This is a genomic window from Bradyrhizobium sp. CER78, assembly GCF_029846235.1.
Taxonomy (GTDB): domain Bacteria; phylum Pseudomonadota; class Alphaproteobacteria; order Rhizobiales; family Xanthobacteraceae; genus Bradyrhizobium.
Genome location: NZ_JARVWP010000006.1, coordinates 1 through 57,044 on the forward strand (window position 1 = coordinate 1; position 57,044 = coordinate 57,044).

Genomic DNA, 57,044 nt, shown 5'->3' on the forward strand with positions numbered 1-57,044 from the left:
GATAGGTCCCCTCAAGGTGCTGCGGAACGCTCGCCTCGCATCGATAACCCCTCCGCCTTCACGGCGACGTTAATTTTGCCGTCCGTGCAAATACGGACGAGGAGTCACGCGATCAGACGATGCAGCACGACGTCACGGCCAGTCTCGGGCATCTACCACCCGGACGGGAAAGAGGCCGTTCCATCGGTCATCGCAATTTGAATCAAATGGAATCGCGGTGCCGTTAAGCCAAGCGAAACATTCGCGGCATGGCGTCGGCCTGCATCAAAGCCCCATCACCCTTTGGTTGAAGCCGGCCAGAAGGTGATCGCGCGCAAAGCAAAGGCGGCGGGGTTTCCCCCGCCGCCTCGATAGTCGATGTCTGTTGCGGCTACGCTTAGCGGAGCAGCTGCAGAACGCTCTGCTGCGACTGGTTGGCCAGCGCCAGCGCGGACACCGCGATCGACTGGCGGGTCGACAGCGCCTGGCTGTTGGCCGCTTCCTCGTTGGTGTCGGCCAGCGTCAGGTTGGACGAGCCGGTCTGCAGCACGTTGATCAGGTTCTTCGAGAAGTCCTGGCGGATCTGCACGATCGACAGGTTCGAACCGAGGGTCGAAGCCTGGGTGCGCAGCAGGCCGCTCGCGCTGTTGAGCGTCTTCAGCGTGGCGTTGGCCGAGGCGTTGTCGATGAAGTCCGTGCCGGCGGTCAACTTGGTGAGGTTGAGGCCGGTGGCGTTGAAGGTGACGCCCTGGATCTTCAGCGTCGAGGTGCCCGTCTCGTTGAAGGTCAGCTTGAGCTGATCGCCGTTGAGCAGGTTGATGCCGTTGTACGAGGCGTCCTGGGCGGTCGTGGTGATCTGGTCCAGGATGTTGTTGTACTGACTGACCAGGTTGGCGCGATTCGCCAGCCCGTTCGGATCCTGCACCGGGGCGCTGCCCGTCAGACCGTTGAACAGCTTGCCTGCACCGGCTGCCGTGCCACCGATCGTGCCGATCGTCGACGAAGCAGCATCGTTGGTGGTGCTGATGGTGAGCGCACCGCCTGCGCCGAGCGAGGCCTGCAGGTTGTTGGCCGCCAGCGCGGTGTTCAGGTCGTTCAGAGACTTCACCTGGCCTGCGCCGGCACCAAACGTGATGTTGGTGGCGGTGCCGTTGCCGGTCGCGCCGATCGTCAGGGTCAAACCATCGAGCGGCGACGGCGTTGCCACGGTGCGGGCCTTGGTTCCGGCCGTCAGGCCGAACGCTGCCAGCCCCGAGCCGGAGATGTTGAGATCCTGGTTGATGCCGGTGCTGATCTGGAGCGCGCCGGCCGACACGGTGGAGGCGGTGGTGGTGCCAGTGATGCCGTCGATCGCGGTGAGCAGGTCGCCGACCGTCAGGTTGCTGCCCGCGCCGGTGCCGAGGGTCACGTTGCCGGACGCATCGGTCGTCGAGGTGGTCTGCGAGGTCGAGAACGTGATCGACTTGCCGTTGACGCTGATCGTGCCGGTCGGAGTCGCCGCCAGGGTATCGGAGTTGGCCGCGCTGACGAGCTTGGTGGCGGCCGTGATCGGCGCCGGCGTCGTGAGGTTATTGTTGACGACCGTGCCAGCGAGGGTGGCGCTGGTGTAGGTGGGGGTGCCGCGGATATCGGCGGCGGTGGCGCCGGTGATCACGGCGGTCGTCACCTGCGACTTCTGGGAATAGCCGACCGCGGCCTGCAGCGCCTGATTGGCGACCGACTTGGCACTGTCGACGAGCTTCTGCAGCGAGGTGATGCCGGTGTTGGCGGCCTGCAGCACCTGCACGCCGTTGCCGATGCCGTCCAGCAGGTTGTTGATGTCGCTGGCGCGGTTGTCGAGCGACTGCGCCGTGAAGAAGTTGGTCGGGTTGTCGAGAGCGGTGTTGACCTTCTTGCCGGTGGACAAGCGGTTCTGCGTGGTGGCGAGCAGGTCGGCCGTCGACTGCAGCGAAAGCAGATTTTGACGGACCGATGCCGAGAGGACGATGCCGGACATACTGATACCCTTCTGGATGAACACGATTGACGCGACGCCGTAAATTTCGCACGGCGACCGGTGCCACACTGGTCCGTCCGCGCTACCCGTTCGTTAAAGGGCTACTCCGTACAAATACCCAGAACGGCTTTTGCCGGTAATTCTACCGCCGCCGGCGCCGGCGCACGATTGTGCGGCGCCTAGTCGCCGCCGGATCAATCTCGTGGCGGCGAATTTGTCCTCGCCTTTGCGGGACTTGCCGCAGGCCGGCGGCGCCGGCCGGGCACGTCGAAAAGCCCCGACGGCGATCATGACGACGCACGCTTCGGCGCGCATCAGAGTTAATGCAAATCAATAAATGCGAGACAATGCCGCAACCTCTTTGTCCGGGATGCGCGTCGTTCGAATCGCCGCGCAGACGGATGCAACGCCGATCGTCTGCCCCTTAGAGGGTATAAGGTTCGCACTACAACCCTTGTGCAATTGGACAGGCAAGCTATGGTCGCACTCCACACGCCAAGAGTAGGTGATGCGAGACCGTAGTGCTCCCGCCCTCGGCAGGAGCTCCAATGTCCGCGGTAACGCGCCCGCCCAATCGTCTGTTGCAAGCACTTCCCCCAGCGGAATACGCGCAACTTCATCCTCTTCTGGAAACCGTCGACCTGACCAAGGAAGCGGCGCTCGCCGATGCCGGCGCGCCGGTGCAGCGAGTTTACTTCCCGCACGCCGGCGTGGTCTCGATGATGATCAATCTGGCCGACGGGCAATCCGTCGAGATTGCAACCATCGGTCGTGACGGCGCCGTCGGCGCGTCCGCCGCGCTGCATGAGCGGCCGCTGCTCGCCGACGCGATCGTCGTGGTGCCGGGCACGGCGTCGGCGGTGCGGGCGGAGGATTTCCGCGAGGCAGCCAATCGCAGTGCCGAGTTTCGGACGCTGGTTGCACTCTATGAGCAGGCGCTGATGGCGCAGACGCAACAATCCGTCGCCTGCAACGTCTCGCATCCGGTGGAGGCGCGGCTGTCGCGCTGGCTGCTGCGCGCACGCGACCTGTGCGGCAGCGAAGCGTTGCCGCTGACCCAGGAGATGCTGGCGCAGATGATCGGCGTGCGGCGCAATGCGGTTTCGATCGTCGCGCACGGGTTTCAGCAGGCCGGCATCCTGCGTTATAGCCGCGGCCATATCGAAATCACCGATATCAACGGCCTGCGGAAGGCGGCGTGCGAATGTTATGCGACCGTCAAGGCGCACGCCGAACAATTGATCGGACCGGAAGATTGATCGCAGCGACCTCATGCCGCCGCGGATAATGTGAGGCCGCGGCGATCAGCGTATTCCTAATGGAACCGGGATGTGTTTCCATTGGAACCTGGACGCGCCAGAATAAGTTGCAAGGACGTCCGGCTGCACGCGTCAGCCCTGGTGACCAGAGACAAGCTTTGCCGGGAGGCAGGAGGTTGCTTTGGATACGGTTCCGCGATCACCCAACGGGTTTTTGTCGTCGCTTTCTGCGAGCGATTTCGAGCTGATCCGGCCGCATTTGCGGACGGTCGACCTCGCCGCCGATTCGGTCCTGATCGAGACCGACGAGATGCTCAAGCGGACCTACATGCCGCACAAGGGCGTGATCTCGCTGGTGGTCAAGCTGGCGAGGGGCGAGCGCGTCCAGGTCGCCATGGTCGGCCGCGACAGCATCTTTGGCGCATTCGCCCCGCTGGTCGAGGGGCGGGTCCTGAACAACGCCACGGTGCTGGTGCCCGGCCTCGCCTCGACAATCGAGCTCGAGCCGCTGCGCGCGGCCGCCGGCCAGAGCCCGACGCTTCGCACCATGCTGCTCCGGCACGGGCTCGCCGTCTATGCCCAGATCCAGCAGACGGCGGGCTGCAACGCCGCGCATACCGTGGAGTCGCGGCTGGCGCGATGCCTGCTGCATACGCGCGACCTCTCCGGCAGCAACAAGATCGTCCTGACGCAGGAAGCGATGGCGCAGATGATCGGCGCCCGCCGCAACAGCGTGTCGCTGGTCGCGCATACCCTGCAACAGGCGAATTTCATTCACTATAGCCGCGGCCACATCGAGATCACCAACGCGGACGGACTGATCAGGACCGCCTGCGAATGCTACGCCGCGGTCAAGGCGCAGTATGCGGGGCTGCTGAATTGCAAGGAAACCAGCGGCTAGCGTTTCGATTCAAGCGGTCGGCGTCTCGCGCAAAATCCCCTCGCCGTCGCGCAAGCCGTACTCCTACGGCGTACGATTTTCACCGTCGGATAACGCTGCTTCCGCAAAGTCGCGTGGACGCACGGGGGAGCCGATGTTCACGTACGAGACGACCGACCGGAAGGAAGCCCGGCGCTTCCGCATGGCCCAGTTCAACGGCCGGCCAGCCACCGTCAAATCCGCCGGCGCGACGGTCACGGGGCGGGTGCGCGCGATCGTCGAAAGCAAGTCCGGCGCAATGGCGGCATGGGTGGTCACGATCGTTCCGGACGAACCGAAGACGGCCGCTCCCGCCGCGCGGCTCGCGCCGCGGCTGTGCTTCGCCGCAGAAGACGATTTCTGAGAACCGGTCTCCGCTCAGGCGGAATGCAACAAGGCCTTGCGGACCAGATCCGCGGTGTTGCGCGCGCCGAGCTTGCGCATCGCCTCGGCACGATGGCTCTCGAACGTGCGCGGGCTGATGTTCATCCGCAGCGCGCCTTGCTTGTTGGAATAGCCGTCGCTGATCAGGCTGAGCACCTCACGCTCGCGCTTGGTCAACGGCTTGCGGCCAGCCTCCGGCGCGAACATGACATCGGGTGACCGGACACCTGCCGGCTTGTCGTCACCCTGCGGCCTGAGATCGGCAGCCGGAACGGCATTCGGGTAGAGATCCGAAATCTGCTTCAGCATCGCGGACACTCGCTCGGTCTGTTCGAGCGCGTTCTCGATCACCTGCCGCAGGTAGACGCCGTTGCCGGGCGCGTGCGCGAACTGCTGACTGTGCTGCTTCAGCTCATTCATATAGAGCAGCAGCGCCGTCACCGGCCCATTGAACTGCCGGACGATGGCCGCACCGGCGTCCGTGGTGACCTGCGGGCGCGGCGCAACGGCCCCATGAACCTCAGACTGCTGCCCCTCGAGCGCCGCGGTTCCGCCCATCCATGCCGGAAGGCGCGCCTCGGCTCGATTGTCATGTTGCGTCATAAGTATGGTTTACCGAAGGTGAACTTGTGGCCGCGTTAACACGGGACTCCGTAGAACTACGGGTGACGCAACTGTGACCTCGGGCCCCGACCTGCCAAGCAGGCGCAGATTACCGCCGATTTGGCAACGAATCTCGCATATTTGAGTCGAATTACAGTATTCTTACGGGACGACGGGCGGCTTAGTCCCGATGATCTCACAGGTGGATTTTTACCGTCCCGGCTCGCGCGGACGCATCCCACACCCTGCTGTCACGTCAGAAATGGCCGGATCGCGCGCCGCGCCTTCGGCTCACCGGCGCCGGAGCCGGAGGAATTTCTGCAGGAACCGTCCCGAAAGAACGAACCTGAACCACCAATACGCCATTCGCCGGGTCGACATCGATCATCCCTCTACGCTCGGGATCGCATCGGCTTACCGCACGTTGGGACACGTTCGTATGAGGCGGTTCACATTGCTCCGGCGGACGCTGGGTCAGGCGAATGTCAATTTACAGCCCCGGCACGCGCCGTGATGATCGCTGCCTCTCGGCCAACAAAAAGGGTGCGACAATGCTGCGAGGGCGGAGCGGACGAAATGGATCCTGGATGATGATCGCGGCGCTCGCCTCGGCACTGCTGCTCAGCGCCGGCGCGCAGGCCCAGACCACGCCGACCGGCGACGCAGCGCCGGCCCAAGACAACACGATCATGATCACGATCTTCTTCAAGCATGATCAGTCGCGCCCGCTCGGCGAACTCAATGCGCAGCTCGAGCGGCAGGGCTTCTACAAGGCGTTTCCGCCCGAAGGTGTCGAGGTGGTCAGCTGGTACGTGATGATGGGCGCGGGCCAGGTGGTGACCCTGCGGCTGCCGGCATCACGGCTGCGCGAGGTCAATCGCGTCATCGAGAACAGTGCCTGGGGCGCCTATCGCACCGAGTTCTATCCGACCTACGACTACAAGGCGGTCGGGATCGGCAAGCACGACAAGGCCAAGCAGTAGCGCACCGCGCCGAGATCGGAGTTGAAGTCGCGGCCGCGCACCGGACTTATCGGTTCTGGTTCAGTCAGAACCGGTTCACCTTTGATCCGATGCGCTACTATGCGTGAGCGCGCGGGCGCTCGCTCAGCCGCTTTGCCAGTATCCGAAGATCCTGACGGCGCCCGCTGCAAAGCAGGCGGCTGAATTCGTCGGGATCGATGGAGGCAGGTGGAAAATCGGCTGAACTGCGTGCGACGCGGCGTAGCCAGGTCAATCGGAAGAGACGCCTGAGCATCTTCATGGTTGTTAGCCCCGATGAGCGCCTTTGTTAAATCGCCGTAATGAAATTGGTTCCGTTTCTTGTGGTCGCCCCGCGCGAAAATTGGTTCAACGCCATCCGGCGAGCAGCGCCTTGCGCTTTTGCACGCGCGCAATGGATCGCCGCACCGCGGCCTGATCCAGCGAACCGTCCTGCACCGCACCCGCGACCGCCGCGGCAATGCCGGCCATCGCCTGCTCCTGGTCGAACAGGTTGTTGCCGATGCAGATCATGTCCATGCCGGCGGCGATCGCCTGCAGGCTGGCCGCGCTGGTGCCGAGCGCCTTCTGCAGCCCCTGCATCTGCATGTCGTCGGTGATCAAGAGCGTTTCGGGCAGACGGCGGCGCAGCCGGCCGATCCCGGCCGGTGACAGGGTCATCGGATGCTGCGGGTCCCACTGGCGGACAATGGCGTGGCTGACCAGCACCGCATCGCCGAAAGTATCCGGGGCCAACGCGTAGAACAGCTCTTCCTGCTCCGGCCGCAGCGCATCGGAAATGTCCATGAACTCCAGATGCGAATCGACGTGCGCGCCGCCGATGCCCGGATAATGCTTCAGGCAGAGACCAACTCCGGCCTGCCGCGCCGCGGCGTCGACCAGCCGGGCATTGGCCTCGACCTCGCCGAGATCGGACGAATAGGACCGCTTGATCTTGCCGATATTGGGGTTGTCGGAATTGTAGTCGACGTCGATGACCGGCGCGAAATTGTAGCGGATGCCGAGTCGCCGCAACTCGCCATAGCTCGCGGCCAGGATCGTCTGCTTTTCCGTCAGCGCGAGCAGGTTGAAATCCTTTGCGCTCGGCAGCGGCTGAAAGCCGAGGCCATCCTTGAGCCGGCGGACCAGACCGCCCTCCTGGTCGATGAAGACCAGCGGCTCTGACGGCAGCGCCGCGATCTCGGCGCAGAGCGACTGCACCTGCGCGGGCGAAGCGACGTTGTTGTCGTATTGCCGGGTCTGGCACGAGTAATCGAACAGGATCACCCCGCCGAGCCCGAATTGCGCAGCAAATTCCCTCAGCCAGGTTGGAATGACCTTGCCGTAGAAGCCGAGAATGAAGAGTTCGCCGACGGACATGACTGCTCACTATGGGATTGGCATGGAATCAACGCCGCCCTGAAGGGATAGCACGCGGCCGCAGCGGTAAGAATATGACGCAAGCCGCGGCGCGACTGCGTTCCCCGTGCTCGCATCCCTATGTTAAGACACGCCGGCACGCCGCGATCGCACCTGCCACAACATAAGAAGCTTTTTTTGGAAACCGCCCATGACCGCACCTTACGCCCCGCAAATGGCCCTTTACCGCGATTGGCTGAAGGAGACCCGCGGCCTTGCGTTTGCGGATTTCGAGGCGATGCGGCGCTGGTCGGTCACCGATATCGACGCCTTCTGGCAGAGCGTCTGGGATTATTTCGACCTCCGTTCGCCCACACCGCATAGCGCGGTGCTGGCCGAACGCAAGATGCCGGGCGCGGTGTGGTTTCCCGGCGCCTCGGTGAACTATGCGCACCAGGTCTTCCGCCATGTCGCGCCGGCGCATGCCGCCGGCCTGCCGGCCCTGATTGCAAGCGGCGAAGACGGCAGACTGTCGGAGACGAGCTGGCCCGAGCTGCGGCGCCAATCGGCGGCGCTGGCGCTGCATCTGAAGGCCAAGGGCGTGCGCGCCGGCGACCGCGTCGCCGCGTACTTGCCGAACATCCCGGAGACCATCATCGCGTTTCTTGCGACCGCGAGCCTGGGCGCGATCTGGAGCGTCTGCGCGCCCGACATGGCGGCACCTGCGGTGATCGACCGCTTCAAGCAGATCGAGCCGAAGGTGCTGATCGCCTGCGATGCCGTGACCTATGCGGGCCGCCGCCACGACCGGCAAGGCGTGATCGAGGAGTTGCGGCGCGCGCTGCCGACGGTCGAGCATGTCATCCTGCACAGCGACGCGGCACCGTCAGAGACACGGCTGTCATCCATCCTCGCCGGCCAGGGCACCGAGATCGACGCCTTCGAGCCGGAATGGCTGCCGTTCGATCACCCGCTCTGGATCGTCTATTCCTCAGGGACCACGGGATTGCCGAAGCCGATCCTGCACAGCCATGGCGGCATCATCGTCGTGGCGCTGCCGCTCTCGACGCTGCACAACGACATCGGCTGCAGCTACCACCCGAACTCGTTCGGCGAACGCTTCCACTGGTACTCGTCGACCGGCTGGATCATGTGGAATTGCCAGGCCAACGGCCTGCTCAACGGCACCACCTGCTGCATCTTCGACGGCAGTCCCGGCGGCACCAAGGACAAGCCGGACTGGACCACGCTGTGGCGCTTCGTCGCCGACGCCAAGGCGACCTTCTTCGGCGCAGGCGCGGCGTTCTTCGCCAATTGCACCAAGGCCGAGATCGATCTCGCCGCCGTCGGCGACCTCTCACGCCTGCGCGCGCTCGGCTCGACCGGCTCGCCGCTCTCAGCCGACACGCAAGCCTGGTTCAACGAGCGCTTCGCCGCGCTGTCGAAGCGCAACGGCAACGCCGCGCAGGCCGACATGTGGTGGGCCAATATTTCCGGCGGCACCGATTTCGCCGGCGCCTTCATCGGCGGCAATTGCGAATTGCCGCAGACGCCCGGCATCATGCAATGCCGCCTGCTCGGTTGCGCGGTGGAGGCGTTCGACGAGCAGGGCCGCGCCGTGATCGACGAGGTCGGTGAGCTCGTCTGCACCGAGCCGCTGCCTTCGATGCCGCTCCGCTTCTGGAACGACCCCGGCAATGCGCGTTATCTGTCGAGCTATTTCGAGACCTATCCCGACAATTTCGACGGCAGCGGCCGCGGCCCGGTGTGGCGGCATGGCGACTGGCTCAAGGTCAACCCCGACGGCTCCTGCGTGATCTATGGCCGCAGCGACGCCACCATCAATCGCCATGGCCTGCGGATGGGCACCAGCGAGCTCTATTCCGCGATCGAGGCGCTGCCGGAAGTGCTGGATTCGATGGTCGTCGACCTCGAATATCTCGGCCGCGACAGCTACATGCCGCTGTTCGTGGTGCTGCGCGAGGGCGTCACCTTCGATGCCGCGATGAAGACGAAGATCAACAAGGCGGTTGAAGCCGGGCTGTCGCGCCGCTTCCTGCCCAACGACATCTTCGTGGTGGCGGAGATTCCGCGCACGCTGTCCGGCAAGAAGCAGGAGCTGCCAGTCAAGAAGCTGCTGCTCGGCCACCCCGTGGAGAAGGTCATCAACCGGGATGCGATGGCCAATCCCGGTTGCCTCGACTGGTATCTCGACTTTGCCAGGACCTATCTGAGCAAGCAGGCCGGCGCGGCATGAGCGCTTGCGCCGGCTGCTAGCCCGACTTGCCCCGCCATGGCGGCGGCACCAGCGCGGCGCGCAGGTGCTCCACGAATGCCTGCGTGCGTCTGGCCCGTCCACTGCGGCCAGGATTGAGCAGCGCAACGATGTCGGCCGGTGGCAGGCGATGGCTCGGCAGCACACGGACCAGCCGGCCGGCGTCGAGATCCTCGGCGACATCCCACTCCGACCTGACGATCAGGCCGTGATGCGCCAGCGCCCAGGCTTTCACGATCTCGCCGTCATTGCTCGACAGCACCGGCTCGATCCTGACGACGTCAGGCTCCGCCGCGGCACGCTTGCGGGAGAACCGCCAGAGCGTCACGTCCTCTTCGTTCTCACGCAACGCGATGCACTGATGCAAGCGCAGATCCTGCGGACGCGCCGGCATTCCCCAGCGCTTCAGATAGGCCGGCGAGGCGCAGAGATAACGCTCATTCGGGGCGAGACGCTGCAAACGAAGCGTGGAGTCCTTTAGCGTACCGATGTGAATCATCACGTCCCACGCGCTCATCGCGGCACGCCCCGGCCGATCGGACAGTTCGAGCTCGACCGACACCTCGGGATGACGTGATCGGAAGGCGGCAACGACCGGGGCGATGTAGCGGCGTCCGAAGCCGAGCGGCGCAAGGATCTTCAGATGGCCGGCGATGGTGCCGCGACGCGCCTGCAGTGCGTCGGTCAGCTCCGTCGCCTCGTCGAGCAGCGCGCCGCCGCGCAGCACCAGCAGCTCGCCCTCATCGGTCAGCGTCAGCCGCCGCGCCGAACGGCTGACCAGTTGAACACCCAGCCGCTGTTCCAGGCTCTGCAGCCGCTGCGAGACCGCTGACGGCGTCACGTCGAGCGCCCGCGCCGCGGCCGCGAGCGACCGGGCCGCAGCGATGGCTACGAAGAAGCGGATGTCGTCGGTCGAAATCATTAAGCCTAGACTTAATATAATAATGACATTCGGTAAATTGTACTTAGTGCAGAAACGGCTAGTCTCGGCCGCATGTCATCAGCTACTGTCCTGAACGCGCCGCATCCGCTCGCCGGGCTCGAGACGCCCTGTCTCGTCCTCGATGAGGACCGGATGCTGCACAACATCGCCCGCCTGAAGACGCGGCTATCGCGGCTCGGCGTGCCGCTGCGCCCGCATCTGAAAACCGCAAAATCAATTCCGGCGGCGCGCGCCGTGATGGACGGCCCGAGCGGCCCGGCGGCGGTCTCCACGCTGCAAGAGGCCGAGGCGTTTGCCGCGGCAGGCGTGAAAGACATTCTCTATGCCGTCGGCATCGCACCACAGAAGCTCGATCGCGTTGCCGCGCTGCGGCGGCACAGCGTGGACCTGTCGGTGGTGCTCGACAGCCTCGAGCAGGCTGCTGCCGTCACCACGATGGCGCGCGCAACGAACGACCGAATTCCCGTGCTGATCGAGATCGATTGCGACGGCCATCGCGCCGGCGTGAGTGCAAACGACCCGTTGCTGGTCGAGGTCGGCCGCGCGCTGCATCAAGGCGGCGCCGAATTGCGTGGCGTCATGGCGCATGCGGGCGAATCCTATTCCTGCCGCAGCGTGGCGGCGCTCGAGCAGGCGGCCGAGCAGGAGCGCGCCGCCGCAGTCGCCTGCGCCGAGGCATTGCGCTCAGCCGGGCTGCCCTGCCCCGTGGTCAGCATCGGCTCGACGCCGACGGCGCATTTCGCGCACCGGCTCGATGGCGTCACCGAGGTGCGCGCCGGCGTCTTCGTGATGTTCGACCTGGTGATGGCCGGGATCGGGGTCTGCGCCATCGAAGACATTGCACTGTCGGTACTCGCGACGGTGATCGGCCATCGCGCCGATCGCGGCTGGACCTTCATCGACGCGGGCTGGATGGCGCTGTCGCGCGATCGCGGTACCGCGAAGCAGCCGATCGATCAGGGCTACGGCATCGTCTGCGACATCGATGGTCGGCCCTTTCGCGACCTGATCGTGTCCGAGACCAATCAAGAGCACGGCATCATCGCGCTTCGTCCCGGCAGCACCTCGCCGCAGGTGACGCTGCCGGTCGGCACGAAGGTGCGGATCCTGCCGAACCATGCCTGCGCGACCGGAGCGCAGCACGACCGTTATCATGTCGTCGCTGCCGGCTCCGGCACCGTCAGGCAATGGGAGCGGTTTCGCGGATGGTAGGAGACGTAGCGCAGCCCATGAAGCGAGCCTATGACGCCGTGTTGTTCGACCTCTTGACCGCCCTGCTCGACAGCTGGACGCTGTGGAACAAGGTCGCCGGCTCCGACGAGGCGGGGCTTCGCTGGCGCGCCGAGTATCTCAAGAACACCTATGCCACCGGGCGCTATCGTCCCTATGAGGATCTGGTGGGTGAAGCCGCGCGCAATGTCGGGCTGCCGGTCGAGCGCGCCGCCGAGCTTGGCGCACGCTATGCGGAGCTCGATCCCTGGCCCGAGGTTCGCGATGTCCTGCAAACGCTGCACGAGGCCGGTGTCGCACTCGGCGTCGTGACCAACTGCTCGGAGCGGCTCGGCCACATCGCCGCCGATCGCCTCGGTATTCCGCTCACGGTGTTCGTGACGGCGGAGCGCGCGGGCTACTACAAGCCGCAGCCGCAACCCTACCAGCTCGCGCTCGACGAATTGCCGGTCCCGACAAATCGATGCCTGTTCGTCGCGGGATCGGCCTATGATCTGTTCGGAACGGCACGTGTGCACTTGCCGACTTGGTGGCATAATCGAGCCGCAATGAACCTGCCGGAAGGGGCGCCCGCCCCGATCACGGTTCGTGACAGCCTTGCGACGCTCCCCGATTTCGTGCTTGGACGCAACGCGCCCGGCCCGCCCCTTGAGGACTGAATCGAGATGCCTTCACCCAGCTACGTCGACCCGCTGAACGGAAAGCTCTACCCGCTGGATATCCCGCGCTGGTGCTCCGACGAGGGCAAGCCGCTGCTCGTGACGCCGCTGCCCGGCATCTCCCGCGACGAGGTCGAGCGCGGGACGCGGTCGCTGTGGCGTTACCGCGCGGCGCTGCCGGTCGAGATCAGGCAACCGATCACGATGGGCGAAGGCTGCACGCCCGCCGTCGAGAAGGCGTGGGGCGATCTGCGACCGCATTTCAAGCTGGAATGGTTCAATCCGACCGCAAGCTTCAAGGATCGCGGCACCACGGTGATGCTGTCGTTGCTGCGCCAGCTCGGTGTCGATGCCGTGCTGGAGGATAGCTCGGGGAATGGCGGCGCGTCCGTCTCGGCCTATGGCGCGGCGGGCGGCATGCGGGTGAAAATCCTGGCGCCGGCGACGACGTCGCCGATGAAGGTGGCGCAGATGCACGCTTTCGGCGCCGAGGTGCAGCTGGTGGAAGGGCCGCGCGAGGAATCCGAAGCAGAGGCGATCCGTCAGTCGAGGCAGATCTTCTACTCCAGCCACAACTGGCAGCCCTTCTTCCTGCAAGGCACGAAATCGCTGGCCTACGAGATCTGGGAAGATTTCGGCTTCACCGCGCCCGACAACGTCATCATGCCGGTCGGCGCCGGCAGCAGCCTGCTCGGTTGTTACATCGGCTTCAAGGAGCTGCTTGCGGCCGGGCAGATCAAGAAGTTGCCGCGGCTGTTCGGTGCACAACCGCTCAACTGCTCGCCAGTCGATGCCAGCTTCGCCGCCGGCGTCGACACGCCGGTCGATCGCGCGGTCCGCAAGACCATCGCGGAGGGCACCGCGATCAAGTATCCGCTGCGGCTGAAGCAGATGATCGCGGCGCTGAAGGAGAGCGGCGGCGGCACGGTCGCAATTCCGGAGGACGGCATCATCGCCGCATTGAAGCGGCTGGCGTTGACCGGCCTGTTCGTCGAACCGACCTCGGCCTCGGCCGCCGCCGCGCTCGACGTGCTGAAGGACCGCGGCGCGATCCGGCCGGCGGAGCGCACCGTCGTCATCATCAGCGGCACCGGGATCAAGGCCGCAGGGCTGATCACCGAGTTGCTGGGCAGCTAGTCAGCCTGCAATCGCTGCGGCGGCGAGCGCCGGCGCGGCGTGCGCCCGCCCGATATTGTCGAGGAACTGGCGCACGCTTTCCTGCCAGGTAAAGGTCAAAGCGTGGGCGCGGCATTTCTCGCGCGGCACGCGCAGCGCACCGAGCGCCGCGCGGCGCAGATCGTGATCGAGACATCCGCAGCCTGATTTGCCGATCACGTCGAGCGGCCCCATCACCGGGAACGCCGCGACCGGCACGCCGCAGGCCAGCGCCTCGAGCAGCACCATCCCGAACGTATCGGTCAGGCTTGGAAACACCATGACGTCAGCCGACGCATAGACATCGGCGAGCGCCCGTCCCGTCCGCGTGCCGAGGAAATGAACCTGCGGAAACCTGGCCTGCAGGCTGCTGCGCAGCGGTCCATCCCCGACCACGACTTTCGAACCCGGCAAATCGAGACCGAGAAAGGCATCGAGGTTCTTCTCGACCGCAATGCGGCCGACATAGAGGAACACCGGTGCCGGGAAAGCGAGCGGCCGCTCCGTGCGGGGGCAGAACAGCTCGGCATCGACGCCACGCGACCACGGCATCAACTTACGGAAGCCATGGGCTTTCAGCGCCTGCTCGAGCGACGGCGAGCCGACCATGATGCCGTCGCCACCATTATGGAAGCGGCGCAGCGCCGCGTAGCTCCACCGCAGCGGCACCGGCACCCGCGCGGCGAGGTATTCGGGAAAGCGGGTGTGGTAGCTGGTCGTGAACGGATAGCCGCGCGTCCGGCAGACATGGCGGCTGATCCAGCCGATCGGACCCTCGGTCGCAATGTGCACCGAGTCCGGGCGCGCTGCGTCGATCGCGCGCGCGATGCGTCCGATCGACGGCAGCGCGAGCCGGATCTCCGGATAGCCCGGCAACGGCATGGTGCGGAAATCGGCCGGCGTGAGAAAGCTGATCTCCGCACCAAGCGACGGCGCTTCGCTGGCGAGATACTCGAGCGAGCGGACCACACCATTGATCTGCGGACGCCAGGCGTCGGTCGCCACCAGGACACGCATCAGGCGACCGCCTCCGCGAGCGGCGCGAAGCCAGCCGCGTTCGACGCCGGCTGCGGATCCGTCCATCGGACGATTTCGAACTGCCCGTCATAGCGCTCGACCACGCCCGTGCAGGACTCCACCCAATCTCCGGTATTGATGTAGCGCACGCCGAAATCATCGTGCATCGCCGCGTGGTGGATATGACCGCAGATCACGCCCTGAACGTTGCGGCGCCTGGCCTCGGAGGACAGCACCTCCTCGAACCGGCCGATATGGTTGACCGCATTCTTGACCCGCAACTTGGCCCAGGACGAGAACGACCAATAGCCGAACCCGAATTGGCGCCTGATCCGGTTGAGCCAGACATTGGACGCCAGCGCGGCCCGGTAGCCGACATCACCGATCAGCGCGAGCCATCGCGCATGCCGCACCACGAGATCGAAATGATCACCGTGAACGACGAGGTAGTCGCGGCCGTCGAGACCACGATGGATCGCGCGTTCGACCACCTCGACGCCGCCGAACGCCGCACCGGCATAGTCACGCAGGAATTCGTCGTGATTGCCGGGTATGTAGACCAGGCGCCGGCCCCGCTGCGCGAGCTCGATCAGCTCCCGCACGACGGCATTGTGCGCCGTGGGCCAGTACCAGCTCGACCGCAGGCACCAGCCGTCGACGATGTCGCCCACCAGGAACACGGTTTCGGCATCGTGGTGCCGAAGAAAGTCGATCAGCCGCTCGGCCTGGCACCCTCTGGTTCCGAGATGGACGTCGGAGATGAACAGGCTTCTGACCTTGACGACATGCCGCGACGAGAGCCGCACTGCGCCGGCGCGATCGTCGCGTACCGGAAGCCAGACATCTCGATCGGCCTCGCTGCCGTCGCGCCGGAATGCTGTCGCCATGGCCTCGGCCAATCCAGCGAGAACCCTGGTGACATCGCGGCTGGCGCATCGCCGGAAGATCGAACGATGCCAATAGATGCCTGCCACGAGCACCAGCAGCGCGAACTCGGCCGCGCGATATCGCCCGCCGGATGCCGCGACGCCGAACTGATAGCTCGCAGCCAGCACCAGCAGCGCGGCGGCGGCGCATTCGAGGGTATGCGAGCTCGGCCGCAAGCGGGACAACAGGACTCTCATGCGCCTTCCTCCACCGGCAAGCGCGAGGGCAGCGCGAGCGGCTTCGCGAAAGGCCGCGGCGCGAGCGAGCGCTTGTAGAAGCGGAAGCCGAGGAAGAGCGCGACCTCCACGGCGATCAGGACGACCACCACCCGGAAGCCGAGGCTGACCGGATCATGACCGCTGCCGCGCAGCGCATAGCCCAGCGTGAGGAACGGCATGTTCCAGATCACGGTGCCGATCGCCGTCGCCATCACGAAGGCGCGCGGCTCCAGCCGCAACACGCCGGCGGGCAGCGCCAGATAGATCCGCACCGTGGGCAGGGTCTGGCCGATCAGCGTCACCCAGAAATGATTGCCGCGATAGGCGTCGGTGAGCTGCTGGTAGAGCGAGGGCCGCAGCAGCACGAACTTGCCGTAGCGCGTCACCAGCGCTTCGATGCGCCGCGAGCCGAGCGCGCGCCCGAGCCCGTACCAGCCGATCGCACCGACGACGGAGCCTGCGCTGGTCGCGAGGATGGTCATCGTGAGCGTCGTGCCGTCGGAGACTGTCAGCCCGAGCAGCATCAGCAGCACGTAGGACGGCAGTAGCGGGATGAACTTCTCGGCGACGGCAAGGCAGCCAACGCCCACCAGGCCGAAGTGCAGGAACATTGCAATCGTGCTCGACGTGTCCATGGCGCCTCGATCAAGCGTGGGGGTGGCGGCGGCTGATCCGGTACACGGACGCCGGCGGCAGGTTGCGGAACGTCTGCCCGACACAGCTCGCCTGCAGATCGAGGCGATCCAGGACCGCGTCCGACACAGGGCAACGCGGGCCATAGGTGATCTGGTAGAAGGCACCGCCTGTGCGGAGATAGCGGAAGGCGGCATCGAGGATCGTCGTGACCTTCTCCGGCGGCATGATGAGAAGCCCGAGCCCGCTCACGACTGCACCGACCGGCGCCCCTTCGAACAGCCTCTCCCTCCACAGCCAGGCCGCATCCATCCAGAGCACCCGGGCACCCGGGAAGCGCCGTTGCAGCAGCGGGATGAACTCGGAGCCGTACTCCACCAAGGTGAGATCCTGCTGCCTCACACCGCGCTTCAGCAACGCGTGGGTGAAGACGCCGGTGCCGGGGCCAAGCTCGATCACCGGACCGGTGTCCGCCGTGATCTCCTGCGTCATCAGGGACGAGACGGCGGGCCCGGACGGCGCGACCGCGGCGACGCGCATCGGATTGCGCACCCAGGCGCGGAAGAACGGCAGGATGTCAGCGGCTGACATGCTGGAGCTCCCGCACGCTGGGCGCGTTGCGCATCTCGCGCCGCGGCTTCGTTGACAAGGCCATTCCCATATCTTTCACATTGCAGGCGCCACCATCGTGCGTGGTCGGCTCCCGCCGGTTGAGCGTGTCGGTCGGGGGCGGGACGATTCGGCCCGCTCCGATCGAGGCCTCTGTCTCATGCGAAGCTTGCGCCAGCCTGTCGCGAATGGACGCGGGTGCGAAATTTCACGCCGCGACGCATTGGCGCGGAGCAAACCGCAAGGTTGCCGCAATGAATCGGACATAAAGCCGGCAGATCGATGCAGGGATAAAGACGACGAATGCGCGTGCTGTTGGTGGAGGACCAGCCGGAAATGGTCGCAGCGCTGCGTGCAGCACTCGCGCGCCACGACATGCTGGTGGATCACGCGCCGGACCTGTCGGAAGCCGAGGCGATTGCCGCGGCGGGCAGCTACGATGCGATCGTGCTCGACCGGCAATTGCCCGATGGCGACGGGCTGTCGCTGATTCCGAAATTGCGCGCGAGCGGCAACACGGTGCCGGTGCTGGTGCTGACGGCCCGCGGCGAGCTCGCGGACCGGATCTCGGGCCTCGATTGTGGCGCGGACGATTATCTCGGCAAACCGTTTGCGTTCGAGGAGCTGCTGGCGCGGTTGCGCGCGCTGCTGCGCCGGCCCGCCAATGTGCAACAGCATGCTGCGCGGATCGGCCGCCTGTCGTTCGACTTCGCCCATCGCGAAGCCAGTGTCGACGGACGCCCCCTGGAGATGCCGCGTCGCGAACGGCTGGTGCTCGAGGCGCTGCTGCATCGGATGGGACGCATGGTGCAGCGTTCCGCGCTGATGGAGGCGGTCTACGGCCTCGACGACGACGTGCAGCCCAATGCGCTGGACACGCACGTGTCGCGGTTGCGCCGCAGGCTCACTGAAGCCGACGCCGGCGTCGCGATCAACGGCGTTCGTGGCCTCGGCTATGTGCTGCGGGAAACACCGTGAGCGTGCTGCGACCGCGATCCCTCACCTGGCGGCTGATCGGGCGTCTCGCTGGCCTGCAGGCCGTCACGTTGACCCTCCTGATCTTGCTGATCGGAGCCGCCGCGATCGGGTTGCTGCGGGCCGGGCTTTTGATCGGCGAGTACGAAGGCAGCACGGTCGATACGCTGCGCGACGCCATCACCCGCGATGAAGCGGGCGGACTGGCGCTGCGCCGGACGCCGGAGCTCGCTGCCCTGCGCGCCGAGCATGCCGACCTCTGGTTCGTCATCCGCGACACCGAAGGTCACCAGCTCTCCGAGGGCGCGGTGCCTCCGCAGTTCGCACCGATTGCATCAAGCCTCGATCATGTCAGCGAGGCGCGGCTCAAATGGAACGCCGCGGACGCCATGCGACCCGCGGGTCTCGTCAAATGGGTCGACACCTCGGCAGGACGGATCCAGATCCTGACCGGCACATACGGCGAGCTTTCGATGTGGCGCGCGCTGGAGAGCACGCCGCTGCTGTTCCTCAACATGATCCTGCCGATCGTCGTGCTGATGACATTGGCGACGCTGGTCGCGACCCCGTTCGTGGTGCGCCGGGCCATGACGGGTCTGGCGCAAGTCGCGGCGCAGGCTGAACGCATCGACATCGACCAGCGCGGCGTGCAATTGCCGCTCGACAAGGTGCCGATCGAAATCACCCCGCTGGTCAAGGCCATCAATGCCGCGCTCGACCGCCTCGACAAGGGTTACGAGCGCCATCGTCGCTTCTTGGCCGATGCTGCGCACGAGCTCCGCACGCCGATCGCGATCCTCTCGACCCGGGTGGCCTCGCTCGAGGCTGGACCGGAGAAGACCCACCTGCTCGAGGACGCGACCCGCCTGAGCGTCATGGCCGGCCAGCTGTTGGACCTGCAACGGCTCGATCAGCGCGCCGACACGTTCGGTCCCGTCAATCTCGTCGGTGTCGCGCGGCAGGTCGTGCTCGATCTCGCGCCGCTCGCCTTCGCAGCCGGCTACGAGATGTCGTTCGAGCACGAGGACGAGAACACCGTGGTGAACGGCGATCAGACCTCACTCGAGCGTGCGCTCACCAATCTGGTGCAGAACGCCATCGACCACGGACGGCGGCGCGGCACGATCCTGGTTCGGGTTACGGCGGCAGGCCTGATCGAGGTCTGCGACGATGGCGACGGCATCGCGCCGGAAGAGCGCGAGCAGATATTCGAGCCGTTCCGCCGGCTGCATCCGGGCGGGCGCGGCGCCGGCCTCGGCCTCGACCTGGTGCAGACCATCATGCGCCTGCACGGCGGCCGGATCGAGGTCGATCAGGCACCATCCGGCGGCGCCTGCATGCGCATGGTGTTTCCGAAAGTGCAGCCATCCTGCTGATCGCACAGAGATGGCCCCGGCAGGCGGCAAAAAGCGCGATGCGATCGGGCTCAATCGTCATCGCGCTCTTGCGGATCACACGCTAAAGCACGATGAGATTGGTCGATCGTCATCGTGCTTTAGCTCATTGTTAAAGCATGATCTTGTCGGAAAACCGCTTCGCACTTTTCCTGATCATGCGTTAGCCCGCCTTGCGCAGCCGCAGGGATTCGTAGAACGCCGTCTCGAAATTGATGTAGCCGATGAACGACGTCGGATCGCCAAAGGGGAGGATTTGCGTCGCCCAGTATCCGCCAAAACCATTCTGGCGATCGATCCAGTAGAACAAATTGGCGAGACCGGCCCAGCCGAGTGCGCCGGCGGGGCGGCCGGTCGGAGCCTGCTCGTCATTGATCATAAAGCTCAACGCCCAGGACTTCGACTGGCCGGGGAAGAACTCGGCGTCGTTGGCCAGAGACGTGATCACGCCGGTAATCGCGGTGACCTTGTTGTTGCCGAGGTGGTTCTTTTCGGCCATCCGCACGGTCTCGGGCTTGAGGACGCGGCCGTGCTCGCCGGCGCCGTCATTTAGCCACATCCGGATGAAGCGCATGTAGTCGCCGATCGTGCCGTAGAGCCCGTGGCCGCCCATGTGGATTTCCGGATTGGCCGGCAGCTCGAAATCCATCGGCGTGAGCGAGCCGTCGGCATTGCGGGCGTGAATGCCGGCGAGCTTGCGGCGCATCGCGTCGGTGAGCTCGAAGGTGGTATCCTGAATGCCGAGCGGTTCGAATATCCGCGCCTTGAACACGTCGCCGAGCCGCCTTCCGGTGATCGCCTCGACGATCTGGCCGCACCAATCCATGTTGGTGCCATACTCCCACCGCTCGCCCGGATCGAACAGCAGAGGTGTCATCAGCGACGCCTTCGACGCCGTGATGACGCTCGGCTGCCCTTTCTCCTGCGCAAGGCGATTATAGGTGTGGTTGATGAAGTCGTAGCCGAGGCCCGCGCTATGCACCATCAGCATCCGCGTCGTGATGTCGCGCTTCGGTGCGCGCAACACCGGCTCGCCCTTGTCGTCAAAGCCCTCGATCACCTGAAGCTTGCCGATGTCGGGCGCATAGGTCTTGGCCGGCGCGTCGAGGTCGAGCTTGCCCTCCTCGACGAGTTGCAGGACGGCGGTACCCGTGATCGCCTTGGTGGTCGAGAAGATGGCGAACACGCTGTCGGTCGTCATGTCGGCCGGCTGGTCGAGCCGGCGCTTGCCGGCGGCGCCTTCATAGATGTTGCGATGCCGGTCGGTCACCATCGCAACCACACCGGGGACGCGTGGATTCGAGGTCACGACGCCATCGAGAATCGCATCTGCAGCCGCACTGAAGTTCGTGCTCATTGTTTTCCTCCATATTTTATGATGTTGGCCTGCGTAGCCCGGATGGAGCGGAGCGAAATCCGGGGTTGGTGCAGCCAGTGTCACTGGTCCCGGATTACGCTTCGCTCCATCCGGGCTACGAGGTCCAATGGCGATCGGACCTACTGCATCGCGAAGCCGCGATAGCCGCTCGCTGCGACTTCGTCGCATTTCTGGCGATAGGTGCCGACACCGCCACAATAGGACAGCACCCGGCGCGGCTTGCCCTCGACATTCGAGCCGAGGTACCAGGAGTTGGTCTTGGCGATCAGCGTCGCGTTGGCGGTCTCATCGTGATGCGCGACCCACTGATCCTCGATATCCCTGGACGGCTCGATGACGTTCAGGTTGTTGCCGCGCATGTACTTGATGCAATCGTCGATCCACTCGACCTGCTGCTGCAGGCAGGTGGTCATGTTGCAGAGCGCAGCCGAAGGCGCGAGCGGCACCGCTGTCGTGAACAGGTTCGGATAGCCGTGAACCTGCAGGCCCATGGTGGTGCGGATATCCCGGCCCCAGTCCTCCTTTAGCGAACGGCCGTCGCGGCCGCGGATATCGATCCGCGTCAACGCGCCGGTCCCGGCGTCGAACCCGGTCGCCAGAATGATGACGTCGAATTCGTGCACCGTGCCGTCGGCGGTCTGGATGCCCTCGGGCGTGATGCGGGCGATCGGATTATCCTTGACGCTGACGATCTCGACATTGGGCCGGTGGAAGGCCTCGAGGAAATTGCTTTCCAGCGGCACCCGGTGGGTGCCGAAGCCGTAATCGGCCGGGATCAGCTGCTCGCACAGTTTGGGATCCTTGATTCTCTCGCGCATCTTCTCGCGCACGAATTCGGTGATCTCGGCGTTGACGGCCTCGTCGAAGAACAGCTCGGCGAAGGACGACACCCACAATTTGAGCGATCCGTGGTTCCAGCACTCCTCGATCACCTCGCGGCGTTGCTGCGGCGACAGGTCGGCCCATGCGTGCTCGAAGTCGAACTCGAAGCCGGTGAACGTCTTCGGCAACCGTTCGGTGAGGAATTTGAACTTCGACTTGTAGGCCTCCGCATCCGACGCATCCCATTTCGGGTTCTTCATCGGGATGATGTATTGCGGGGTGCGGATGAACACCTTGAGATGACCGACTTCGCCCGCGATCGACTGGATCACCTGGATCCCGGTTGCGCCATTGCCGACCACGCCGACGCGCTTGCCGGCGAGTTCGATCGGCCCTTTCGGCCAGCGCGCGGTATGGAACAGCTTGCCCTTGAACGTCTCCTGTCCCGGGAAGGACACATGCGGGGCGGAGAGCATGCCGCAGCAGGTGACCAGGAACTGGGTGTCGATCACTTCACCCTTGTTGGTCGTAACCTGCCAGCGTTGCGTCGCCTCGTCGAAATGCGCGCTCTTCACCGTGGTCTGGAACTGGATGTCCTTCTTGAGGTCGAGGCGGTCGGCCACATAGTTCAGCCAGCGCTCGATCTCCGGCTGCCCCGGAAACCGCTCGCTCCAGCTCCAGCCTTTGTAGAGTTCCTCGGAGAACAGATACTGATAGGTGTGGCCTTCGGAATCGAAGCGCGCGCCGGGATAGCGGTTCCAGTACCAGGTGCCGCCGACGCTCGAACCAGCGTCAATGGCCCTGACCTTCAGGCCCTGCTCGCGCAGGCGGAACAATTGATAAAGTCCGGCAACGCCGGCGCCGATCACCACGGCGTCGAATTTGGATGTCGCGTGCGCGCCGTTGCTTCCATTGGACCTGGTTGCGGTCGCGGTCATGGTTTCCTCCTGTGTGGTTTCTCGCACGCCCTTTCCCATCCGCTGCATCGCGGGATGACGGTGCGTTGCGCCAATCTGGGCCCCGGCGGCATGGACGGGCTGCCGGGACGCACAGGAGGCTATGGCGGTCGCGGCTTCCGGGGCTTGAATGAAACCGACAATCTCTGGAACGCGGCCGTGCGATCGCGATCGGCCATTGGTCTCCTTGGCAAACGGCGAAAGCGGCCTATTCTGCGCTCAGCCGTCCGGCCAAGAAGAACAAGAAGAAGCGGTCAACCGCCGATGGTTTCCAGGGAGGAGGCTCGCGCGATGGGCCAGTTGATCACGGTCGAGGAACTGCCGCGCTACGCTCCCGGCGAGATGAAGCTGGATAGTCTGGCGGTCGGCCGGGACGATTTCCGGCTGCGCATCTTCCGCTACGCTCCATCCGACATCTGGGTCCCGCCGTCGGAGAACTTCCTCCTGGTGCTCTATCGCGACGGCGTAACGTCGATGAACCGCCGTGTCGGCAGCGCATGGAAGCAGGATCACGTCGGCCGCGGCGTCACGTCGCTTTTGACGCGCGCAGAGCCGTCAAGCTGGCACTGGAAGAATGACATCGAGGTCACGCATTTCTACATCTCTCCTGCCCTGATGACGAAGACGGCGAGCGAGGCATTCGACCGCGACGCCGAAGCGGTCGAGCTTCACGATTTGCTCAAGGTCGAGGATCCGATGCTGACCTGGATCAACGACCAGATGGTTCAGGAAATCGCCGCCGGCGGTCCGGGCGGCCGCCTCTGCTACGACGCGCTGGCGCTGCAAGCGAGCGTGCACATCCTGCGCAAATACGCCGCGATCGAGTTCAAGATGCCCTGCGCGCAGGGCAGGTTCAGGCCGGCGCATGCGCGGCTGATCGATGACTATGTCGAGCAGAACATCTCCCGGAACATCACGCTGGAGGAGCTGGCGAACATCTGCAATTGCACGCCGGTGCAGTTCGCGCGCAAGTTCCGCGTCCATTACGGCATGCGGCCACATGCTTACGTGCTGCGGCGCAAGGTCGAGCATGCGTGCCAGCATCTGCGCAGGGATCGCGTGGCGCTGAAGGAAATCGCGCTGCTCGCAGGCTTCGCCGATCAGAGCCACCTTAATCGTGTATTCCGTCAGCACATGAACGTGACGCCGGCGGAGTACCGCCGGCAGGTCTGCGAGACCAAACTCGAGGCGTGAGCTTGAATCGTGCGCTGCCGCTTGCCAGCGATCGCCTTACACCGGCGGCGGATTGATCCGGGCAAAGCCTTCCTGGATCCGGTAGGGATAGTAGGGATAGGCCGGCATCACCGCGCTTGCCTTGTCGAGACGCGCAATCTGGTCCGACGACAGCGACCATCCGACCGCGCCGAGATTGTCACGCAGCTGTGTCTCATCGCGCGCGCCGATGATCACGGATGACACGCTGGGACGGGTGAGCAGCCAGGCGATCGCGACCTGCGGCACGGTGCGGCCGGTCTCGGCGGCTACCGCATCGAGCGCATCGACGATCGCGTAAAGCTTCTCGTCGTCGACCGCCGGCCCGAACTGCGCGGTCTCATGCAAACGGCTATTCTTCGGCAGCGGCTGGCCACGCCTGATCTTGCCGGTCAGGCGGCCCCAGCCGAGCGGGCTCCAGACCAGCGCACCGACGCCCTGATCGAGTGCGAGCGGCATCAGCTCGGATTCATAGTCGCGCCCGACCAGCGAATAATAGACCTAGTGCGCCACATAACGCGGCCAGCCGTGCCGCTCGGCGATCCCAAGCGATTTCATCAAATGCCAGCCGGAGAAATTCGAGGCGCCGACATAGCGCAGCTTGCCGGTGCGCACGAGCGCATCGAGCGTCGACAGCACTTCGTCAATCGGCGTGAAGGCGTCGAAGGCGTGGAGCTGCAACAGATCGATGTAGTCAGTATTGAGCCGGCGCAACGCGGCGTCGACCGCGGCGACGAGGCGATAGCGCGAGGTGCCGGCGTCGAGCGGGCCGTCACCCATCGGCAGCCCGGTCTTGGTCGAGATAAGGACCTTGTCGCGGCGGCCCTTGATCGCGGCGCCGAGGATCTCCTCCGACGCGCCGTTCGAATAGACGTCGGCAGTGTCGAACAGATTGACGCCGGCCTCGAGGCAGATGTCGATCAGCCGTCGTGCCTCGCCGGCGTCGCTGCGGCCCCAGGCGGAAAACAACGGTCCCTGGCCACCGAAGGTGCCGGTGCCGAAGCTGAGCACCGGGACCTTCAGGCCGGACGCGCCGAGATTGCGGTATTCCATGGTCATACTCCCTGTGATGCTGTTCATTCCGCCGGGCATTGCGTGGCCAGCACGACCGGCCGATCGAGGCGCAGGCTCCACAGCGCGAGCAGCAGCCCAATCGCGGTGATGAGCGCCGCCACCAGCGGCAGCGCGCCGAGGCCGAGGCCGCGATCGATGGTGACGCCGCCGGCCCAGGCGCCGAGCGCGTTGCCGAGATTGAAGGCCGCGATGTTCAGGCTGGAGGCCAGCGTGCGGCCTTCCACGCCAGCCGCTTCAAGCACGCGAAGCTGCAACGGCGCGACGGTCGCGAACGCCGCGACGCCGAGCACGAACAGCAGAACGACCGCCAATGCCTTCATCGAGATCACCGCGGTCAGCGCCACCAGCACAAGCGCGAGGCCGCCGAGCGACACCAGCAACGCACGCGCCAATCCCTTGTCAGCGAGCCGTCCACCCGCGACATTACCGATTGCAAGCCCGGCGCCGAACACCAGCAGGATCGGCGAGACCGCGGCGTCGGAAAATCCGGTCAGCCGCGTCAGGATCGGCTGCACGTAGGTGAAGACCGCGAACAGCCCGCCGAAGCCGAACACCGTCATGGCAAGCCCGAGCAGGACCTGCGGGCGGCCGAGCACGGCGAGCTCCTCGCGCAGCGGCGCCGGCTTGTCCTTGGCGCCGACATGGCCGGGCACCAGCACTGCCAGCACGATGAACGCGATCACGCCGATCGCCGCGACCGCCCAGAACGCCGCGCGCCAGCCCAGCATCAGGCCGAACCAGGCGCCGAAGGGCACGCCGAGCAGGGTCGCGACCGTGAGGCCGATGAACATCGTGGCGATCGCCGACGCCTTCTTGTCTTCCGGGACAAGACTTGTCGCGACCACCGAACCGACGCCGAAGAAGGTGCCGTGCGCCAGCGAGGTGAGGATGCGCGCCGCCATCAGCAATTCGTAGTTCGGCGCCAGCGCGCAGGCGGCGTTGCCGAGCGTGAAGATCGCCATCAGCGCCAGCAGCACCGCCTTGCGCGGCATCCGCCGTGTGCCGAGGGTGAGGATCGGGGCGCCGACGAACACGCCGAGCGCATAGCCGGAGATCAACAGGCCCGCCGCGGAGACCGACACGTGCATGTCGGCGGCGACCTGCAGCAACAGCCCCATGATGAGGAATTCGGTGGTGCCGATGCCAAAGGCACCGGCGGTCAAGGCTAGGACTGCGAGAGGCATGTGTCGCTCCGGAGGTGAGGATTCCGCAATGCGACATAGCGGTCCGGGCGAGGAAGGATTAGAATGGCCGCAATCCAATCATTTGTGACGTGAATTCAAGATGGCCCGAATAGACACCAACCGCTCCGGGGAAATGGACGTGTTTGTCCGCGTCGTCGACCTCGGCGGCTTCACCGCCGCCGCAAACAGCCTGCGCCAGACGCCGTCGGGCGTCAGCAAGCTGGTATCGCGGCTGGAGACGCGGCTCGGCACCCGGCTGGTCAACCGCACCACGCGCAAGCTGCAACTGACCGAGGAAGGCCAGGCGTTCTATCAGCGTGCGCAGCGCATTCTTGCCGATATCGACGAGGCCGAACGCGAGGCCGCCTCCTGCGTGCCGCGCGGCCATCTCACCGTGAACAGCAATATCCCGTTCGGCATGCTGCATGTGATGCCGCTGCTGCCGCGCTTCATGCGCGAGCATCCCGACATCACGCTCGACGTTGTGCTGACCGACACGCTGGTCGATCTGATGCAAGAGCGCGCCGATGTCGCGATCCGCGCCGGCCCGCTCGGCGCCTCACGGCTGATCGCGCGCAAGCTCGGCACCAGCCGCATGGCGGTGGTCGCCGCACCGTCCTATCTCGCGCGCTTCGGTACACCGAAGACCCCGGCCGACCTCGCCGCGCATCGCGGCATCGGGTGGACCTTTCCGCGCAGCATCCGCGGCTGGCCGTTCCGCCGCGCCGAAAAGATCGAGGAAGCACTGCCGCCACCGGTCGCGCGCGCCAGCGACGGTGAGACCGCGCGCCAGCTCACGCTCGGCGGCATCGGGGTGGCGCGACTGGCGCTGTTCCACATCGGTCCGGACATCGAGGCCGGACGTCTGATCCCGGTGCTGCAGAACCTCAATCCCGGCGACCGCGAGGACATCCACGCGGTCTATGTCGGCCATGCCGGCCCGCTGCCGGCGCGGGTGCGCGCCTTCATCGATTTCCTGGCGCAGCACATCCGCATCGGCGATCCGGCGCTGCGGCGTGGCGCGGATGGAAATTGGAAGATCGCGGGCGGCAAGTGAGCATGCGATGACGAACGAAACCCCGGTCTTGCAGACCGTCACCGAGTCGATCCGTATCGCCGCACAGCCGACGCAGGTGTGGGATGCGATCATGGATCCCGATGCGGGCGAGAGCTGGCGCAATGCGCATTTCAGGACCGATTGGCAGATCGGCGCGCCGATCGAGATCGAGGCGGAGATCGGCGCGAAGCGCTATCGCGACAAGGGGCGCGTGATCCGCATCGAACCGCCAATACTTCTCGAATACGCCTATTGGTCGCAGGTCTCCGGCCTGCCGGACGTTCCGCAATCCTATGCGACGATCACGATGACGCTCGCGGCCGACGGCGACGAGACGGTGCTGACCGTCACCCAGCAGGTGCCGCCATCGCCAGTCCGGCGCGGGCGTGGTTGGGAAATCGGTGCCGAGTCCGGCGCGAAGCATGTCGCGTTCTACTGGCGCATGACGCTGCCGCGCCTGAAACAAGTCGTCGAACAAAGCCTCGCCGCGCAATAGCGTGGTCTAGGTTCGCTTCAGCAGAAAGAGCTGCGTGACATAGGGAAACACCAGCTCGTCGGCATCACCGAGGCCGGCCTCGCGCAGGATATCGTCGGTCTGGTGGCGAAGAGCCGCCTTCTCCGCAGCAGGAAGATTGGCGACATAGCTCGTCGATGCGACGCGTTCGAAGACATCCCGGCGCGCCATCCGGTGCGGATGATCCTGCACGATCTCCTTCTCGAGCACGAAGCGTGGATCCTTCAGGATCCAGCGCCAGTGTCCCGTCCGTTGCCGGGGCGCATCTCCCGCGTATTTTTCAATCATGAGGGACAACGCATCGACCCACGGCGCGCGGTCGTCTCTGTTGTTCCAGACCAGCGCCAGCGTGCCGCCGGGACGCAGCAGGCGCGCGATCTCGGCGACCGACGCCTCGTTGTCGAACCAGTGGAACGCCTGGGCGCAGGTCACGAGATCGACGCTGCCGGTTGCAAGATCGATCGCATCGGCGCGGGTGTTGATGACCTCCACCTTCGCTTCCTGCGCCAGCTTGGCCGACATCTCGGCGACCGGTTCGACCGCGACCAGACGCGTGGTCGCGGGCAGATGCTGGAGCAGGAGGCGGGTGAACTTGCCGGTTCCAGCGCCGAGATCAACGACACAGCGCGCGGCTTGAAGCGACAGCGCGGCGACGATCTCCGCGGGGTAGCTGGGCCGGCCCGCCTCGTAGGCGGCGACCGCGACGCGATAATTCTTGGCTGTAGGGTTCAGTGTCATTGTGCTTCTCCTGCGAGCCAGCTTTCAGCGGCGAAATCTGCCCGACGGTATAGAGCAGCGCCTGCAAGGGACTGGAAGAGCGCGTCGAGTCAAAATTCGCTGAAGCCCCCTCACCTTTGCGTCAGCGCCGTTGGCCGGTTGCTCCCCTCGTCGACCAAAGCGTTGCATTTTGAACGATTTTTCTCCGGCGGGTTTCGCATGGCAACTTTGCGTGCTTGTGCAGCATCAACGCCGCAGTTCCAGGTTGCAAGTTGCGATTGACTGAACCACAGTCCTTGAAGGCGGACACGGTCTGTTGCGCTTGCACGACAAGCCCGGTCCCTCTTGCGCACCGGAGCGACCATGCAGCGATCCAGGGCAGTCTTCATCACAGCTATCGTCTACGCCTTGATCGGCCTGGTCCTCGCGGCCGGCGGGATCTGGCTCGCCGCCTTGGGCGGATCGATTTTCTACATCATCCTCGGCGTCGGCATCCTCGCCACGGCGGCGTTGTTGCTGATGCAGCGCCGTTCCGCGCTGTGGCTGTTTGCGATCGTGCTGGTCGGCACGCTGGCCTGGGCCGTCCACGAGGTGCGGTTCGACTGGTGGCCGCTCGCGGCGCGCGGCGACATCGTCTTCCCGATGGCGCTCTGGCTGCTGACGCCGGTGATCGTTCGCGCCCTGACGCGAGGCGATCCTGTGTCTTACGCGCGCGCGACAGCGCCGCTCTGGGTCGGTGTCGTGGCATCAGCTGCCGTCCTCGTGGCCGGGCTGCTGACGAGCTATCACGACATCAACGGCACGATCGCGGAGGCCCGCGCTGCCGTTCAGCAAAGCGAAGCCGACCCGCAGCCGGATGGCGACTGGCGCGCCTATGGACGGACGCAGTTCGGACAGCGCTATTCGCCGCTGAAGCAGATCACGCCCGACAATGTCGCCAACCTCAAGGTCGCCTGGACCTTCCGCACCGGCGACGTCAAGACGCCGGAGGATTCCGGCGAGACCACCTTCGAGGTCACCCCGATCAAGGTGCGCGACACACTCTATCTCTGCTCGCAGCATCAGGTGCTGTTCGCGCTCGACGCCAAGACCGGCACGGAGCGCTGGCGCTACGACCCCAAGCTCGTGCACAACAAGACGTTCCAGCACATGACCTGTCGCGGGGCCTCCTATCACGAGACCGCGCAGGGCGCCGTGGACTCCAGCGGCAATCCGGCACCTGCCGAATGCCCGCGGCGAATCTTCCTGCCGGTCAATGACGGCCGCATGATCGCGCTCGATGCCGACAGCGGCAAGCCTTGCGAGAATTTTGCCGACCACGGCATCCTCGATCTGCAGCAGGGGATGGGGATCACAACCGCCGGCTTCTTCGAGCCGACATCACCGCCGGTCGTCAGCGACAGGATCCTGGTCGTTGCTGCCGCGGTGATCGACAATTATGCGGTCGAGGTGCCGTCGGGCGTGATCCGCGGCTTCGATGTCTACACTGGCAAACTGGTCTGGGCCTGGGACTCTGCGGCGGCCGACGAGAACGCATTGCCGTCGCCGACACGGCATTACACCAACGGCTCGCCGAATTCCTGGATCACGGCCTCGTTCGATCCGAAATTGAATCTGGTCTACATCCCGACCGGCAACAACGGACCCGACATCTGGGGCGGCAATCGCGATGCGCTGGTCGAGCGCTATTCGAGCTCGATCGTCGCGCTTGACGTCAACACCGGCAAGCGCGCCTGGTCTTACCAGACCGTGCATCATGACCTCTGGGACATGGACGTTCCCTCGCAGCCGAGCCTGGTCGACGTCACGACGGACAAGGGCGTGATCCCCGCGATCATCCAGCCGACCAAGGTCGGCAACATCTTCGTGCTCGACCGCAGGACCGGCGAATTGATCGTGCCGGCGCCGGAACGCGCGGTGCCGCAGGGGCCGGCGCCCGGCGATCGCAGCGCGCCGACGCAGCCGTTTTCCGAACTGACGTTCCGCCCGGAAGCGAAGCTTACCGGCGCCGACATGTGGGGCGGCACGATCTTCGACCAGCTGCTGTGCCGGATCATGTTCCATCGCTTGCGGTACGAGGGCACGTTCACGCCGCCATCGCTGCTGGGCACGCTGGTCTTCCCGGGCAATCTCGGCATGTTCGAATGGGGCGGCATCGCGATCGATCCGGTCAGGCAGATCGCCATCGCCAACCCGATGTCGCTGCCGTTTGCATCGAAGCTCATTCCGCGCGGACCGCAAAATCCTCCGGCGCCGACCGCCGAGAAGCCGGTCGGCAGCGAGATCGGAACGCAGCCGATGTATGGCACGCCGTTCGGCGTGGACATTTCGAGCTTCCTCTCGCCGCTCTCCGTGCCGTGCTACCGGCCGCCTTGGGGCTCGATGGCCGCGATCGATCTCAGGACGATGAAGATCGTCTGGCAGCATCCCAACGGCAGCATCCGGGACACCACGCCGCTGCCACTTCCGTTCAAGATGGGAGTGCCGATGCTGGGCGGGCCGATCACCACCGCCGGCGGCGTCGCGTTCTACACCGGCACCTACGAGTACACGATCAGGGCCTATGACGTGCGTGACGGCAAGGTGCTCTGGGAAGATCGCCTGCCCGCCGGCGCGCAATCGACGCCGATGAGCTACGAGGCTGGCGGCAAGCAATACATCGTCACCGCGGCCGGCGGCCACGGCTCGTTCGGCACCAAGCGCGGCGACTACGTCATCGCCTATGCATTGAAGGACTGAACTCATCCAGGATACGACAAGACTCGCCGCCGCGATGACGCAGCGGTGATGAGACGTCGCGCTCAAAATGAGTTCCGCGGCCTCGGTAAGGGTTGGCAAGTCAGGCCAAAGCCGCTAAAGGTCCGCCCCCTTTCACATCAAATTCCGAGCATGACATGTCGAGCGCCCCGCCCGCCGTCTCGATTGGCGTCGATTTTGGCACCAGCAACACCGTGGTCGCGCTGGCCGATGGCGATGGCCGCGTCGAGGCTGTCAGATTCGACCATGGCGGCCGCACGCATAGCGTCTATGTGTCAGCGCTGTGCTTCTGGGAGGAGCGGCCCGGCGCCGGCCTGCATCCGCGCGCCGAGGGCGGTCCGTGGGCGATCGAGCAATTCCTCGAAGGACGCACGATCCACCGCTTCATCCAGTCGTTCAAGACGTTTGCGGCCAGCTCGGCCTTCAACACCACGCAGATCTTCCGCCAGCGCTACAAGTTCGAGGATTTGCTCGCGGCGTTCCTGCGCACGCTGACGCGGCATGCCGGCGAAGGCTTCGATTTGGGCGCGCCGACCATCATGGTCGGCCGTCCGGTGAAGTTTGCCGGCGGCAATCCGAATGACGAGCTCGCGATGCAGCGCTACCGGGCGGCGTTCGAGCGTCTCGGCGCCGGCCATGCGCGCTATGTCTATGAGCCGGTCGGCGCGGCGTTCTCCTTCGCACGCAGCCTCGACCACGATGCCACCGTGCTGGTCGCCGATTTCGGCGGCGGCACCAGCGACTTCTCCGTGATGCGGTTCTCCCGCAAGGGCGGCGTGCTGCGCGCCGAACCACTGGGACATTCCGGCATCGGCATCGCCGGCGACACCTTCGACTACCGCATCGTCGACCACATCGTCTCGCCACGGCTCGGCAAGGGCAGCAACTACCGCTCGTTCGACAAGGTGCTGCCGATCCCCAATCACTATTATTCGAGCCTCGCGCGCTGGCACCAGCTCGCGATGATGCGGGGCAATGGCGATCTGCGCGGATTGCAGCAGCTCGCGCGCACCGCGCTCGATCCGGCGCCGCTGCACGACTTCATCACCATCGTCGACCACGATCTCGGCTTCGCGCTCTACCGCGCCGTGTCCGACACCAAGGTCGCGTTGTCGAGCAACGACCGGGTCGAGTTCCGCTTTGCCCGCGAAGGCATCGACATCGGCGCCACCGTGACGCGCGACGATTTCGAATCCTGGATCGCCGACGACATCGAACGGCTCGGCGCCACCGTCGACGAGGCGCTGGCGAAATCCGGCATCACCGCGCGCGACGTCGAGAAGGTGTTTTTGACCGGCGGCACCTCGTTCGTGCCTGCCGTGCAGCGGCTGTTCGCCGAGCGTTTCGGCGAAGCGCGCCTGACCTCGGCGGATCAATTCGAATCGATCGCCTATGGTCTCGCCTTGATCGGCCACACCGCCGATCCCGACCGCTGGACCTTCGCCGAAGCGGCGTGACACGCAGCCGCGCTGCCTTGATCCCGGCGCAATACGCGACTAAGTCTTTTCAATCATCAATCCCTGAGGATGCCGACGACCATGGATTTCACCCCGATCGCAATGCCCATCAGCCTTGCCCACGGGGATATCCATGCCAGCATCGATCACGCTCTCCCATCTGACCCTGTCCGCGCCTGACGGCCGGGTTCTTCTTTCCAATATCGATCTCAGTTTCGGTCCCGAACGCACCGGCCTTGTCGGCAGGAACGGCGTCGGCAAGACGACGCTGCTCGGCCTGATCGCCGGCCGGCAGCCGCCGCACGCCGGCACGGTCTCGGTGCAGGGACGCGTCGGGATGCTGCATCAGACGGTGCAGGAGAATCCGGATGAAAGCGTCATCGATCTGTTCGGCGCGCGGCGCGCGCTGGCCGCGTTGCGCCGCGCCGAACAGGGTCTTGCGACCACTGAGGAGCTCGCGGATGTCGACTGGACGCTCGACACCCGCATCGCGGCCGCGCTCGCGCGCGTCGATTTGCCCGACGTGCTCGACACGCCGCTGGCGATGCTGTCAGGCGGACAGGCGACCCGGGCGCGTCTCGCGGCACTGTCGTTTGCAGAGCCGGACTTCCTGCTGCTCGATGAGCCAACCAACAATCTCGACCGCGCCGGACGCGAGGCGGTGATCGACCTGCTTGCCGGCTGGCGGCACGGCGCCATCATCGTCAGCCACGACCGCGAGCTGCTGGACACCATGGACGCGATCGTCGAGCTGACCTCGCTTGAAGCCCGGCGCTACGGCGGCAATTGGAGCCAGTATCGCGCGCGCAAGGCCATCGAGCTCTCGGCGGCACGTCACGATCTGGAAGATGCGGACAAGCGCGTCGCCGAGATCGACCGCAAGGCAAGGGAGGCGTCTGAACGGAAGGCGCGGAAGGATGGCGCCGGCGCGAAGAAGCGCGCCAAGGGCGACATGCCGCGGATCGCCGCCGGGCTGCGTAGGGATCGCAGCGAGGACAGTGGTGGCGAGGCCGCCCGCCTCGCCGAGCGGCGGCGGACGCAAGCACTCGAGCTCGCAACCGCCGCACGCCAACGCATCGAGGTGCTGCAACCGTTCTCGGTGCAGCTGCCGTCGACGCATCTGCCGGCGGGCAGGATGGTGCTGCGGATCGAAGCGGCCGATGCTGGTTACACCGCGGACGCGCTGATCCTGCATGGTCTCACCTTCTCGATCTCAGGCCCTGAGCGAGTCGCCATCGTCGGCCCCAACGGCGCCGGCAAGACGACGCTGCTCAAGCTCGTCAGCGGCGAGCTGACCGCGGTGCGCGGCAGCGTCGAGGTGATGACCCGCTTTGCGATGTTCGATCAGGCGGTCAGCCTGCTCGATGCACAGGCCTCCATTCTGGATAACTTCCGGCGCATCAATCCGGATGCCGGCGAGAACGCCTGCCGCGCCGCACTGGCGCGCTTCATGTTTCGCGCCGACGCGGCCCTGCAGCTCGTTGCAAGCCTGAGCGGCGGCCAGTTGCTTCGGGCCGGCCTCGCCTGCGTGCTGGGCGGCGTGACGCCGCCACAGCTTTTGATCCTCGACGAACCGACCAACCATCTCGACATCGAATCGATGGAAGCGGTCGAGGCCGGCCTACGCGCTTATGACGGCGCGCTGCTGGTCGTCAGCCATGACGAGGCCTTCCTCGAGGCGATCGCGATCACCCGGAGAGTCGACCTCGGTGCTGACAACCGACCGCGATAGACGGGTTGTCCGGCTCATCCCTCGGCAAGGGTCGGATAACAGCCCGGCGGCGGCGGCTCCCACCAAAATATCGAAAACAACCCCATGCAAAGGAGCCGGCGGCCATCGCGACCGCCTGAGTGGCGCTCAATTGGCGCAATATCCCCGGGCAAAAGTTCGGAGGGCATGTCACGTTTCGACGCGCTGCCTTGCCTTAGCCTCTGTAATGGCAGCAGCAGAGGACACTTGCATCCTATCGGAACCGACGGCGGTCGCACCCTGGTCGCGATCGTCTATCATAGCGCCTACGGCCATACCCGGCGCCAGGACGGTGAAGGTCGTTTGGATAATGAACAGCCGAGCACGCGTCGCCTCGGGGCAGGTTGTAGGCGCGGTGCTCGGCTGTCAGGCCGCGCGGCGGTGCGGCCATCCCCGCAGGCTTCACTCACCCCCATGAGCGAGGCCGCCGGAGTCAAATCTCGCCTGTTGCTAAATCCGCGCTGTCGAATGGAGTGCGTTTCGCCAAAGGGCAAATGCGACGAAGCCTGCCAGCAGCACAAAGCCGCCACCGACCGCGATCAATAAATGCGCGAACGTCATTTGGAACATCCCAATTGTGAAGCATCATGCGGCGCGAGATGCGCCGCAATCTGGCAATCAAATGCACTTCAGGAATTGATTTGCCCCGCCGGCCGCCGCCGGACAGCCCGAAAGGTGGCTGGCACTGCGCTCTGCCCACCCTTCGATTTCAGAGAGACTGCCGAGCCACTCGGCTCTCGCCTCTCATCGTGCGGTTCGTCACACCGCTCAACTGTCACGAGGATAATCGATAAAATTTTATCGACAATCGAAAGGAAAAATTAAGGTTACCGGCCCGGCTCCCGCCAAAATATCGAAAACAACCTCATGCAAGGAGCCCCCGGCCTCCGCGCCAGCCGGAGCGGCGGTCAACTGGAGCAATGTCCGCCGGACGAAAGGTCGTTTCGATGCGCTGCCTTGTCTTAACCTCTGCAATGGCAGCAGAGGACATCACGCACACTAGCGGGACCGGCGGCGGTCGCATCCTGATGGCAATCGTTTATCATGACGCCTACGCGCCGTACCGGGCGCCAGCATCACAAGCCAAGATAGCCGCGCAAGGTCTTCAGGCTCTCCCGCTCAACCAACCTGATGCCGGCAAAGGCAGCTGGCGACCGGCCAAGCTAGTCTCGACATGACGGATCCAGCCGATCATCAACTTCGGTCGTCATCACCGAACCGTCCGCCTCGAACAGCCCGACCGCTCCAGACGGTGAAGTCGCGACGTCGAAGCCGAGCGGTCCGCAAGTAATCATGCAAAAATCGTAAGCCGAGCGCTGATCGTTTCCCATCAGAAACTGATAATGGATCTGCATGAAGTTGAAGCGATGACGCCTGAAGCGCATCGGACTTATCATTGAATGTATTTGGACGCGCCGAATCCTCGGGTGGCCACCTGAATGGTCTCGACTGACGCGTTTCAGAGTGACGGGGTCGAAGCGATAGAAACTGATTGCGTCATCTCGTGCCTGGTATTCTACCCAGTCTATCGCCGGCGTTCCGGCCACGAGTTGCGCCGCTTCCCGTATTTGGCCGCCCATCGGATGCAGCGCGAATTTAGGAATAGTGGCGCCTACCGTGAGAATGCATAGCTTGGGTCCACACGTTTCGAGCAGAGTATCCGATTTCAGCGCGCGCGCCACCGCTGCAATTGAGAGTGCTGCGCCAAGGGAGTGGCCAACAATCAGAACTTCATCAACTTCTGCGGCCCCGACCGTTCTTGATATCCGGTTCGCAAAAGCGTCGAGCCGCTTATCAAGTTCGCTTTTCTGCCCGTAAAGAAATTGGTGGGAGAAAATGGCATCATCGAGAATGTGATTTATCCTGCGCTTTGGTCCGATCCAGAGCATTGCGCCGACGAAGATCGCCAGCGACAAAAAAAATCCAAGCAGTAGCTCTATCCAAAATGCAGCGTGTATGAGCCTGATCAACAGGAATGACAGCCCCACGCTGCAAAATGCGATCAAGAGCAAACAGCAATATGGAAAGATGAAAAAGACAGCATACTTCCAGCTTGCGACCGCATATCTGAATATCGTTCCCGTTACGATGAAATCGAATAGCGCTTTCAAGGATTGAACGAGACGAGGCACGAAGCCGACTTTCGAATCGCACCGGATGAGATCATCCCAGCGAAGCATTTCGAAGGTGACGTGAGTTTTCCAGTTTGGCCCCCATGCTTCCAGGCTGCATGAAGCACTGATTGCAGACGCGTTCGATATTTCCGACGGCCGTGAAGAGGCACCCCAAATCTTTTGGAAGCTCGAGAGCGAGAGCCGCAAGCGTTTGACCTGCTCTTCGGGGGTGATTGGATCGTAACCACCAATGTGGAAGACGTGCCGTCGTCGGATCATCCAGCAACTCGAATTCTGTAAGATATTTGATCGGCGCTCATTCTGTGAAACGGAAATGAATGGACACTTTGGCGGCACTCCTCGTTGACCGCAGCCCTTGGTGAACCCGACATGGATGATGCGGATCTCGGCCTCTAAAATTACCACTTCGTGCGCGGGGTGGCACTCGTTGAGTTTGGCTTCGAGCAAAAAAATGCAGGGGAGTCATTGACCGTGGAGGGACCCTGATGGTCACGGCACGATCGCTTTCTTCGTGTGGCAAATCCGCGACAGTGAGCCAATTGCGCGCCTCAACGCGGTTTTCGAAACCGTTCATGATTGTCACGATTCGTAACTCTGATTTAATGCGGCTCGACCTGAGGTGGCGAGGATTCTGACAATGGAGAGATTGCGTTACAGCGCGGCGCTCATATGCGCCGGCTTAACGGTTCTTTTTGCAAGCAGCTTGCTTTCAAACAACGGGGCTCAAGCGAGGCCCGGAACGGCGGTGGCGCTTAGATCGACAAATTCGCCCGCTCGACTGCAGTCCTATGCGGCGCACGTTTATTTATTCCGCGGGCTATTGAACGTCTTTTCTTTGGGCATGGACGACCTTGCCGCCCAGCTGCAAGCGGCTGGCGTTGCCGCGGCGGTCGCAAATCACACCCAATGGAGAAGCGTCGCCGACGACATCACCGTGAAATATAGAGCCGGCCAGCGCGGGCCTATCATCCTGGTGGGACACTCCCTTGGTGCAGATGCCGTGATGTCCATGGCAGAGTACCTTGGCCAAATGGGCGTGCCGGTTGCTTTAGTTGTTCCATTCGACGGAACGTCGTCGCATATGGCATCGGCCAACGTAGGGCGCGTTCTGAATCTGTACAAAAATGAAAGCGTTAGAATAAGTCGCGGACCCGGCTTCCGCGGCGAGCTGACGAACTTTTATGTTCGTGATGTAAACATCACTCACTTCAACATCGATAAAGACGCGGCGTTGCATAGCATGGTTATACGAAAGATAAGGGCAATCGGATCGGCTGTCGCGCGCCCACGAAGACATCCGGGTCCCTCGAACCCGGTTTCACTAGCAGCCCAACCTTCGACGAACTCTTAGCATACCGCCCAAAAGACAGTTTGAAGTTGGTGTTGACGCAAAATGTGAGGCTTTAAGTTCGGTCCCTGCAGGAGCCCGGTGTCGGTGTTGTTTTTCTTTAGCACTTCAAGCGGGGAGAGGCAGTCAGTGACGCCATTTAGAAAACTCTCAGTCGCCATCGCCATGTATTGCGTGGCGACCGTGGGCGCAGCCTTCGCAAAGCCGATTCATATCGTGGCGGTCGGCGCAAGCAACACCCAGGGCTGGTACGTTGGGAAGCAAGGCGCTTACCCGGCCAAGCTGGAAGCCCTTCTGAGAGAGAGGGGCATCAACGCGAGCGTCGCCAATGCCGGAGTTCCCTTTGACACCACCACTGGCATGCTCAAGCGCATTGATAGCGACGTGCCAAAGGGAACCGACATCGTAATCTTGCAGCCTGGAGGCAACGACAGGCGCTTCCTTGTCACGAAGGAGCAGCGGGCGGCCAACATCGCTGCGATGGAGCGGCGGCTCCATGATCGCGCCATCAAAGTCATTTTGTACGACGAAGAGATTCCTGCGCAGTATTACGCCTTCGACCTCATTCACCTCACGGATGCCGGGCATGCCTTCATAGCGTCGCAGTTGCTCCCGCGAGTGTTGGAGATAGATCGGAGAGCCACCGTGGCTTCGCCGCGCGCGAGATAGCGAGATAGAAAGAGCTTTGCCATGCCGACCGGTGTGGCGTTGGCAGTCCCTCGGTCGCAAACCATTGGCCGGACACGGGAACGCACAAGAATGCCTCCGTCGATGCTCTTCTCAACGGCTGCCATTTGAGACAGCTGAATGCGATCATAACGGTCCGACCGTCTCAAAGGAGCGAACCCGGCAACGCATCCGCCCTGGATCCACCTGTCGGACTGCCAACTAATCGGTGGAAACGACCCGCAGGCCCTGTATGATTACTCCGTGCCGGTCTGTGGACCTGTTTTTGTCAGATCTCGGACGCTCGCCAAGGATGGTACCCTTTCGATGATCGGCAAAGATGGCGCGCCAGCGAAACACGCGCGTGGTCTGCGATGACACCCGGTATTGCCAAGTTCGTGTTCGTGATGATGGCGGTCGGTTGGTACCTCATCCGCTACAGATACGCGCGTCGTTCTCGCCGTGAAAAAGTCGCAAGGACCGGCCGAGGTAGGCGCGAAAACACCCTGCTGCTGATATCGCTCACGGGTCTTGGCATTGTGCCGCTCGTCTATATCGCAACGGCCCTGCCTCATTTCGCATCATACGCCTTCCGGCCAGCTCAAGCCTGGCTGGGTGTTCTGGTCGCGGTTGCGGCGCTGGTCATGTTCCGGCTGACCCACCGAGCTCTTGGTCGGAATTGGTCCGTAAGCCTCGACGTGCGGGAAAATCATCGCCTGATCACAGACGGTATCTATCGGAGAATCCGCCATCCTATGTATACCGCGTTCTGGCTTTGGGCTGTTGCTCAGGCATTGCTGCTGCCGAACTGGGTGGCTGGTTTCGCTGGCCTGATCGGATTTGGAACCCTGTTTTTCGGGCGGATTGCCAAAGAAGAGCAGATGATGGTGGACACGTTCGGCGACGAGTATCGCCAGTATATGGCCCGGACCGGACGCCTTTTGCCGAGGCTGTTCTGAGCCGGTTACCGGTCACAAGGCTACGCTCGCCGATCTCGCGGATACTCATCCAAAGCAAAAATCTCGTGCCGTTTTTGCCACACTCGGCAAGGAAACGACCGCGCAACCGCCAGTTTCGCTACAGTGTTAATTACGCCATGGCCGTTAGAGGGTAGGCTGTTCATGTTCACGCTATCCATCTCGGAGATCACGATGTTGAAGTTCCTGGTTGCTGGAGTTGCGACGTTCGGTTTTGTGGCTGCCGCCAGCGCGGCAGACCTTCCCCATCCGCAGCCGGTTACTGCTACGGCTCCGGTTGGCAAGATGCCGATCGGCAAGTATCCGGTCGGCAAGTACCCCGTCGGCAAGTACCCGGTCGGAAAAGCTCCTGCCCCGATCGTAACGAAGGGTTAGCTCGAGGATCGCTCAGACAGCGCCCCCTTCAGTTTTGCTGAAGGGTGCTGCTTGGGGCAGACTACCCTTGTGAGGGCTTGAACGTGGCAGAATCCAATCGGAAACGGTGCGGCTTGCGGCTGCTTGCCGGAATTGGTGTCATTGTGGCTTCCGTGACTTTGGAGGCCGGCATCAGCAATGCGCAGCAATTGGCTGCGCAAACGGATCAAGCGCCGCTGCAGCAGGACAAGCCGCGGAAACCGTCGTCGAGGCAGGCTGTGGCAGCAGCCGTCGCTGGTCCAAACGGTCCCGCTTCCGAAGCAGCCGCGAAGCCGGTTCGAAGGTCTTCGGTCAAAGGACCGTACTACGTCGACTTTCGTGCCCGCACAGCGGCTTCTTACGGGCACGCGTTTGTCTGGTACGGCAAGACAAGCGAGAAGCAGGTCGAGGTCGCGGGGCTGCACCCGGCGGGCGATGTACTGCCTTATGTGCTGGGACATCTTACCTGGGTGCCCTCCGAAACCGGAGCAAGCTACGGTGACCTTGACGAGCAGTATTTAACGGCCAGCTATCGCGTTTACTTGAGCGAGGCCGACGCGAAGAAGGTTTTCGCGTACATCAAGCACCTCCAGGCGACCTCGCCTGTTTGGAATGCGGAAACGACCAATTGCACGGCCTTTATTGGTCGCATAGCTAACTTCATGGGTCTGAAGGCTCCATTCCACTTGTTGAAGCCTGAGGAATACGTGAACCAGTTGAGAGAGTTGAACGGCGGACGCCAAACGGCGCAGTTGGCTGCTTCGGATCAATAGTTCTCTCGCCCGGCTTCATCACCATCGAGGACGACCTTGTCCAAGCGACCGCCTTGCAGGTCGAAGGCGAGCGAATTGTTGCTGTTTATGTGACCCGCAATCCCGACAAGTCGCAGAACGTGCCTGACGTGACGGGATGGCGAAACTGACCGTTCAGCGCGCCCGATAGCGATAGACGAGATCGTCGGGATCTTGCCTCGGCACCGACGGATCTGGCACGCCGCCCAACCGTTTCGCCACCGCGGCCGACATCGCATTGTCAGGCGCCACGTAGCTGACCAGCGTCGGCAGCTTTAGCGTCGCAAAGGCCCAGTCGCGCAATGCGCGCGCCCCCTCGCTGGCGTAGCCGTGTCCCTCATGCCCGTCATAAGCAGCCAGCCGAGCTCCTGCTCCGGAAACAGCGGCCCCGTGGTTGATGCCGACCTGGCCGATTCACTGCTTCGACGCCGTGAGCTCGACATCAGCGCGCCATGGCCGAACAGGAGCCAGCACGCCAGGTCGTGGCAAAACATCCCCCATGCCGCGCGGGCCTCGAACGGTCCGCCCATGCCGGCCGATCGGGGCGAGGTTGTCACCCATGTCTTAGGTACGTTCTGTTACTTATGTGTCCGGGCTGGACAGTTGGCGAGTGGCGGAGAGGGAGGGATTCGAACCCCCGATAGGCTTGCACCTATGCCGCATTTCGAGTGCGGTGCATTCAACCACTCTGCCACCTCTCCAGTGGCCCGGGTGATTTGCGCCACCCGCGGTCGGGGCGTGTTCTAGGCGAGGTTGGCGGGACAGACAAGGCGCTGCAATAATATTTCCGTCACTAGCATGATCCGGAAAAGTGGAAACCGGTTTTCCGAAAGATCATGCTCAAACAAGGAGATGAGATCATGATGCGATTCCGTGGAAACGCATCATGATCTGGCGCCTCATACCACCGAAACACCGGGCCAGCGTGAGAAAGTGCGCGGAAACAAGGCGCTAGCGGGACACCGCGGGTTCGGTCGGCGCATGCGCTAGCCGGAAGCTGCAGGAGCGGACCATGGATCATGCAACGATTCGAGCCAACGGCGCGGCATTCCACGTCGCGCGGACCGGGAGCGGCCCGCCGCTGCTGCTGTTGCACGGCTGGCCGGAATTCTGGCTGACCTGGAAGCCGGTCATGGCGCGGCTCGCCGACCGTTACACCCTGATCGCGCCCGATTTGCGCGGGTTCGGCGACAGCAACAAGCCGCAAGGCCCTTACGGGCCCGATCAGCATACCGACGACATGCTGGCGCTGCTGGATGCGCTCGGCATCGAGAAGGCCGGCGTGGTCGGTCACGACGTCGGCGGTGCCGTGATGCAGCCGCTCGCCCGCAAGGCGCCGGAGCGCATCGCGGGGCTGTTCTTCTTCGATTTCGTCTATCCCGGCATCGGGCCGCGGATGGCGGCGCCGGACCGGCTGAACCACATCTGGTACCAGTCGTTCCACCAGATGGAGATGGCGCCCGCGCTGGTCGGCGCCAACAGAGACAGCTGCCGCACCTATATCGGCCATTTCCTGCACAACTGGACGCATCGCAAGACAGCGTTCGACGACGTGATCGAGGATTTTGCCGACAACTTCTTCAAGCCCGGCAACCTCGCCGGCGGCTTTGCGCATTATCGCGCCTCACACGCCGGGCGCGTGAAGATGATGCAGGGCGAAGCGCCCGCGTTGCCGCCGATCGCGGTGCCGACCTGCATCCGCTGGGCCGAGCACGATCCGCTGTTTCCCTACGAATGGACCGACCGGCTCGGCGAGACGTTCTCCAATCTGGACCTGAAGATGTTTCCCGATGTCGGGCATTTCCCGCATCGCGAGGACCCCGATCGCGCCGCCGCCGAGATCGCCGGCTTCTTCGCGCGGATCAATTGGAAGTAGAAAGTGGTGGGACCGCCAGGACGCGACAAAAACTGGCGGTCCCGTGCCGCTTTTCAGTATTGCTGGCCGGGAAGTGCGGCTTCGCCGGTCGGCGGGAGCGACACGACCCACGGTAGCGGCCGGCACCGAAACGGCAACGCGAAGCCGATCTTAACCTAACCGATCAACCTTACCGCGCGATCGCAGAAGCGCGGAGTTCAGGCGTCGGCCTTCTTGGCTTTCCTGGCCTTTTTCTCGCCGTTGTCGTCCTCGTCGTCCGTGTCCTTCTCGGCCTTCTTCTCGCCCTTGCCGTTGTCCTTCCTGCGATTGGTGTAGCGGGCATTGCCGAGCCCGGTTCCGATCGTCAGCACGCCCCAGCGCGTGACATCCTGCATGAACGGGACCTCGGCCAGCCCCTGCGCCACGCCGTCATTATGCATCACGATCGCGGTATCATGATCGCCGATCTGCGGGATCGCCTCGACCAGGCTCGCCGGCAGGTTGAACTTGCTGCTCTCCCAATTGCCCGGCAGGTTCTGCGCGCCCTTCTCGATTCCGCCGTCCTCCTTGATGACGCCGGGACAGGCGATGCCGATGAACGGCGCGAGCCGGAGATTCTCCTTTTCGGCTTCGGCGATCAGATCCTTCAGCATCTTCACCAGCCGCTTCACCGCGCCCTCGCGCGTCGGCTCGTCATCGGCGTGGCGCCACAGTTCCGATTTCCAGACCGCCGCCTTGGACAGATCCGGTGCCTTCTTCCAGCGCGTCTCGACGACGCCGCAGCGGATATTGGTGCCGCCGATATCGACGGCGAGCACGCCGTCATGGGCCTCGAAGATCCACGATGGTGCCAGATGCAGCGTGCCGATCAGCCCGGCATCGTCAGGATGAAAGCGGATCGGCACCAGGTCGACCTTGAAGTCCTCCGACTTCAGGATGATGTCGGTGCGCGCGATGGCGAGCTCGCCGAGCCTGGAGTCGCGGAAGCCGCCGCCGACCACGATGCGCTCGGTCTTGGCCCAGGCCTTGGTGTTGAGGAAGCGCCGCGTCACATAGGCGAGCTCCTGCGCGAACTCCTCGATCGCGCTGTGCACGACGGCGGAGGCCTCGGTGTCGTCGCCGACCAGCATCTCATCGAGCTTCTTCTTGCTGATCCTGTCCGACGGCTCGTCGCCGAACGGATCCTCGCCGGATTTGCGCAGCGGCTTGCGCCAGCGGTCGAAGATCTTGCGGAACGCGCCCTTGGAGGCGCGATCGCCGAGAAAGCCCTCGTCGTCCTTCAGCTCGATGTTGAAGCTGTCGATGTCGACGGATGGCAGCCGCGCGGCACCGTGGTGCGCGATGCCCGTGGTCAATCCAGCGTCTTCAGCCATTCGCCTGCCCGCTTGAGGTTCCCAGCACTAACAATCAGGAACTCAAATGGTTGCGTCCCGCGCGGCGGCGTTCGGCCGGGCGCGGGACGCAATTTCGCATAGACCGCAGAATGGTCTCAGGCCACCCTCACCCCGTAACGCGCAGCAGGCGCGCTGCGCGACAGGTTCGGCATCAGCTTCTGCCGGGCGGCCTCATAGGCCTGCCAATCCGCAGCCTCCGGCAGCGACGGCACGGTGAAGACCTCGCCCTGGTCGAGGCCGGCGAGCGCGGCATCGACCATGTCCTCGGCCTTCATCACGATCTCGCCGGGCAGATGCGCGACCGGCGTGCCGGCGATGTCCCAGAACTCGGTGGCCGTGGCGCCAGGCAGCACCGCCTGCACCCGGACGTTCTTGTCCTTCAGCTCGTGCTGCAGCGAATGGGTCAGCGCCAGCACGAAGGCCTTGCTGCCGCCGTAGACGCCGTTGAGCAGCTCCGGCTGGACGCCAACGACCGAAGCGATGTTGACGATGGTGCCGCCGCCGCGCGCGACGAGCCCCGGCACCGCGGCGTAGGTGAGGCGCATCAAGGCGTCGACATTGAGCGCGATCATGTCGCTCATCTTGTCGACGTCGGATGCGAGCAGCGGCGCGGTGGCGCCGACGCCGGCGTTGTTCACCAGCACGCTGATGCCGGCATCGCTGCGCAGAATGGATTCGATCCGCGAGACATCGGCACGCTTGCTGAGGTCGGCGGCGACGATCTCGATCGATCGGCCGGTCTCCGCCGCAAGACGCTTGGCGAGCCCATCGAGGCGCTCGCGGTTACGTGCGACGAGGATCAGATCGTAGCCACGCCGTGCGAGCCGGTCCGCATAGATGGCACCGATTCCGGACGACGCACCGGTCACCAGCGCCGTTCCTTTGGCTGACTTGGTCATGTTGGTCTCCTGTTTGACCCTGGACGGCCGGTTTGGCCGTTGAGCAGGTTCTACAGAGCCCCTTGTATGTCTCAAATGTCATATATACACCTTTTTAGGACATCGATTGCCGCCGGAGGGTTCCATGAAGGAAATCGGCTTCGTCATTTTCCCTGACTTCCAGGTGATGGGCTTCACCGCCATCACGGCCTTCGAAGTCGCCAATCTGATCGCGGGCGAGCCGTTCTATGAGGTCACGCTGCTGTCGGAGAATGGCGGCCCGGTGCGTTCATCCGCCGGCTTCAATGTCGAAACCGAAGCCTTCGGCGAGCGCAGCTTCGACACGGTGTTCATCGGCGCCGGCCACGAGCTGCATCCGGCATCGCCGAAGCTGATCGGCTATATTCGCCGCGCCATGACGGCATCGCAGCGGATCGCCGCGCCCTGCATCGGCGCCTTCTCGCTGGCCGAAGCCGGCCTGCTCGACGGCCGGCGCGTCTCCACGCACTGGCAATTCGCCGCCGAATTGCAGGCCCGATTTCCCGGGCTCAAGGTCGAGCAGGACCGCATCTACATCATCGACGGGCCGATCTGGACCTCGGCCGGCATGACCGCGACGATCGATCTGGCGCTGGCGATGGTCGAGCATGACCTCGGCGTCGAGGTCGCACGGTCAGTGGCGCGCAAGCTCGTGGTCTACCACCGCCGCACCGGCGGTCAGTCGCAGTTTTCCGCACTGCTCGAGCTCGATCCAAAATCCGATCGCATCCAGAACGCGCTCCACTATGCCAAGGCGCATCTGCGCAACGAGCTGTCGGTGGAGGAATTGGCCGAGGTGGCACGGCTCAGCCCGCGCCAGTTCAGCCGCGCCTTCCGCGCCGAGACCGGCCAGTCACCTGCCAAGGCGATCGAGCAGCTGCGGGTCGAGGCCGCTCGCGAATTGATCGGTGACGGCCGCCATTCGATGGACGAAATTGCCGGCGAGACCGGCTTTGCCGATCGCGAGCGGATGCGGCGGGCGTTCCTGCGGGTGCTGGGCCAGCCGCCGCAGACCATCCGCCGCCACGCCCGGGCCGCCGCGCAAACCGCGGCCTGAGCCGGCAATCCGGGCCGAAATCGCGCCAAACCCTTCATTTTTGGCCGGTTTTTGCCCCGCTTTACCTTGACTCTCCGCGGTTTGCGGCTATAAGTCCGCCCATCCGGCGCGGGGATTTCTCGCGCCGATTGTTTTTGTGCGGGCCATTTGGGAATTCATTCCCTTTCGCGCGAAACACATAACCCATAGCGACTGAACAAAAAGCCGACCCGGACCATCGGTCCGAGGCCGGAACCGAACACGAAGGAATCAAACGATGTTCGCAGTCATCAAAACCGGCGGCCGGCAGTACCGTGTCGTTCCGAATGATGTACTCGAGATTGGCAAGATCGCCGGCGATGTCGGCACGATCGTGCAGCTAGGCGAAGTTCTGGTGCTCGGCGGTGACACGCCGGTGCTGGGAACGCCCACCGTGGCAGGCGCGACCGTTGCGGCCGAAGTGCTGCAGCACAAGCGCGGCGCCAAGGTGATCGCGTTCAAGAAGCGTCGCCGCAAGAATTCACGCCGCAAGCGCGGTTATCGCGACGAGCTCACGGTGCTTCGCATCACCGAGATCCTCGCCGATAACGCCAAGCCGACCATCGGCCCGCGGCCGAAGAAGGAAAAGGTCGCAGCGCCCGCCGATGGCGAGGACGCAGCACCGAAGGCGACCAAGAAGAAGGCGCCCGCAAAGGCGCCGGCCGCGAAAAAGGCTCCGGCCAAGAAGGCCGCGGCCAAGGCTTAAGAAGAAGTGATCACCGCGCTTCAAGTTGTGAAGCGTGACCAAACGTGAAATGATTCCGTCAAGGAATTGATCTAGAGATCAAAGCGAAGTCGGAGACGAGCCATGGCTCACAAAAAAGCAGGCGGTTCATCGCGCAACGGACGTGATTCCAAGGGCAAGCGCCTTGGCATCAAGGCGTTCGGTGGCGAGCGCGTGATCCCCGGAAACATCATCGCGCGTCAGCGCGGCACCACCTGGCACCCCGGCCTTAATGTCGGCATGGGCACCGATCATACTCTCTTCGCCAAGGTCGAGGGTCATGTCGAGTTCCGTGCCAAAGCCAACGGCCGCACATTCGTATCGGTTATCCCGATGGCGCAGGCGGCCGAGTAGACGGTGGACACACATGAGTCCGCCGGGTCCTGTTGAACCGGCGGAGCAGCAAAGAGCTCCAAGGGGAGGCGGGATGACCGGCCTCCCCTTTTTGTTGCGCGCGATCCGGTTCGACCGCGCGTGACGTTCCAAGCGTTGCGTATCGATTATCGCATCACAGGAGCTCGACATGTTGCAGGACATCCCGACGCCGACCTTACGCGAGGCAAGAGCTTGCGTCCTCGAGACCGAACGGCTGACATTGCGCAAGCCGACGCTCGCGGACGTAAAAGCAATCGCACGCCTCGCCAATGATCGCCGCATCGCGGAGAACACCCGCCGCCTGCCGCATCCCTATACCCAGGACGATGCCATCGACTTCGTGCGCGCGCTCGGCGCCGGCGGCCGCGAGACCGTTTTCCTGATCGAGAACAACCACACGCCGATCGGCATGGTCGGCATCGACTGGCGCGAGGAGACATCGGCCGAGCTCGGCTACTGGCTCGGCGTCGACTATTGGGGCCAGGGTTTTGGCACCGAAGCCGCGCGCGCGGTCATCGATTATTTCTTCGAGGAATTCGATCTCGACCAGCTGATCGCGGGCGCCCGCGTCGTCAACCCGTCGTCGCGCAACATCCTCGAGAAGTGCGGCTTCCAGTGGAGCGGCGTCGAGCTGCACCGCTTCGAGGCGCTGGGCTCATCGAGCCCGGTCGACGCCTTCCGCCTGTCGCGCGGCGTCTGGACCTCGCTGAAGCGCTGGAACAACTCGGTCCGGCGGGAGAGCTGAGGGTCGTCACCCTCCCCTGGAGGGGGAGGGTCGCTGGGCATGCAGCGAAGCGGAATGCGCAGCGGGGTGGGGTGATCTCTCCACCCGGGCACTGTTGGATGAGGAGAGACCTTCACCCCACCCCGCCTCACATTTCGCTGCGCTCAATGTGATCTGACCCTCCCCCTCTAGGGGAGGGTGCGCCTTACGCAGGTGGATTCACCGAGGAATCTCCGCGTCCGAGCTGCTGCTCGCGCACGAAGATGTAGAGACCGGCCGCGATAATGATCGCGGCGCCGACGATCGTGGCCCAGGACGGCACGTCGCCGAACACCACGAAGCCGAAGATCACCGCCCAGACGATCATCGAATACTGGTACGGCACCACCACGCTCGCCGGCGCGAGCTTCAGCGAGCGGTTCACGCAGAGCAGCGCCGCGACCGAGATGATGCCGGCGGTGAAGAACAGCACGAGGCTGCCGGCCGACGGCGTCACCCAGCCGAACGGCGACAGCACGAGGCCGAGGATGAACGTGCCGCCGAACTGCGAGCTCGCCAGCACGATATCCGGGGTTGCGCGCAGCGAGCGCGTAATCAGCATCAGCACCGCAAACGACAGACTGCCGCCAAGCGCGATCATCGCCGGCCAGCTGATGGTCTGCGCCGATGGCCTGAGCGCGATCAGCACCCCGCAGAAGCCGACCAGGATCGCGGTCCAGCGCCGCCAGCCGATGTGCTCGCCGAGCACGAGGCCCGACATCGCGGTGACGAAGATCGGCCCGGCGAGGTAATAGGTGATGACGTCGGCGAGCGGCAGATAGACCGTCGCCAGGAAGAACGCCGCGACCTCCAGCGTCGACAGCGTGACGCGCAGCAATTGCAGCCACGGCCGCTCCAGATGCAGGAAATCCGCGCGCCGCTTCCACACGATCGGCAGCAGCACCAGCAGCGCCGCGCAGGCGCGCAGCCACAACAATTGCCCGACCGAATAGGTGGCGACGATGAATTTGCCCATCGCATCGCCGAACGAGAACATGAAGATCGACAGCAGCATCAAGGCGATGCCGGCGAGCCGCGCCGATCGATCGTCGTAGGAGGACAGTTTTGCGAACAGGCTCATTGTTCTCTTGTTATCACCGCCTCTGAGTCGGGCAGGTGCTCGGTTTTACCGACGTGGCCGTGCAGGACAACCCCGGTGGCGGCAGATCGAACCAATTGTCGCAGTGCGGTCCCTGCGCTACCGGTAGGCCAGCCATTCAAGAAACAGAGCAGGAAACGCCGCATGAGCGACTTCGACCCCACCCAGCATCGCATGGTCCCCGCGCAGCGCTGGTTCGAGGATTTCGTGCTCGGCGAGCGCTTCGTGATTCCGAGCCGGACCCAGACCTCGGCGGTATTCGCCGCGTTCCAGACCGCGAGCGGCGACACCCATCCGATCCATTACGACGTCGAATATTGCCGTAGCCGCGGCATGCCCGATTTGCTCGCCCACGGCTTCCAGACCCTGGTGCACACCGCGCCCGGCGCGGGCCTGTTTCCCTATGTCGTGGAGGAGTCGCTGGTCGGCTTCCTGGAGCAGTCGAGCAAGTTCCTGAAGCCGGTCTATGCCGGCGACACCATTTACCCGGCGCTCGAGGTGATCGAGCTGTCGCCGGGCAAGACCACCGGCGTCGTGACGCTGCGCTCCACCGTGCACAACCAGCGCCGCGAGCTGGTGCTGGAGGGGATGCAGAAATTCCTGGTCCGGCGGCGGCCCTCTTAGGCGCTTGGGCCGCAAAAAGGCCCGAAAATTAAGGCTTTTCGCTGAAGTCAGGGCCTTTCCGGGTTGCCGCCGCGGCCACCCTGCCCTAACTAGTGAAAATCATGAAATTCCTCGATGAAGCCAAGGTCTATATTCGCTCGGGCGACGGCGGCAATGGCTGCGTCGCGTTCCGGCGCGAGAAGTTCATCGAGTTCGGCGGCCCCTCCGGCGGCAATGGCGGCCGCGGCGGCGACGTCATCATCGAGTCCGTCGACGGGCTGAACACGCTGATCGACTACCGCTACCAGCAGCACTTCAAGGCGCAGAAGGGCGGCAATGGCATGGGCAAGGACCGCCATGGCGCCAACGGCAAGTCGATCGTGCTGAAAGTGCCGGTCGGCACCCAGGTTTTCGACGAGGACCGCGAGACCCTGCTGCACGACTTCACCGAGCTCGGCGAGACCTTCGTGCTGGCCAAGGGCGGCAATGGCGGCTTCGGCAACGCGCATTTCAAATCCTCGACCAATCGCGCGCCGCGCAACGCCAATCCCGGCGCGCCGGGCGAAGAGCGCTGGATCTGGCTGCGGCTGAAGCTGATCGCCGATGCCGGCCTGGTCGGCCTGCCCAATGCCGGCAAATCGACCTTCCTGTCGGTGGTCAGCGCGGCGCGGCCGAAGATCGCCGACTATCCCTTCACCACGCTGCATCCGCAGCTCGGCGTCGTGAATTACGGCGGCCGCGAATTCGTGCTCGCCGACATCCCCGGCCTGATCGAAGGCGCGCATGAAGGCGCCGGCCTCGGCGATCGTTTTCTGGGCCATGTCGAACGCTGCCGCGTGCTGCTGCATCTGATCGACGCGACCTGCGAGCATGCCGGCAAGGCCTACAAGACGGTGCGCACCGAGCTCGAAGCCTATGCAGGCCAGCTCGCCGACAAGATCGAGATCGTCGCGCTCAACAAGATCGACGCGGTTGCGCCCGATGAGTTGAAGAAGCAGAAGGACCGCCTGAATCGGGCCGCGAAGAAGACGCCGCTGCTGCTGTCAGGCGCGACCGGCGAAGGCGTGCCGGATGCGCTGCGCGCGCTGGTTGACGTGATCGGCGAGGCGCCGGTGTCCAACAAGGCCAAGGGCGGCCAGGCGGAGCCGTGGGCGACGCCGGTGCCGCAGGGTTGACGGCATCTCGACTTCCCGAGCCACTTCACGTCCAAGCCACTTCACGTCCATGCCACCTCGTGGCGCCTCTTGCTTCCACCTTCCCGCTCAGACCGAACCCATGAAACGCCCCGCGCTCAAGAACTTTCGCCGCATCGTCGTCAAGGTCGGCTCATCGCTGCTGGTCGACTCGCAGGCCGGCGAGGTGCACGCATCGTGGCTGGCCGCATTGGTCGAGGACATCGCCAAACTCCACAAGCGTGGCTGCGAGGTCATGGTGGTGTCGTCGGGCTCGATCGCGCTCGGACGCAGCCGCCTGAAGCTGCCGCGCGGCCCGCTGAAGCTCGAGGAGAGCCAGGCTGCCGCGGCGGTCGGCCAGATCGCGCTGGCGCGGATCTGGTCGGAGGTGCTCGGCCATCACGGCATCGGCGCCGGGCAGATCCTGGTGACCTTGCAGGACACCGAGGAGCGCCGCCGCTATCTCAATGCGCGCTCGACGATCGCGAAGCTGCTGGAATGGGGCGCGGTGCCCGTGATCAACGAGAACGACACGGTTGCCACCACCGAGATCCGCTACGGCGACAATGATCGCCTTGCCGCCCGCGTCGCCACCATGGCGAGCGCGGATCTGTTGATCCTGCTGTCCGATATCGACGGCCTCTACACCGCGCCGCCGGCGGTCGATCCCGACGCCAAGCTGATTCCGGTGGTCGAAAGCATCACTTCGGAGATCGAGGGCATGGCCGGCTCCGCCGGCTCCGAACTGTCGCGCGGCGGCATGACCACCAAGATCGAGGCGGCGAAGATCGCGACCACCGCCGGCACTCACATGCTGATCGCCTCCGGCAAGATCGAGCATCCGCTGCAGGCGATCGCCGACGGCGGCCGCTGCACCTGGTTTCTCACCCCGGCCAATCCGGTCACCGCGCGCAAGCGCTGGATCGCGGGCTCGCTGGAGCCGAAGGGCACGCTGACCATCGATGCCGGTGCGGTGGCGGCGCTGCGCGCCGGCAAGAGCCTGCTGCCGGCCGGCGTTGTCAGGGTCGACGGCCAGTTCGCCCGCGGCGATGCCGTGGTGGTGCGCGGCCCCGACACCCATGAGATCGGCCGTGGCCTCGTCGCCTACGACGCCGAGAACGCCGAGAAGATCAAGGGCCGCTCCTCGCCTGACGTGATGACCATTCTGGGCATCAGCGGCCGCTCCGAGATGATCCACCGCGACGACCTCGTGATCGGCCCGGCCGGGGCGATCCCGGCCAAGTAGGGCATCGGTAGGCCATTGGCCGAGCGGGGCGGCCTGCCGCCCACCTGCCATGCCGGTTCCGCGCCTCGCCACCCCTCAATTGCCATGCTAGAACATGGCCTTAGAGCATGATCGAAGTGCTCAAACGAAAGCTGGGACTTCCATGACCGCGCCCCTGAAGGCGATCGACGGCAACGCCGATCTCGCCGCCTTGATGACCGACCTCGCCGCCAAGGCGCGTGCCGCCGCGCGCGTGCTGGCGCTGGCGCCGCCGGAGCAGAAGAACCGGGCGCTCGCCGCAATCGAACGCGCGATCCGCGCCAACGCGCCGGCAATTCTCGCCGCCAACGCCGAGGACGTTGCGGAAGCGCGTGCGGGCGGCATGACCTCGGCCTTCGTCGACCGCCTGACACTGACGCAGGCGCGCGTCAACGGCATGGCCGACGGCGTTGCGACCGTGCGCGAGATCATCGATCCGGTCGGCGCCGTCACCGAAAGCTGGCAGCGCCCGAACGGCATGACCATCGAGCGCGTGCGCGTGCCGCTCGGCGTGATCGGCGTGATCTTCGAAAGCCGCCCCAACGTTGCCGCCGACGCCGGCGTGCTGTGCCTGAAGTCCGGCAACGCCGTGATCCTGCGCGGCGGCTCCGACAGCTTCCGCTCCTGCCGCGCGATCCATCAATGCCTGGTGCAGGGCCTGCGTGAAGCCGGTCTGCCCGAGGCTGCGATCAGCCTGGTGCCGACCCGCGACCGCGCGGCCGTCGGCCTGATGCTGACCGGATTGAACGGCGGCATCGACGTGATCGTGCCGCGCGGCGGCAAGAGCCTGGTCGGTCGCGTCGAGGCGGAGGCGCGCGTTCCGGTGTTCGCGCATCTCGAAGGCGTCAACCACATCTACGTCGATGCCAGTGCCGAGCTCGACATGGCCAAGTCGGTCGTGCTGAACGCCAAGATGCGCCGTCCCGGCGTCTGCGGTGCCGTCGAGACCCTGCTGATCGATCGTGGCGCTGCCGCGACCAAGCTGAAACCGCTGGTCGCGTTGTTGATCGATGCCGGTTGCGAGGTGCGCGGCGACGACATCGTGCAAGGCGCCGATGCCAGGGTGAAGCCCGCGTCCGACGAGGACTGGACCACCGAATACGAGGACGCGATCATCTCGGCGAAGATCGTCGACAGCCTCGATGAAGCGATCGCGCATATTCAAAATCACGGCTCGCATCACACCGATGCGATCGTGACCGAGGATGCCGCGGCCGCGCAGAGATTCCTCAACGAGGTCGATTCGGCGATCGTGCTGCACAACGCCTCGACCCAGTTCGCCGACGGCGGCGAATTCGGCTTCGGCGCCGAGATCGGCATTGCCACCGGCAAATTCCACGCCCGCGGCCCTGTCGGCGCCGAGCAGCTGACGAGCTTCAAGTACCGCGTCCACGGCACCGGGCAGACACGGCCGTGATCATTGTCGCACGCACACGGTAGATCCTTGCAGCAAGCTTCCACCGTGCCGTTATCCGCAGCCCAGGCGCTTCCGTTCTACACCAACGGCATGCGCATCGGGCTGCTCGGCGGCTCGTTCAATCCGCCGCACGCCGCGCATCGCGCGATCAGCCAATTCGCGCTGAAGCGCCTGCAGCTCGACCGTGTGTGGTGGCTGCTGACGCCGGGCAATCCGCTGAAGAACCATGACGGCCTGCATGCGCTCAACGAACGCGCCGCCGCCGCGCGCCGCGTTGCCGACGATCCGCGCATCGACATCAGCTGTCTCGAAGCTGTCATCGGCACGCGCTACACTGTAGACACGATCATCCACTTGCGCCGCCGCGTCTCCGGCGTGCACTTCGTCTGGATCATGGGCGCTGACAATCTCGCGCAATTTCATCGCTGGAAAGATTGGCGGCGCATCGCGTCCGATGTGCCGATTGCCGTGATCGACCGACCGCCCCAAAGCTTCCGCGCCCTTGCCGCACCGGCGGCGCAGGCACTCACGCGCTATCGCATGCCCGAAAATCAGGCGACACGGCTGGCCGACCAACGGGCGCCAGCCTGGGTCTTCCTGACAGGAATGAAATCCAATCTGTCTTCGACCGGACTCCGGAACCCGGACGGGAGCTGGAGAACGGCGTGAAGCGCAAAAGGGTTACTGGAATATTGAAACCATTAACCCCACATGCGTAATATGGTGCGTGGGGCCGAGGGATTCGGCACCCGCGATACAGTGAAAGGAATGGTCCCTGGCCACATCTGTATTGTCAAAGTCTGTTTTACCCAAGGTTCCAAAGACTGCGCGTAAAACATCGACGAAAACCGCGGCCTTGCAGGCGCAACCGGACGCCGACAAACCGGATGCCAACAAGACGCTGAGCCTGATCCTCTCCCGCCTCGAGGACATGAAGGCGGAAGAGACGGTCACCATCGACCTTCGGGGCAAATCCGCATATTCCGACTACATGATCGTCACCACCGGCCGGGTGAACCGGCACGTTGGCGCGATCGCGGAAAATGTGACGAAGAGCCTCAAGGAAAACGGGGTCAAGAACATCCACGTCGAGGGCTTGCCCAATTGCGACTGGGTGCTGATCGATTCCGGCGAGGTGATCGTGCACGTGTTCAGGCCTGAGGTGCGCGAGTTCTACAACCTCGAGCGGTTGTGGACTCAGAACCCGGCGGTCGCGGCGGTCTAAGGGGTACGAGGCCGATGCGAATCGGCAGCAGCGCAGCTAGTCTGCGTTGATGCGCCTCGTCGTCATCTGCATCGGCCGCCTGAAACAGGGCCCTGAACGGGAGCTCGCGGAGCGCTACCGTGAGCGCTTCGAGGATATCGGCCGCAAGCTCGGCTTTCGCGGCTTGGACATTCATGAGATTGCGGAGAGCCGCGCGCGCGACGCGGCCGCGCGCATCGCGGAAGAAGCTGCGGCGATCGCGGCGCTGCTGCCTGACAAGCACATGCTGGTCGCGCTCGACGAACGCGGCAAGAGCATCGACAGCGCAAGCTTTGCGCAGCAGCTCGGCCGCTGGCGCGACGAGGGGGCGGCGCATACGGCCTTCGTGATCGGCGGCGCCGACGGACTTTCGCCTGAATTGCAGCGCAAGGCTTCGTTGCGTATTGCATTCGGCTCCGCGACCTGGCCGCACCAAATGGTCCGCGTCATGCTTCTGGAACAGATTTATCGGGCCGCGACCATTTTGGCCGGCCATCCCTACCATCGCGCGTGACGCGGTGACGGATAGACAACAGCGCTGAACAGCTCGGATGCAGCACAAGCGGGACAAGTTTTTCGATCTTCGCGCCACGCGACGACGCTGGCTGTCCGCACCATTGCCGCTGTCGCTTGCGCTCCTCGTCGCATCGGCACATGCACAGGCCCCATCTCCGACGCCGCAGCCTGCACCGCCGTCACAGCAGGCCGCGACGGCGGAGACATCGCCCGACGCCATCAAGCAGCGCGAGCAGGAGCTCGAGGCCGCGCGCGAGCAGCAGCGCAAGGCGACCGAGTTGCAGGAGAAGCTGAAGGCCGACATCGCCGCGATGGGCCAGGACCGCAGCAAGCTCAATCAGCAGCTGATCGACATTGCCGGCCAGGTGCGCGGCGTTGAGACAAGGATCGCCGACGCCGAAGCACGGTTGCAGCCGCTCGACGGCCGCGAGCGCGAGATCCGCAGCTCGCTGGATTCACGCCGCTCCGAGGTGATCGAGGTGCTGGCCGCCTTGCAGCGCGCCGGGCGGCGCACCCCGCCGGCGCTGCTGGTGCGGCCCGAGGACGCGCTGCAATCGCTGCGCACCGCGATGCTGCTCGGCGCAGTGGTGCCGGAATTGCGCGTCCGCGCCGAGAAGCTCGCCGCCGATCTCGGTGAACTGGTCGCGCTGCGCAAGACCATCTCGACCGAGCGCGACGCGCTGGCGGCCGACCGCGACAAGCTCAGGGAGGACCAGACCCGGCTTGCGGCGCTGGTCGACGAGCGGCAGCGGCAGCAGAGCGCAGCCGAAAAGGACATGGAGGCCGAAGGCGCCCGCGCCATCGCGCTGTCCAAGCAGGCCGACAATCTGCAGAGCCTGATCGCCAAGATGGAGCAGGACCTCAAGAGCGCGGCCAAGGCCGCCGCCACGGCCAGCCTCCAGGGGGCGCCGGCGACCGTTAACGGTAAACCCAATCTCGGGGCGCTCAAGGACCCGGCGCGCATGAGCCCGGCGGTCGCCTTCGCCTCGGCCAAAGGCCTGTTCTCCTATCCCGTGAATGGCACCAAGATTCGCGAATTTGGCGGTTCCGACGGCGCGGGGGGCGTACAAAAAGGCATTTCTTTGGCAGCCAAAACGGGCGCGCAGGTCACAACCCCGTGTGACGGCTGGGTTGTTTACGCGGGTCCTTTCCGCAGCTATGGACAACTCTTGATCCTCAATGCCGGGGGCGGGTATCATGTCCTGATCGCCGGGATGGAGCGTATTTCGGTAAACATCGGCCAGTTTGTACTTACGGGGGAGCCGGTTGCGACCATGGGGTCGACGTCCCAAGTTGCATCCATTCTCGCGACCAATGCGAGCCAGCCAGTGCTCTATGTCGAGTTCCGGAAAGACGGCACTCCAATCGATCCAGGCCCATGGTGGGCCACAAGTGAAGGCGAAAAGGTTCGCGGATGATGCGCAAGACTTCGGTAATTCTCCTTAGCGCCGCCACCGGCGCGGCCCTGACGCTTTTCGTCACGCAGCCCCGCGCTGTGCTGATGGGATCGAGCGCGCGCGCCGCGACGTCGGACACCTACCGCCAGCTCAATTTGTTCGGCGACGTGTTCGAGCGTGTGCGCAGCGACTATGTCGAGAAGCCCGACGACTCCAAGCTGGTCGAATCCGCGATCTCGGGCATGCTGTCCGGCCTCGATCCGCATTCGAGCTACATGGATGCCAAGAGCTTCCGCGACATGCAGGTGCAGACCCGCGGCGAGTTCGGCGGCCTCGGCATCGAAGTCACGATGGAAGACGGGCTGATCAAGGTCGTCTCGCCGATCGACGACACCCCGGCCTCGAAGGCCGGCATCATGGCGAACGACATCATCACCACGCTCGACGACGAGGCGGTGCAGGGCCTGACGCTGAACCAGGCCGTCGAGAAGATGCGCGGTCCGGTCAACACCAAGATCAAGCTCAAGA

Annotated in this window: 51 protein-coding genes, 1 tRNA gene and 2 pseudogenes (1 of these 54 running past the window's edge); 35 read left to right on the plus strand and 19 right to left on the minus strand. The window is 64.4% G+C overall.

The annotated features are described in order from the left end of the window. Positions 1–376 precede the first annotated feature (376 nt). Positions 377–1,975: a flagellin gene (locus QDT69_RS14105; RefSeq protein ID WP_279707132.1), complete on the minus strand. Its 1,599-nt coding sequence runs from the start codon at positions 1,973–1,975 to the stop codon at positions 377–379. Between the two features lie 548 nt (positions 1,976–2,523). Between QDT69_RS14105 and QDT69_RS14110 the strand changes: the two genes are divergently transcribed. The 3 genes from QDT69_RS14110 (at position 2,524) to QDT69_RS14120 (ending at position 4,517) form a co-directional block, all read left to right on the plus strand. Further along, complete coding sequence (locus QDT69_RS14110) at positions 2,524–3,234, plus strand: Crp/Fnr family transcriptional regulator (protein ID WP_279707133.1); 711 nt, start codon at positions 2,524–2,526, stop codon at positions 3,232–3,234. Between the two features lie 181 nt (positions 3,235–3,415). Beyond that, positions 3,416–4,135, plus strand: a complete 720-nt coding sequence (locus QDT69_RS14115; protein ID WP_279707134.1) for a Crp/Fnr family transcriptional regulator — start codon at positions 3,416–3,418, stop codon at positions 4,133–4,135. A 133-nt stretch (positions 4,136–4,268) separates the two neighbouring features. After that, entirely contained in the window at positions 4,269–4,517 is a 249-nt protein-coding gene (locus QDT69_RS14120) for a hypothetical protein (RefSeq protein WP_279707135.1), read from the plus strand. Between the two features lie 14 nt (positions 4,518–4,531). Here QDT69_RS14120 and QDT69_RS14125 read toward each other — a convergent pair whose 3' ends face one another. Next, positions 4,532–5,140, minus strand: a complete 609-nt coding sequence (locus tag QDT69_RS14125; protein WP_279707136.1) for a helix-turn-helix transcriptional regulator — start codon at positions 5,138–5,140, stop codon at positions 4,532–4,534. Between the two features lie 551 nt (positions 5,141–5,691). Between QDT69_RS14125 and QDT69_RS14130 the strand changes: the two genes are divergently transcribed. Then, entirely contained in the window at positions 5,692–6,123 is a 432-nt protein-coding gene (locus QDT69_RS14130; RefSeq protein ID WP_279707137.1) for a hypothetical protein, read from the plus strand. A gap of 366 nt (positions 6,124–6,489) precedes the next feature. Here QDT69_RS14130 and QDT69_RS14135 read toward each other — a convergent pair whose 3' ends face one another. Beyond that, positions 6,490–7,500, minus strand: a complete 1,011-nt coding sequence (locus tag QDT69_RS14135; RefSeq protein ID WP_279707138.1) for a glycoside hydrolase family 3 N-terminal domain-containing protein — start codon at positions 7,498–7,500, stop codon at positions 6,490–6,492. 163 nt (positions 7,501–7,663) lie between these two features. Here QDT69_RS14135 and QDT69_RS14140 point away from each other — a divergent pair, with 163 nt between their 5' ends. After that, on the plus strand, positions 7,664–9,736 hold the full coding sequence (locus QDT69_RS14140; RefSeq protein ID WP_279707520.1) for an acetoacetate--CoA ligase: 2,073 nt from the start codon (positions 7,664–7,666) through the stop codon (positions 9,734–9,736). Positions 9,737–9,752: 16 nt separating this feature from the next. Here the strand turns inward: QDT69_RS14140 and QDT69_RS14145 are convergent, their stop codons facing one another. After that, positions 9,753–10,676, minus strand: a complete 924-nt coding sequence (locus tag QDT69_RS14145; RefSeq protein ID WP_279707139.1) for a LysR substrate-binding domain-containing protein — start codon at positions 10,674–10,676, stop codon at positions 9,753–9,755. Positions 10,677–10,748: 72 nt separating this feature from the next. Between QDT69_RS14145 and QDT69_RS14150 the strand changes: the two genes are divergently transcribed. Genes QDT69_RS14150 through QDT69_RS14160 form a run of 3 tightly spaced genes read left to right on the plus strand, consistent with a single transcriptional unit; the run spans position 10,749 to position 13,723 of the window. Then, a complete protein-coding gene (locus tag QDT69_RS14150; protein ID WP_279707140.1) occupies positions 10,749–11,909 on the plus strand; it encodes a DSD1 family PLP-dependent enzyme in 1,161 nt (386 codons plus the stop codon). A 17-nt stretch (positions 11,910–11,926) separates the two neighbouring features. Continuing rightward, positions 11,927–12,586 carry an HAD-IA family hydrolase gene (locus tag QDT69_RS14155; protein WP_279707141.1) on the plus strand — a complete coding sequence of 220 codons (660 nt, stop codon included), beginning with the start codon at positions 11,927–11,929 and terminating at the stop codon, positions 12,584–12,586. A 6-nt stretch (positions 12,587–12,592) separates the two neighbouring features. Next, positions 12,593–13,723 (plus strand): threonine synthase, encoded by a 1,131-nt coding sequence (locus tag QDT69_RS14160; RefSeq protein ID WP_279707142.1) that lies wholly within the window; start codon positions 12,593–12,595, stop codon positions 13,721–13,723. On the opposite strand, the gene QDT69_RS14165 is transcribed toward QDT69_RS14160, so the two are convergent. The 4 genes from QDT69_RS14165 to QDT69_RS14180 all read right to left on the minus strand — a co-directional run bounded on the left by QDT69_RS14165 (position 13,724) and on the right by QDT69_RS14180 (position 17,127). Then, positions 13,724–14,758: a glycosyltransferase family 1 protein gene (locus QDT69_RS14165; RefSeq protein ID WP_279707143.1), complete on the minus strand. Its 1,035-nt coding sequence runs from the start codon at positions 14,756–14,758 to the stop codon at positions 13,724–13,726. After that, complete coding sequence (locus QDT69_RS14170) at positions 14,758–15,564, minus strand: UDP-2,3-diacylglucosamine diphosphatase (RefSeq protein WP_279707521.1); 807 nt, start codon at positions 15,562–15,564, stop codon at positions 14,758–14,760. Before QDT69_RS14170 ends, QDT69_RS14165 begins: the two co-directional genes overlap by 1 nt. Before the next feature lie 314 nt (positions 15,565–15,878). After that, the gene (locus QDT69_RS14175) at positions 15,879–16,538 is read right to left on the minus strand and encodes a DedA family protein (protein WP_279707144.1); all 660 of its coding nucleotides are present in this window, start codon (positions 16,536–16,538) and stop codon (positions 15,879–15,881) included. Positions 16,539–16,548: 10 nt separating this feature from the next. Further along, positions 16,549–17,127, minus strand: coding sequence for a methyltransferase domain-containing protein (locus QDT69_RS14180; protein WP_279707145.1), 579 nt, complete (start codon positions 17,125–17,127; stop codon positions 16,549–16,551). A 321-nt stretch (positions 17,128–17,448) separates the two neighbouring features. Between QDT69_RS14180 and QDT69_RS14185 the strand changes: the two genes are divergently transcribed. Both QDT69_RS14185 and QDT69_RS14190 read left to right on the plus strand, forming a co-directional pair. Next, positions 17,449–18,123 (plus strand): response regulator transcription factor, encoded by a 675-nt coding sequence (locus tag QDT69_RS14185; protein WP_050425143.1) that lies wholly within the window; start codon positions 17,449–17,451, stop codon positions 18,121–18,123. A gap of 5 nt (positions 18,124–18,128) precedes the next feature. After that, the gene (locus QDT69_RS14190; RefSeq protein ID WP_279707522.1) at positions 18,129–19,496 is read left to right on the plus strand and encodes a HAMP domain-containing sensor histidine kinase; all 1,368 of its coding nucleotides are present in this window, start codon (positions 18,129–18,131) and stop codon (positions 19,494–19,496) included. A gap of 181 nt (positions 19,497–19,677) precedes the next feature. Here the strand turns inward: QDT69_RS14190 and QDT69_RS14195 are convergent, their stop codons facing one another. Continuing rightward, complete coding sequence (locus QDT69_RS14195) at positions 19,678–20,871, minus strand: serine hydrolase (RefSeq protein ID WP_279707146.1); 1,194 nt, start codon at positions 20,869–20,871, stop codon at positions 19,678–19,680. A 140-nt stretch (positions 20,872–21,011) separates the two neighbouring features. Further along, positions 21,012–22,652, minus strand: coding sequence for an NAD(P)/FAD-dependent oxidoreductase (locus QDT69_RS14200; protein ID WP_279707147.1), 1,641 nt, complete (start codon positions 22,650–22,652; stop codon positions 21,012–21,014). A 309-nt stretch (positions 22,653–22,961) separates the two neighbouring features. Here QDT69_RS14200 and QDT69_RS14205 point away from each other — a divergent pair, with 309 nt between their 5' ends. Beyond that, positions 22,962–23,864 carry an AraC family transcriptional regulator gene (locus QDT69_RS14205; RefSeq protein ID WP_279707148.1) on the plus strand — a complete coding sequence of 301 codons (903 nt, stop codon included), beginning with the start codon at positions 22,962–22,964 and terminating at the stop codon, positions 23,862–23,864. Positions 23,865–23,900: 36 nt separating this feature from the next. On the opposite strand, the pseudogene QDT69_RS14210 reads toward QDT69_RS14205, so the two are convergent. After that, positions 23,901–24,935, minus strand: a pseudogene (locus QDT69_RS14210) (aldo/keto reductase). A gap of 23 nt (positions 24,936–24,958) precedes the next feature. Then, positions 24,959–26,140, minus strand: a complete 1,182-nt coding sequence (locus QDT69_RS14215; RefSeq protein WP_279707149.1) for an MFS transporter — start codon at positions 26,138–26,140, stop codon at positions 24,959–24,961. Positions 26,141–26,240: 100 nt separating this feature from the next. On the opposite strand from QDT69_RS14215, the gene QDT69_RS14220 reads away from it, so the two are divergent. Continuing rightward, positions 26,241–27,197, plus strand: coding sequence for a LysR family transcriptional regulator (locus tag QDT69_RS14220; protein WP_279707150.1), 957 nt, complete (start codon positions 26,241–26,243; stop codon positions 27,195–27,197). 7 nt (positions 27,198–27,204) lie between these two features. Then, positions 27,205–27,693, plus strand: coding sequence for an SRPBCC family protein (locus tag QDT69_RS14225; RefSeq protein ID WP_279707151.1), 489 nt, complete (start codon positions 27,205–27,207; stop codon positions 27,691–27,693). Positions 27,694–27,699: 6 nt separating this feature from the next. Here QDT69_RS14225 and QDT69_RS14230 read toward each other — a convergent pair whose 3' ends face one another. After that, on the minus strand, positions 27,700–28,449 hold the full coding sequence (locus QDT69_RS14230; RefSeq protein ID WP_279707152.1) for a class I SAM-dependent methyltransferase: 750 nt from the start codon (positions 28,447–28,449) through the stop codon (positions 27,700–27,702). A 342-nt stretch (positions 28,450–28,791) separates the two neighbouring features. On the opposite strand from QDT69_RS14230, the gene QDT69_RS14235 reads away from it, so the two are divergent. From QDT69_RS14235 to QDT69_RS14245, 3 genes are all read left to right on the plus strand, one after another. Continuing rightward, positions 28,792–31,167 (plus strand): glucose/quinate/shikimate family membrane-bound PQQ-dependent dehydrogenase, encoded by a 2,376-nt coding sequence (locus QDT69_RS14235; RefSeq protein WP_279707153.1) that lies wholly within the window; start codon positions 28,792–28,794, stop codon positions 31,165–31,167. 155 nt (positions 31,168–31,322) lie between these two features. Next, the gene (locus QDT69_RS14240; protein ID WP_279707154.1) at positions 31,323–32,642 is read left to right on the plus strand and encodes an Hsp70 family protein; all 1,320 of its coding nucleotides are present in this window, start codon (positions 31,323–31,325) and stop codon (positions 32,640–32,642) included. 133 nt (positions 32,643–32,775) lie between these two features. Continuing rightward, on the plus strand, positions 32,776–34,374 hold the full coding sequence (locus tag QDT69_RS14245) for an ABC-F family ATP-binding cassette domain-containing protein (protein WP_279707155.1): 1,599 nt from the start codon (positions 32,776–32,778) through the stop codon (positions 34,372–34,374). A gap of 1,181 nt (positions 34,375–35,555) precedes the next feature. Here QDT69_RS14245 and QDT69_RS14250 read toward each other — a convergent pair. Further along, entirely contained in the window at positions 35,556–36,785 is a 1,230-nt protein-coding gene (locus tag QDT69_RS14250) for an alpha/beta hydrolase (RefSeq protein ID WP_279707156.1), read from the minus strand. 379 nt (positions 36,786–37,164) lie between these two features. Between QDT69_RS14250 and QDT69_RS14255 the strand changes: the two genes are divergently transcribed. The 5 genes from QDT69_RS14255 (at position 37,165) to QDT69_RS14275 (ending at position 40,684) form a co-directional block, all read left to right on the plus strand. Next, complete coding sequence (locus tag QDT69_RS14255) at positions 37,165–37,878, plus strand: hypothetical protein (protein WP_279707157.1); 714 nt, start codon at positions 37,165–37,167, stop codon at positions 37,876–37,878. Between the two features lie 126 nt (positions 37,879–38,004). Next, positions 38,005–38,544 (plus strand): GDSL-type esterase/lipase family protein, encoded by a 540-nt coding sequence (locus tag QDT69_RS14260; RefSeq protein WP_279707158.1) that lies wholly within the window; start codon positions 38,005–38,007, stop codon positions 38,542–38,544. 371 nt (positions 38,545–38,915) lie between these two features. Continuing rightward, positions 38,916–39,500: a protein-S-isoprenylcysteine O-methyltransferase gene (locus QDT69_RS14265; protein WP_279707159.1), complete on the plus strand. Its 585-nt coding sequence runs from the start codon at positions 38,916–38,918 to the stop codon at positions 39,498–39,500. Between the two features lie 192 nt (positions 39,501–39,692). Next, positions 39,693–39,893 (plus strand): hypothetical protein, encoded by a 201-nt coding sequence (locus QDT69_RS14270; protein ID WP_057020971.1) that lies wholly within the window; start codon positions 39,693–39,695, stop codon positions 39,891–39,893. 113 nt (positions 39,894–40,006) lie between these two features. Then, a complete protein-coding gene (locus tag QDT69_RS14275; protein ID WP_279707160.1) occupies positions 40,007–40,684 on the plus strand; it encodes a hypothetical protein in 678 nt (225 codons plus the stop codon). A gap of 153 nt (positions 40,685–40,837) precedes the next feature. Here QDT69_RS14275 and QDT69_RS14280 read toward each other — a convergent pair. Continuing rightward, positions 40,838–41,250: pseudogene (locus QDT69_RS14280) on the minus strand (GNAT family N-acetyltransferase); the annotation flags it as partial. A 63-nt stretch (positions 41,251–41,313) separates the two neighbouring features. Then, a tRNA-Ser gene (locus tag QDT69_RS14285) sits at positions 41,314–41,403 on the minus strand. A 311-nt stretch (positions 41,404–41,714) separates the two neighbouring features. Between QDT69_RS14285 and QDT69_RS14290 the strand changes: the two genes are divergently transcribed. Next, positions 41,715–42,578: an alpha/beta hydrolase gene (locus tag QDT69_RS14290; RefSeq protein WP_279707161.1), complete on the plus strand. Its 864-nt coding sequence runs from the start codon at positions 41,715–41,717 to the stop codon at positions 42,576–42,578. A gap of 197 nt (positions 42,579–42,775) precedes the next feature. Here the strand turns inward: QDT69_RS14290 and QDT69_RS14295 are convergent, their stop codons facing one another. Both QDT69_RS14295 and QDT69_RS14300 read right to left on the minus strand, forming a co-directional pair. Further along, the gene (locus QDT69_RS14295) at positions 42,776–43,930 is read right to left on the minus strand and encodes an ROK family protein (RefSeq protein ID WP_279707163.1); all 1,155 of its coding nucleotides are present in this window, start codon (positions 43,928–43,930) and stop codon (positions 42,776–42,778) included. A gap of 116 nt (positions 43,931–44,046) precedes the next feature. Further along, on the minus strand, positions 44,047–44,850 hold the full coding sequence (locus QDT69_RS14300) for an SDR family oxidoreductase (RefSeq protein WP_279707165.1): 804 nt from the start codon (positions 44,848–44,850) through the stop codon (positions 44,047–44,049). 124 nt (positions 44,851–44,974) lie between these two features. Between QDT69_RS14300 and QDT69_RS14305 the strand changes: the two genes are divergently transcribed. From QDT69_RS14305 to QDT69_RS14320, 4 genes are all read left to right on the plus strand, one after another. Then, on the plus strand, positions 44,975–45,925 hold the full coding sequence (locus QDT69_RS14305; RefSeq protein WP_279707167.1) for a GlxA family transcriptional regulator: 951 nt from the start codon (positions 44,975–44,977) through the stop codon (positions 45,923–45,925). Positions 45,926–46,181: 256 nt separating this feature from the next. Beyond that, positions 46,182–46,649: a 50S ribosomal protein L21 gene (rplU, locus tag QDT69_RS14310; protein ID WP_279707169.1), complete on the plus strand. Its 468-nt coding sequence runs from the start codon at positions 46,182–46,184 to the stop codon at positions 46,647–46,649. Between the two features lie 102 nt (positions 46,650–46,751). Then, positions 46,752–47,021: a 50S ribosomal protein L27 gene (gene rpmA, locus QDT69_RS14315; protein WP_021080922.1), complete on the plus strand. Its 270-nt coding sequence runs from the start codon at positions 46,752–46,754 to the stop codon at positions 47,019–47,021. Between the two features lie 169 nt (positions 47,022–47,190). Continuing rightward, entirely contained in the window at positions 47,191–47,787 is a 597-nt protein-coding gene (locus QDT69_RS14320) for a GNAT family N-acetyltransferase (protein ID WP_279707170.1), read from the plus strand. Positions 47,788–47,971: 184 nt separating this feature from the next. On the opposite strand, the gene QDT69_RS14325 is transcribed toward QDT69_RS14320, so the two are convergent. Further along, positions 47,972–48,886, minus strand: a complete 915-nt coding sequence (locus tag QDT69_RS14325; RefSeq protein ID WP_279707171.1) for a DMT family transporter — start codon at positions 48,884–48,886, stop codon at positions 47,972–47,974. A gap of 162 nt (positions 48,887–49,048) precedes the next feature. Here QDT69_RS14325 and QDT69_RS14330 point away from each other — a divergent pair, with 162 nt between their 5' ends. The 9 genes from QDT69_RS14330 to QDT69_RS14370 all read left to right on the plus strand — a co-directional run. Then, positions 49,049–49,528, plus strand: a complete 480-nt coding sequence (locus tag QDT69_RS14330; protein ID WP_279707172.1) for a MaoC family dehydratase — start codon at positions 49,049–49,051, stop codon at positions 49,526–49,528. A 101-nt stretch (positions 49,529–49,629) separates the two neighbouring features. Further along, positions 49,630–50,682, plus strand: coding sequence for a GTPase ObgE (gene obgE, locus QDT69_RS14335; RefSeq protein ID WP_279707173.1), 1,053 nt, complete (start codon positions 49,630–49,632; stop codon positions 50,680–50,682). 100 nt (positions 50,683–50,782) lie between these two features. Beyond that, a complete protein-coding gene (gene proB / locus QDT69_RS14340) occupies positions 50,783–51,925 on the plus strand; it encodes a glutamate 5-kinase (protein WP_279707174.1) in 1,143 nt (380 codons plus the stop codon). 142 nt (positions 51,926–52,067) lie between these two features. Next, positions 52,068–53,360, plus strand: coding sequence for a glutamate-5-semialdehyde dehydrogenase (locus tag QDT69_RS14345; RefSeq protein ID WP_279707175.1), 1,293 nt, complete (start codon positions 52,068–52,070; stop codon positions 53,358–53,360). Between the two features lie 45 nt (positions 53,361–53,405). Next, positions 53,406–54,029, plus strand: coding sequence for a nicotinate-nucleotide adenylyltransferase (locus tag QDT69_RS14350; RefSeq protein WP_050424280.1), 624 nt, complete (start codon positions 53,406–53,408; stop codon positions 54,027–54,029). A 187-nt stretch (positions 54,030–54,216) separates the two neighbouring features. After that, entirely contained in the window at positions 54,217–54,585 is a 369-nt protein-coding gene (gene rsfS, locus QDT69_RS14355) for a ribosome silencing factor (RefSeq protein ID WP_016847840.1), read from the plus strand. Positions 54,586–54,634: 49 nt separating this feature from the next. Then, positions 54,635–55,117 (plus strand): 23S rRNA (pseudouridine(1915)-N(3))-methyltransferase RlmH, encoded by a 483-nt coding sequence (gene rlmH / locus QDT69_RS14360; protein WP_279707176.1) that lies wholly within the window; start codon positions 54,635–54,637, stop codon positions 55,115–55,117. 37 nt (positions 55,118–55,154) lie between these two features. Then, positions 55,155–56,537 (plus strand): peptidoglycan DD-metalloendopeptidase family protein, encoded by a 1,383-nt coding sequence (locus QDT69_RS14365; protein ID WP_279707177.1) that lies wholly within the window; start codon positions 55,155–55,157, stop codon positions 56,535–56,537. Next, positions 56,534–57,044, plus strand: partial view of a S41 family peptidase gene (locus QDT69_RS14370; protein WP_279707178.1) — the beginning only. It continues 866 nt past the right edge of the window; 511 of the gene's 1,377 nt are visible here — the first part of the coding sequence; its start codon is at positions 56,534–56,536; its stop codon lies beyond the right edge, outside the window. Before QDT69_RS14365 ends, QDT69_RS14370 begins: the two co-directional genes overlap by 4 nt.

Excerpts from the sequence above, each read along its gene's own strand:
- QDT69_RS14105 (WP_279707132.1), bottom strand. The coding sequence starts at position 1,975 with ATGTCCGGCATCGTCCTCTCGGCATCGGTCCGTCAAAATCTGCTTTCG.
- QDT69_RS14290 (WP_279707161.1), top strand. The coding sequence starts at position 41,715 with ATGGATCATGCAACGATTCGAGCCAACGGCGCGGCATTCCACGTCGCG.
- QDT69_RS14255 (WP_279707157.1), top strand. The coding sequence starts at position 37,165 with ATGGAGAGATTGCGTTACAGCGCGGCGCTCATATGCGCCGGCTTAACG.
- QDT69_RS14175 (WP_279707144.1), bottom strand. The coding sequence starts at position 16,538 with ATGGACACGTCGAGCACGATTGCAATGTTCCTGCACTTCGGCCTGGTG.
- QDT69_RS14320 (WP_279707170.1), top strand. The coding sequence starts at position 47,191 with ATGTTGCAGGACATCCCGACGCCGACCTTACGCGAGGCAAGAGCTTGC.
- QDT69_RS14125 (WP_279707136.1), bottom strand. The coding sequence starts at position 5,140 with ATGACGCAACATGACAATCGAGCCGAGGCGCGCCTTCCGGCATGGATG.
- QDT69_RS14270 (WP_057020971.1), top strand. The coding sequence starts at position 39,693 with ATGTTGAAGTTCCTGGTTGCTGGAGTTGCGACGTTCGGTTTTGTGGCT.
- QDT69_RS14300 (WP_279707165.1), bottom strand. The coding sequence starts at position 44,850 with ATGACCAAGTCAGCCAAAGGAACGGCGCTGGTGACCGGTGCGTCGTCC.
- QDT69_RS14215 (WP_279707149.1), bottom strand. The coding sequence starts at position 26,140 with ATGCCTCTCGCAGTCCTAGCCTTGACCGCCGGTGCCTTTGGCATCGGC.
- QDT69_RS14200 (WP_279707147.1), bottom strand. The coding sequence starts at position 22,652 with ATGACCGCGACCGCAACCAGGTCCAATGGAAGCAACGGCGCGCACGCG.
- QDT69_RS14180 (WP_279707145.1), bottom strand. The coding sequence starts at position 17,127 with ATGTCAGCCGCTGACATCCTGCCGTTCTTCCGCGCCTGGGTGCGCAAT.
- rlmH (WP_279707176.1), top strand. The coding sequence starts at position 54,635 with ATGCGCCTCGTCGTCATCTGCATCGGCCGCCTGAAACAGGGCCCTGAA.
- QDT69_RS14145 (WP_279707139.1), bottom strand. The coding sequence starts at position 10,676 with ATGATTTCGACCGACGACATCCGCTTCTTCGTAGCCATCGCTGCGGCC.
- QDT69_RS14150 (WP_279707140.1), top strand. The coding sequence starts at position 10,749 with ATGTCATCAGCTACTGTCCTGAACGCGCCGCATCCGCTCGCCGGGCTC.
- QDT69_RS14135 (WP_279707138.1), bottom strand. The coding sequence starts at position 7,500 with ATGTCCGTCGGCGAACTCTTCATTCTCGGCTTCTACGGCAAGGTCATT.
- QDT69_RS14365 (WP_279707177.1), top strand. The coding sequence starts at position 55,155 with ATGCAGCACAAGCGGGACAAGTTTTTCGATCTTCGCGCCACGCGACGA.
- QDT69_RS14265 (WP_279707159.1), top strand. The coding sequence starts at position 38,916 with ATGACACCCGGTATTGCCAAGTTCGTGTTCGTGATGATGGCGGTCGGT.
- QDT69_RS14330 (WP_279707172.1), top strand. The coding sequence starts at position 49,049 with ATGAGCGACTTCGACCCCACCCAGCATCGCATGGTCCCCGCGCAGCGC.
- QDT69_RS14110 (WP_279707133.1), top strand. The coding sequence starts at position 2,524 with ATGTCCGCGGTAACGCGCCCGCCCAATCGTCTGTTGCAAGCACTTCCC.
- QDT69_RS14345 (WP_279707175.1), top strand. The coding sequence starts at position 52,068 with ATGACCGCGCCCCTGAAGGCGATCGACGGCAACGCCGATCTCGCCGCC.
- QDT69_RS14155 (WP_279707141.1), top strand. The coding sequence starts at position 11,927 with ATGAAGCGAGCCTATGACGCCGTGTTGTTCGACCTCTTGACCGCCCTG.
- QDT69_RS14205 (WP_279707148.1), top strand. The coding sequence starts at position 22,962 with ATGGGCCAGTTGATCACGGTCGAGGAACTGCCGCGCTACGCTCCCGGC.
- rplU (WP_279707169.1), top strand. The coding sequence starts at position 46,182 with ATGTTCGCAGTCATCAAAACCGGCGGCCGGCAGTACCGTGTCGTTCCG.
- QDT69_RS14305 (WP_279707167.1), top strand. The coding sequence starts at position 44,975 with ATGAAGGAAATCGGCTTCGTCATTTTCCCTGACTTCCAGGTGATGGGC.
- QDT69_RS14165 (WP_279707143.1), bottom strand. The coding sequence starts at position 14,758 with ATGCGTGTCCTGGTGGCGACCGACGCCTGGCGTCCGCAGATCAATGGT.
- QDT69_RS14160 (WP_279707142.1), top strand. The coding sequence starts at position 12,593 with ATGCCTTCACCCAGCTACGTCGACCCGCTGAACGGAAAGCTCTACCCG.
- QDT69_RS14120 (WP_279707135.1), top strand. The coding sequence starts at position 4,269 with ATGTTCACGTACGAGACGACCGACCGGAAGGAAGCCCGGCGCTTCCGC.
- proB (WP_279707174.1), top strand. The coding sequence starts at position 50,783 with ATGAAACGCCCCGCGCTCAAGAACTTTCGCCGCATCGTCGTCAAGGTC.
- QDT69_RS14240 (WP_279707154.1), top strand. The coding sequence starts at position 31,323 with ATGTCGAGCGCCCCGCCCGCCGTCTCGATTGGCGTCGATTTTGGCACC.
- QDT69_RS14130 (WP_279707137.1), top strand. The coding sequence starts at position 5,692 with ATGCTGCGAGGGCGGAGCGGACGAAATGGATCCTGGATGATGATCGCG.
- QDT69_RS14230 (WP_279707152.1), bottom strand. The coding sequence starts at position 28,449 with ATGACACTGAACCCTACAGCCAAGAATTATCGCGTCGCGGTCGCCGCC.
- QDT69_RS14295 (WP_279707163.1), bottom strand. The coding sequence starts at position 43,930 with ATGGCTGAAGACGCTGGATTGACCACGGGCATCGCGCACCACGGTGCC.
- QDT69_RS14250 (WP_279707156.1), bottom strand. The coding sequence starts at position 36,785 with ATGATCCGACGACGGCACGTCTTCCACATTGGTGGTTACGATCCAATC.
- QDT69_RS14185 (WP_050425143.1), top strand. The coding sequence starts at position 17,449 with ATGCGCGTGCTGTTGGTGGAGGACCAGCCGGAAATGGTCGCAGCGCTG.
- rpmA (WP_021080922.1), top strand. The coding sequence starts at position 46,752 with ATGGCTCACAAAAAAGCAGGCGGTTCATCGCGCAACGGACGTGATTCC.
- QDT69_RS14225 (WP_279707151.1), top strand. The coding sequence starts at position 27,205 with ATGACGAACGAAACCCCGGTCTTGCAGACCGTCACCGAGTCGATCCGT.
- QDT69_RS14325 (WP_279707171.1), bottom strand. The coding sequence starts at position 48,886 with ATGAGCCTGTTCGCAAAACTGTCCTCCTACGACGATCGATCGGCGCGG.
- QDT69_RS14235 (WP_279707153.1), top strand. The coding sequence starts at position 28,792 with ATGCAGCGATCCAGGGCAGTCTTCATCACAGCTATCGTCTACGCCTTG.
- QDT69_RS14220 (WP_279707150.1), top strand. The coding sequence starts at position 26,241 with ATGGCCCGAATAGACACCAACCGCTCCGGGGAAATGGACGTGTTTGTC.
- obgE (WP_279707173.1), top strand. The coding sequence starts at position 49,630 with ATGAAATTCCTCGATGAAGCCAAGGTCTATATTCGCTCGGGCGACGGC.
- QDT69_RS14195 (WP_279707146.1), bottom strand. The coding sequence starts at position 20,871 with ATGAGCACGAACTTCAGTGCGGCTGCAGATGCGATTCTCGATGGCGTC.
- QDT69_RS14245 (WP_279707155.1), top strand. The coding sequence starts at position 32,776 with ATGCCAGCATCGATCACGCTCTCCCATCTGACCCTGTCCGCGCCTGAC.